Here is a 56,528-nt window from a genome sequence, read left to right as displayed (position 1 = left end):
GAGCGCATCTGTCGGGCCCTGGCCTCTCCGGTGCGTTCGGTGCGCGAGGCCGCCTTCGTCGCGTTGGGCACCCAGGCGGGAGGGCTGGGGCCCTATGAGCGGGGCGAACTGGACGCGGTCGCGCGCGCGGTGGTGGGCGGCATTCCGGAAGTGACGGAGCGGGTGGCGCAAGCGCTGGATGGCGAGGACGTGCAGGTGCGGGCCGGCGCGCTGGTGGTCGCGGGGGCGCTGGGAGAAGCGTCGCTCGCGGTGGCGGTGGCGGAGGTGGCGCGCGAGGACCGGCTCCTGCGCGAGGTGCTCTTCACCCTGGGACAGCTGGGGCCGGAGGGACGGCGGCTGCTGCTGGGCAACATGGGGACGCTGTCCCTGCCCGCGCGCACGGTGGCGGCCGAGGCGCTGGTGCTGCTGGTGGATGCGACGTCGGTGCCGGAGCTGTGCGCGCTCCTGGAGTGGGCGGAGGATGACCTGCGCACGGTGGTGGTGCGGGCGCTGGGGCGCACGCGCTCGCCGGACGCCGTGGCGCCGCTGGTGGCGCTGCTCGCGGATCCTTCCCTGTCGGGGATGGCGTCGCGCGCGCTGGAGCAGCTGACCGTGGGCCACCCGCTGGTGGCGCTGGCCGCGCTGGAGGCGGCGGTGGAGCAGCGCACGACGCCCGCGGCGGTGGCGGTGCTGGGGCGGCTGGGCGGTGCGCGGGTGCTGCCCCTCTTGCGGCGGCTGGCGCGCGACGAGGACGCTGCGTGGCGCGCGGCGGCGGTGGAGGCGGCGGGCAGGGCGGATGGCGAGACGGGCCAGGAGCTGGCGCGCGGCGCGCTGGCGGACGAGTCCGCGAAGGTCCGCGTCGCCGCGGTTCGCTCCCTGGGGCAGCAGAAGGGGACGGAGACGTCGAACTTCCTGGCGCTCGCGCTGAAGGACGAGGACCGCGCCGTGCGCCTGGCCGCGGTGGAGGCGGTGGGGGGCGTGGGGGCGAAGGACCGTTCAGAGGACCTGGAGGCGCTGGTGCGCCACGGCGACGGCGCGCTCGCGGTGCTGTCGGTGCGGGCCCTGGCGAAGCTGGGGACGGTGGGGCCGGGCGTGCTGTGGGACGCGCTGAGCCACCCCGACGCGGAGGTGGTGAAGGCGGCGCTCGCGGCGCTGACGTCGGCGGAGGCGAGCGCGGATGGGGCGGCGCTGGCGGTGTCGCTCCTGGGCCACCCCCGGTGGGATGTCCGTGCGGCGGCCGCGCGCGTGCTGGGCGGCCTGGACCGTCCGGAATGCCTGCCCGCGCTCCAGCAGGCCCTCTCGGTGGAGCACGATGGGCTGGCCCGGGTCGCGTTGTCGGACGCGGTGGCCCGGCTGTCGGGGCGTTGAGGAGGGCGCGCGGATGCCACGCTTCGACGAGGGTCGCCCGGAGATGACGCTGGAGGAGTTCCGGCTGCTGCGCGACCACGTCTACGCGCACTGCGGGATCCTCATCCACGAGAACATGAAGTTCGTGATGGAGCGCAGGCTGTGGCCCCGGCTGGAGGCACTGGGGCTCCAGGACTTCGGCGCGTACCACCGCTACCTGCGCTACGACGTCCAGCGCCACGCGGAGCTGGAAGCGGCGGTGGAGTCCCTCACCACGCACGAGACGTACTTCTTCCGCGAGCCCGCGCAGCTCAAGGCCTTCTGCGAGGAGCTGCTTCCCATCCTGGAGAAGCGCAACGCGCACACGCGCCGTCTGCGGTTGTGGTCCGCGGGGTGTTCCTCCGGAGAAGAGGCGTACACGGTGGCGATGCTGTTGAAGGAGAGCGGCCGCTTCGATGACTGGGACGTGGAGGTGTACGGCACGGACCTGTCGCGCCGGGTGCTGACGGTGGCCCGCCGCGCCGAGTACGGCCCCAGCGCCCTGCGCGCGACCCCCCCGGAGCTGCTGGAGCGCTACTTCGTCCCCGCGGGGGTGAACCGCGTCCGTGTGCGCGACGACGTGAAGGCGTGGGTGAGCTTCGGCCATCACAACCTGTCGGACGTGGCGGCGAGCCAGCTGGTGCCGCGCACCGACGTCGTCTTCTGCCGCAACGTGATGATCTACTTCGACCTGGCCGCGCGCCGCCGGGTGTTGGGCGTCATCCGCGACCGGCTCTGTCCGGGGGGCTACCTGCTCCTGGGCCACGCGGAGAACCTGCTCAGCCTGGGCGCGGACTTCGAGCTGGTGCATCTGAAGGGCGACCTGGTGTACCGCCGGCCGGAGCTTCCGTCCTTGGAGGGGCGCTGATGGGGCGTCCGCTCACGGTGCTCGTCATCGACGACTCGGCCACCAACCGCCGAACGCTCACCACGTTGCTGGAGTCCTCCGCGGACGTGGAGGTGCTGGACTGGGCGCAGGACGGCGAGGAAGGCCTCAAGAAGGTCCTGGAGCTGAAGCCGGACGTGGTGACGCTGGACCTGGAGATGCCCCGCCTGGGGGGACACACCTTCCTGCGCCTGCTGATGCGCGTGTCCCCCACGCCCGTCATCGTCATCTCCAGCTACGCGCACAAGTCGGATGTGTTCAAGGCGCTGGAGCTGGGCGCGTTCGACTTCATCGCCAAGCCGCCCCGGGGCACGCCCGAGGCACTGGAGGGCCTGCGGCGCGAGCTGCTGGACAAGGTGCGCGCGGCCCGCCACGTGAAGTCCGGCGGACGCCATGGCGCCGCGCTGCGCAGCGCCGTGCTCTCCGGAGAAGCGCCGCAGGTCATCGCGGTGGGGGCGTCCACGGGCGGACCTCCGGCGGTGCAGCGGCTGCTGGAGGGGCTGTCCGCCGAGCCGGCCGTCAGCGTGCTGGTGGGCCAGCACATGCCCTCGCAGTTCACCCGGGCCTTCGCGGAGCGCCTGGACCGCATCGGGCCCTTCACGGTGACGGAGGCACGCGAAGGCGACGTGGTGGCGCCGGGCCACGTCTACATCGCGCCGGGCGGGCGGCACCTGCTGCTGACGGAGCGCTCGGGGCGGATGGAGCTGCGCACGCCATCCCCCGTGTCCGCGGACAAGTACGCCCCGTCGGTGGACCGGCTCTTCGAGAGCGCGGCGGAGGTGCTGGGTTCACGCGCGGTGGCGGTGGTGCTGACGGGGATGGGGGCGGACGGAGCCCAGGGCGTGCGCGGCGTCCGGCGCGAGGGCGGGGAGACCTGGGCCGAGTCCGAGGACACGGCGGTGGTGTTCGGCATGCCCAAGGAGGCCATCGCCACGGGGGCGGTGACGCGCGTGCTTCCATTGGACGACATCGGCTCGGAGCTGGCCGCGCTGGTGCGCCGCCGCCGTCAGTCGTCCGGACAGTGAATCGGTGGTTGCCGGACAGGCCGCGTCACAATCCCGGGCCCGGCGGCGCGCGGGTGTTAGTGTCGGGGGCATGTCGCAGCAGCCGATCCGCGCGTTGGTGGTGGATGACTCGCAGGCCATGCGCCGCAGCATCATGTACGCGCTTCAGCGTCTGGCGGGCGTGGTCTGCGTCGAGGCGCAGGATGGCGTGGAGGGGCTGAAGAAGCTCTCCACGCAGGGCCGCTTCGATCTGGTGATGACGGACATCAACATGCCGTTGATGGACGGGCTGAAGCTCATCCACCACATCCGTCAGACGGAGGAGCACCGGGCCGTGCCCATCGTCGTCGTGACGACGGAGGGCGCGGACGCGGACCGCGCGCGGGCCATGGCGCTGGGGGCCACGGCCTACCTGGTGAAGCCCGTGCAGGCCCGGGTGGTGCTGGACACGGTGAAGGAACTGCTGAAGCTCGGCTGAGCTTCGCGAAGGGTCCTAGGGCACGCATGGAACCGGCGCTGGACGTCGAGGGGTTGGAGAAGACGTACGGCGCGGTGCGGGCGGTGCGTGGGCTCACCTTCCAGGTGGCGCCCGGCGAGGTGCTGGGCCTCGTGGGGCCCAACGGCGCGGGGAAGACGTCCACGCTCCGGTGCCTCGCTGGCATCCTGCCGCCGTCCGTGGGGCGCGTGCGGGTGGCGGGGCATGACCTGTCGGAAGCGCCCGTGGAAGCGAAGCGGCGGTTGGCCTTCCTGCCGGACGAGCCGCGCTTCTTCGAGTACCTCACCGTCTGGGAGCACCTGAACTTCACCGCGCGCCTCTACGGCGTGGAGGACTGGGAGGAGCGGGGCCGCGCGCTCCTGGGGGAGATGGAGCTGACGGGCCGGGAGAAGTCGCTGCCCGGCGAGCTGTCGCGCGGGATGAAGCAGAAGCTGTCCATCGCGTGCGGCTTCCTGCACCAGCCGCGGCTGATCCTCCTGGACGAACCGCTGACGGGGTTGGATCCGCTGGGCATCCGCCGGATGAAGGCGTCGCTGCGCCGCCGCGCGGAGGAGGGCACTGCGCTGGTGCTGTCGTCGCACCTGCTTCCGCTGGTGGAGGAGCTGTGCCACCGGCTGCTCGTCATCGCCGGAGGCCGCGCGGTGGCGCTGGGCTCGCTGCCGGAGATCCGTGAACAGATGGCGGGTGGTGCGGGGGACGGCGCGTCGCTGGAGGAGCTGTTCGTGCGCATCACCAGCGCGGCCGCGGAAGCGACGGGGCCCGGGGACTCGTGAGCTTTCCGGGCGCGGTGGCGTTCCTCTGGGTGAGGACGTGGCGCAACCGGGTGGTGCGTCAGGTGCGGCGGCTCAAGCACCCGCGCTACCTGCTGGGCGCGCTGGTGGGGCTCGCGTACCTGTACTCGCTCGTGGGCCGCAGCGTGTTCGTGGTGGGGACGGGGCGCGCGGTGTCCCCGAACGCGAAGCTGTTCGCGGAGCTGTCGCTGGAGGTGTCGGTGCTGGGCACGCTGGTGACGGCGTGGGTGCTGGGCGCGGACCGGCCCGCGCTGACCTTCACGCAGACGGAGGTGCAGGCCTTCTTCCCCGCGCCCGTCACGCGCCGGGCGCTGCTGCACTACAAGCTCCTGCGAGGCTTGTTGAGCGCGGGGCTGGCGGCGCTGGCGGCGACGCTCTTCGTGGGGCGCTTCACCAGCTCCCGTCCGGAGCTCTTCTTCCTCGGGGCGTCGCTGGCCATGGGGACGCTGTACCTGCATGGCACGGCGGCGTCGTTCGTGCGCGCCTGGCTCGTGTCCCAGGGGCGCTGGGGCGGCGCCGTGCGCTGGGCGGTGGTGGCGCTGGTGCTCGTGGCGGCGGTGGGGACGCTGCTGTCCACGCTGGATGCGCACCCGTGGCCCGCGGACGCCTCCGCGCCGTTCGCCGTGCGCGAGTGGCTGCGGGATGTCCTCGACGCGCCCGGCCCCCGCGCGGTGCTGTGGCCGGGCCGCGCGCTGGTGGCCCCCGCGATGGCGCACAGCGGACAGGAGTTCCTGCGCTACCTGCCCGCGGCGCTGGCGCTGCTCGCGGCGCACTACGCCTGGGTGCTGGCGGTGGAGGTCCCCTTCGAGGACTCGGCGGTGGCGAGCGCGGACGCGCGGACGCGTCAGCGGGCGGAGCGGGGGAACCGGGCCGCGCGTGTGGGGGCCATCCACGTGGGCCGGGTGCCCTTCGTGCTGGGGCCTCGGGGGCGTCCAGAGGTCGCGCTCCTGTGGAAGAACCTCATCGCGCGCAGGCGGATGGGCAGCGGGCTGGTGATGCTGCTGGCCTTCGTGGTGCTGGGGGCGACCCTCGCGCTGGTGATGGGCGACACGCGCCTGTTCGCCAACAGCCGCGAGTTCCTGGGCCCCATGGCGCTGATGGTCGCGGTGGCCATGGCCGTGATTGGCCCGAGCGCGTTCCGGACGGACCTGCGGATGGACCTGCCCAAGCTGGAGCTGCTGCGCGCGCTGCCGCTCACGGGGCGGCAGGTGGTGGGCGCGGAGCTGGCCGCGTCCGCGCTGACGTTGGGCGCGGCGCAGTGGGTGATGCTGGCCGTGGCGGGCGTGCTGGGCGTGGGCTCGGACGACGTGACGCTCGCGCAGTGGTCCACGCCGGTGGTGCTGGGGCTGCTTTCGGTGTTGCCGGCGCTGGGGCTCGCGGGGTTGTTCGTGCAGAACGCGGCGGTGGTGCTGCTGCCCGCGTGGATTCCGGCGGACTCGGAGCGGGCGCGCGGCGTGGAGGCGCTGGGGCAGCGGCTGCTCACGCTGGTGGGCACGCTGGTGGTGACGTTCCTGGGACTGTTGCCCGCGGGCGTGGTGGCCCTCCTCGTGGGCTACCCGCTGTTCACTGTCGTGGGGCGCTGGGCCGTCCCGCTCGCGGGCCTGGCGGCGGCCGGAGCACTCTTCGCGGAGGTGGCGCTGGGCGTCGCCGTCCTGGGCCGTGCCTTCGAGCGGCTGGACGTCTCCGAAGAGCAGGCGAACGAAGCGTGAACGCGAGCACGAAGGGAGCATCTCCATGAAGGTCGGCTTCATCGGATTGGGAAACATGGGCGAGCCCATGGCGAAGAACCTGCTCGACGCGGGTCATCAGCTCACCGTCTGGAACCGCACCGAGTCCAAGGCCGCGCCGTTGAAGCAGCAGGGCGCGCGCGTGGCGAAGACGCCCGCGGACGCCGCGCGTGACGCGGAGGCCGTGGTGTCGATGCTGGCGGATGACCACGCCGCGGAAGGTGCCGTCCTGGGGAAGGACGGCGTCGCCAGCGCGCTGCCGAAGGGCGCCATCCACGTCTCGTCCAGCACCATCTCCGTCGCGCTGTCGGAGCGGCTGGCGAAGGCGCACGCGGAAGCCGGGCAGGGCTACGTCGCCGCCCCCGTCTTCGGCCGCCCCGAGGCCGCCGCGGGCAAGCAGCTCTGGGTCATCACCGCCGGCCCCAAGGCCCAGGTGGAGCGCGTGCGTCCGCTGCTCACGGCCCTGGGGCGCGGCCTCACGGAACTGGGCGAACGGCCCTCCGCCGCCAACACGGTGAAGCTCTCCGGCAACTTCCTCATCGCGTCGATGATGGAGTCCCTGTCGGAGGCGTTCGCGCTCGCGGAGAAGTGCGGCGTGGAGCGCGCGGCGTTCCTGGACGTCTTCAAGGCCGTCTTCGCCCGCTCGCCCATCTTCGAGAACTACGCGGCCACCATCGCGAAGGGGCAGTACACGCCCGCGGGCTTCGCGCTGCGCCTGGGCCTCAAGGACATGACGCTGGCGCTGGAGGCGGGCCGTGGCGCGGAGGTGCCGCTGCCGTTGGCCAGCCTCCTGCGCGACCACTTCCTCACGGGCGTGGCACAGGGCCGCGGCGACGAGGACTGGTCCGCGCTGGGCGCGCTCGCGCAGGAGCGCGCGGGCATCCGGAAGAAGGCATGAGGGGGCAGGGGCCCTCCATGTGGGAAGGCCCCTGCTTCTCGGAGGGCCTCACTTCTTCTTTCGCAGCACCTCCGCGGGAAGGTTGCGGCGCTCCGCCGTCAGGAAGACCGACAGCACCATCACCAGGGGGTTGGGCAGCACGACGAGGATGAGGATGAGGATGAGCCGGCAGGCGCGGATGAGCCTGCGCGGCCCCGCCTTGAGGACGCGCCAGCAGGCGCGCCCCGCGTTCGAGAGAAAAGACATGCGGACTCCATGAACGGAGAAACCTTCCAGGGACGGGGCCTCTGGACGGGCTCAGTGCAGGAGCGCTCGATGGAGGAGGAAGCGCCGCCGGGGCGGCCCGGGGAGCTGGGGCCGCCGGGCGACACGGTGGACGGCTGCCCGTACGCGGGCAGGGCCGGGGCGCGGCGCCGGGGCGCTGAGCCGCGCGGGGGGCTTCACCTCGCGGGGGCGTGCCTGGGGGGCGCGCCGCTCGACCCAGGCCGCGACGGCCGCCTGGGGCACGGGCAGCGGATGCGCTGACGCACCGGCCCCCAGGGCCAGCGCGACGCACGCCAGCGCCAACCTCAGCCAGCGAGCCATCCGGTGCGCATGCCAGGACACGGGACCAACGTAGCCAGGACGCCGCGCGGGTCAAACCCCCCGTCAAAAAAGAAGGGCCTCCCGGGAACGCATCCACGGGAGGCCCTGGGTCATCGGCGCATCCTGCCCACCGGCCGTTAGAAGGCGGCGGAGCCCGGCACGCGCGGGTAGGGGATGGCGTCGCGGATGTTCTGCAGGCCGCACATGTAGACGATGAGCCGCTCGAACCCGAGCCCGAAGCCCGCGTGCGGCACGGTGCCGTAGCGGCGCAGGTCGCGGTACCACTGGTAGTGCTCGGGGTTGAGGCCGAACTTCCGCATGCGCGCATCCAGCACGTCCAGGCGCTCCTCGCGCTGGCTGCCGCCGATGATCTCGCCGATGCCCGGGGCGAGCACGTCCATCGCGGCCACGGTCTTCCCGTCCTCGTTGATGCGCATGTAGAAGGCCTTGATGGCCTCCGGGTAGTTCATCACCACCACGGGCCGGCCCACGTGCTCCTCGGTGAGGTAGCGCTCGTGCTCGGTCTGGAGGTCCTTGCCCCACTCCGGCGTGTACTCGAACTTCTTCTTCGCCTTCTGGAGGATGGAGATGGCGTCCGTGTAGTCGATGCGCTCGAAGCTGGAGCCGATGAACTTCTCCATCCGCTCCGTGACGCCCTTCTGCTGGCGCTCCTCGAAGAACTTCATGTCCGGCGCGCACTCGTCCAGCACGGCCTTGAACACGTACTTGAGGAACCGCTCCGCCAGCGCCGCGTCCTCGTTGAGGTCCGCGAAGGCGATCTCCGGCTCAATCATCCAGAACTCGGCCAGGTGCCGCGTGGTGTTGCTGTTCTCCGCGCGGAACGTGGGGCCGAACGTGTAGACCTTGGACATGGCCAGGCAGTACGCCTCCACGTTCAGCTGCCCGGACACGGTGAGGTAGGCCTCCTTGCCGAAGAAGTCCTTGCCCCAGTCAATCTTGCCGTCCGGACCGCGCGGCGGGTTGCTGGCGTCCAGCGTGGACACGCGGAACATCTGCCCGGCCCCCTCCGCGTCGCTGGCGGTGATGATGGGCGTGTTGACCCAGCAGAAGCCCTCGGTGTGGAAGAAGCGGTGCACCGCCTGCGCGGCCGCGTTGCGCACGCGGGTGATCGCCCCGAAGGTGTTGGTGCGCACGCGCAGGTGCGCCACCTCCCGCAGGAACTCCAGCGAGTGCTGCTTCGGCTGGATGGGGTAGGTGTCCGGATCATCCACCAGGCCCAGCACCTGGACCTCGTCCGCCTGCACCTCGAAGGACTGCCCCTTGCCCTGGGACTGCACGAGCGTGCCGCGGCAGATGACGGAGGCGCCCGCGCTGAGGCGAAGGACCTCCTTCTCGTAGTTGGGCAGCGAATTGGGCGCGACGACCTGGATGGGGTCGAAGACCGACCCGTCGCTCACGTTGACGAAGCTGATGCCCGCCTTGGAGTCGCGGCGCGTCCGCACCCAGCCGCGCACCTCCACCTTCGAGCCCGCCTCGATGGCCCCCGACAGGGCCTTCTTCACACTCACGACCTGCATGGTGCTCTCCCTCTGCTCCAGACCGGGAAGGCGAGTTAGTCGCGCCCGGGCCCGAGGGCAAGCACCGAGCGAGTCCCACCCCACCTTGGGCCCCTCCCACCAGGGCCGCCCGGTCAGGTGGGGGAGGGCGCCGGCCGTCCAGGCCTTCGACGCGCCAAGACTTGTTGCCCGCGTGTCCTACCTCCCGCTAAGAGTCCGAAGAGCCATGGCGATGAACGAGCGTTACGAGCCGCAGTCGATTGAAGGAAAGTGGCAGACCCGCTGGGAGCAGGAGGGCCTCTTCCGGGCAGGCAGGCGCCCGGATGCCCCCAAGAAGTACGTCCTGGAGATGCTGCCGTACCCCAGTGGCCAGATGCACATGGGGCATGTGCGCAACTACCTCATCGGGGACGTCTACGCGCGCTACTACCAGATGCGCGGCTTCGACGTGCTGCACCCCATGGGCTGGGACGCCTTTGGCCTGCCGGCGGAGAACGCGGCCATCAAGGACGGCGTCCACCCGGCCATCCGCACCCGCGAGAACATCGAGTCGTTCAAGGCGGAGATCAAGACGCTCGGCTACAGCTACGACTGGACGCGCGAGGTCAACACCAGCCAGCCGGAGTACTACCGCTGGAACCAGTGGTTCTTCCTCCAGATGCTGGAGCGCGGGCTCGTCTATCGCCGCTTCAGCAAGGTGAACTGGTGTACCGGCTGCCTCACCGTCATCGCCAACGAGCAGGTGAAGGACGGCCGCTGCGAGCGCTGCGACTCGGAGGTGCAGGACAAGGAGATGCCCGAGTGGGCGTTCCGCATCACGCGCTACTCGCAGGACCTGCTCGACGCGCTCGACACGCTGAAGGAGTGGCCGGAGCGCATCACCGCGGCCCAGCGCAACTGGATTGGCCGCTCGGATGGCGCGGAGGTGGACTTCCGCGTGCAGGGGCATGACGCCGCCCTGCGCGTCTTCACCACCCGCGTGGACACGCTCTTCGGCTGCACCTACGTGGTGCTCGCGCCGGACCACAAGCTCGTCGCGCAGGTGACGACGGCGGAGCGCCGCGCGGACGTGGACGCGTTCGCGAAGAAGATGGCCGCGCAGAACAAGACGGAGCGGCTGGGCGAGGACGCGGAGAAGGAAGGCGTCTTCACCGGTGGCTACGCGGTGAACCCCGTGACGGGCCAGCCGGTGCCCATCTGGATCGCCAACTTCGTGGTGAGCGACTACGGCACCGGCGCGGTGATGAGCGTGCCGGCGCACGACGCGCGCGACTTCGCCTTCGCGCGCAAGTACGCGCTGCCCGTGCGCGTCGTGATCCAGCCGGCGACGGGCGACAAGCTCGGGGCGGGGGAGACGCTGACGGAGGCGTACACGGACGACGGCGTGCTCGCGGACTCCGGTGACTTCACCGGCATGCCGTCCGCGGAGGCGCGCAAGAAGCTGGCCGCGAAGCTGGAGTCGCAGGGGCAGGGCAAGGCCACGGTGACGTACCGCCAGAAGGACTGGGGCTTCAGCCGCCAGCGCTACTGGGGCACGCCCATCCCCATCGTCTACTGCGAGAAGTGCGACCCGGAGCGCAAGGGCATCCCCGTGCCGTTGGAGCAGCTCCCGGTGCGGCTGCCGGACATCGACACGCAGGCGGTGCTCACCGGCAAGGGGGAGCCGCCGCTCGCGAAGGTTGCGTCCTTCGCCAACACGACCTGCCCCAAGTGCGGCGGCCCCGCGCGCCGGGAGACGGAGACGATGGACACCTTCGTCGACTCCTGCTGGTACTTCGCGCGCTACCTGTCGCCGAAGTACGACGCCGCGCCCTTCGACCCGAAGGAAGCGCAGCGCTGGCTGCCGGTGGACGTGTACGTGGGCGGCCCCGAGCACGCCGTGATGCACCTGCTCTACTTCCGGTTCTGGACCCGCGTGATGAAGCTGCTCGGGTTGTCGCCGGTGGACGAGCCCGTCACGCGGCTCATCACCCAGGGCATCGTCAACGGCGCGGACGGCCGGAAGATGGGCAAGCGCTACGGCAACGGCGTGGCCCCGTCCACCATCGTGCAGAAGTATGGGGCGGACACCGCGCGCACCTACGTGCTCTTCGCGGGCCCGCCGGAGCGCGACTTCGACTGGTCCCACGAGCAGGTGGAGGGCGTCTTCCGCTTCCTCAAGCGCGTGTGGACGCTGGCCGCGACGCACCAGGCGTCGGTGGCGGGGGCCACGCATGACGGCCCCTACGAGGGCAAGGCGCTGGAGACGCGCCGCGCGGCGCACAAGTGCGTCAAGCGCGTGAGCGAGGCCATCGAGCGCCTGTCCTTCAACACCGCCGTCGCCGGCGTCATGGAGTGCGTGAACGCGCTCTACGCGGTGGGCACGCCGGAGACGCCCGCGGAGAAGGCGGCCATGGCGGAGGCGATGCGGCTGCTCGCGCGCATCCTCACCCCGTTCGCGCCGCACATCGCGGACGAGCTGGCGGAGGCCTACGGCGCGAAGGCGTCCACCGTCACGGAGGCCTGGCCGGAGTTCGACCCCGCGCTCGTGGTGGACGACGTGATTCCGTACGCCGTGCAGGTGAACGGCAAGCTGCGCGCGGAGGTGCGCGTGGCGGCGGACGCGGGTGAGGCGGACGTGCGCGCGGCGGCGGAGGCGGACGACAAGGTGAAGGCCGCCCTCGAAGGCAAGACGCTGCGCAAGTTCGTCTTCGTCCCCAAGCGGCTGGTGAACTTCGTCGTCGGCTGACGAAAGAAGAGAGGGAGGCGCGGTGCCCGCGGAAGTGCTCGTCATGTGCTCCTCCTGCGGGCGCCCCCAGTCGGCGGCCCGGCGCCGCTGTGCCTTCTGTGACGCGGAGCTGCCAGAGGCCCCCCTGCCGCCCCTGGCCCCGCCACCACAGTCCCCGGGTCGTCCCCCGCTGTCGTTGGACCTGGGCAACCGGCGTGCCCTGGTGGTGAGCGGCGATCGCCTGTCATTCCAGGGACGTCCCGGCGGAGGCCCCCCGCTCGACGTGGCGTGGGCGCGGGTGCGGCGGCTGGAGTGGCGCACGCGCCCCTATCTGGAGGCGCTGGGTCTGCTCGCCTTCACCGCGCTGGGGCTCTGGGCGCCAGCGCGGGAGGTGCGGCTCATGGCCCTGGTGGCGGGGGCTCTCGGGCTGCTGCTGACGGCGCTGTACCGCCATCACGGCCTCACCGTGGAGGTGGAGGACGGCACCCGGCTGAGGTGGCCGCTGGGCATGGCGCTGAGGGGCTCGGCCCGCGAGGCGCGCCTCAAGGCGGCCCGGGCGGCGTTGGAGGACACGGGGCGTGAGCGAGGCGTGCCGCTGGCCAGCCCCGGCGCTTGACGGAGGATCGCCGCCGGGTAGGGTGCGCGCCCATGCGGCCCTCGAGGAACGTGGTGCGGGTGGGTGCGGTGAAGGCGTTCCGCTGGGGCGTGGCCGCGGCGGCGCTGCTGGGCGCCGGGTGCGGCTACCGCTTCACGCCGTGGGGCTCGGCACTGCCAGCGGGCGTGGGACAGGTGTGCGCGCCCATCTTCGCCAACGACACGCCAGAGCCCGCGCTGGAGAACCTCTTCACGCGCTACCTGCGCCAGCAGCTCGTTCAGGCGGGCCGGTTGGCCAGCGCTCCAGGCTGCACGTCCACGATTGAAGGGGCGGTGCTGAACGTCTGGGCGTCCCCGACCATCGTCGTCGGCAACTACCGTGTCTCCACGACCGTGCGTCTGCGCCTCTTGAAGGAGGGGCAGCTGCTCGGGGAGACGGTGGTCTCGGGAACGGAGGATTACCTCCAGGGCCGGGGCGGCGTCCTGGAAGCGGAGGCCAACCGTCAGGCCGCGCTCGCACGTCTGGCTGAGACGCTCATGCGCGACGGATACGACCGGTTGGCCAGCACCTGGTGAGGACCGGGGAACCCGGTCCTCGACGCTCGGTGTGCTTCAGGAGACGGCTAGGCCTTCTTCGCGGCGGCCTTCGCCAGCCGGGAGATGCGGCGCGCTGCGGTGCGCTTGTGCAGGACGCCCTTGCTGGCCGCCTTGTTGAGGGTCTTGGAAGCCGCCTTGAGCGCATCCGTCGTCTTCGTACCGTCCTTAGAGGCAATGGCCTCGCGGGCGGACTTGACGGCGTCCTTCACCGAGGTCCGGACATTGACGTTCCGGGCGCGGCGCTTCAGGGACTGGCGGTAACGCTTCTCTGCGGACTTGGTGTTCGCCAAGGCAATGCTCCAGCGGAAGGCAAGGCAAGGAAAAAGAGGGGCCGTCCTTACTGCGATGCCCCCGTTGCGTCAAGGCACGCGTGCGATCGCGATCAGGATTTCCGGTTCCGGAGGGCCCGGGAAGGCCTCCGGAAGGGGCGCGACGCCGCTCGCGGGAAGAATCATGCCGGCGGGGCGGCGTATTCCCACTTCAGCCCGGCGGGATCCAGGAACTGGAAGCCGGAGGGGGTGGCCGACCCCGGCACCAGCCGCTGGGGGTGGTGCGCGAGGAACAGCCCCTGGAGCCGGGCGACGGCCGCCTCCGAGGGGGCCTCCAGCGTCAGGGCCACCGGGGGCCCACCGGCCCCAGCCGGGGCGCCCGGCGTGAAGACGAGCCCCAGGCCCGCGCCTGTATAGGCCGCCGTGCCCTCGGGGGAGCGGGTGGGGGTCCAGCCCAGCCAGGAGGCCATGGAGTCCCAGAAGGCCCGCTGGGCCTCCACGTCCGGCACGGCCAGGCGCAGGGTGGCCACGGCCGCGCGGGGCAGGTGGGCGGGCGGGGGAAGCGCCTTCTCCACGGCCTTCGCGGCCTGCCAGTGGCGCTCCATGTGATCCAGGGTCGCGCCGCCGAAGGGGACCTGCTCCTCGTGCAGCTTCGCCTCGATGTACTGGAAGCGGCTGGTGAAGCGGCGGGTGGCCATGCGCAGCGCGTCCTCCGCCGGCGTCTTCACGAAGCGGGCGAGGTTCGCGAGCGAGAACAGCACATCCCCCAGCTCGTGCTCGATGGCGTCCCGTCCGCCGGACGCGATGGCCTCGTCCAGCTCGCGCAGCTCCTCGTCCAGCTTGCCGCGCACCCCGGCGAGGTCCGGCCAGTCGAAGCCGATGCGGCTGGCCTTCTCCGTGAGCCGCTCGGCGCGCAGCAGGGAGGGGGCCGCGGTGGGCACTCCGTCCAACACCGAACCCGCACGCCCCGTCTTCTTCTTGCGCTCCTCCGCCTTCAGCTGCGCCCAGTTGGCCAGCACCTGCTCGGCGCCCTTCACCTGCTGATCCCCGAAGACGTGCGGGTGCCGGCTGGTGATCTTGTCGCTGATGGCCGCGCACACGTCCGCCATCGTGAACTCGCCCAGCTCCGCCGCCAGCTGCGCGTGGAAGACGATCTGGAAGAGCAGGTCTCCCAGCTCTTCGCACAACGGCCGCCAGGGGCCGCCGTCGGAGACGCGGTCCATCTCGTCCAGGACCTCGAATGCCTCCTCGGTCAGATAGGGGCGCAGCGAACGCAGGTCCTGCTCGCGGTCCCACGGGCAGCCGCCCTCGGCCCGCAGCCGCCGCATGATCTCCACCAGCCGTTCCAGCTCATTTCCAGGCGCCGCCATGTATCCACTCCCGTGCAGTCTGCCGCCGCGGGCTCCTGTAGCACGGGGCCCGGGCACGCCATGATTTCGTGTCGTCCGCGCTGTCGCCTATCATCGGACGTCCGGATGCTCCGCTCGTTCCTCGGCCTGTGTTGCAGCTTCGTGCTGCTTGTCCCCGCGCGTGCCCCTGCCTTGACGCAGGACGCGCCCACGCGCATCCAGGAGACCTACCTGGGGGACCCGGAGCCGGACCCCAGCTCCTTCCAGGCCTCGGACGATGATCCGGAGACCGACCCGCCCGCCGAGGAGGCCGACGAACCGGATCCCCGGCCCCGCCCCGACACCCGCCGCCGCGTGATCGCCCCGCCGCCCAAGGCCGCGGCCCCGGTCGCGCCGGAGCCCCCGCCCGTCGTCGTCGCGCCCCGCCCCGCGCTCACCCCGGTGCTGGCGCCGAAGGTGACGGACGCGGACCTGCTGGCCCTGTGGGAGAAGTGGAAGGCGGCCCGCTCGCGCAACGACACCGCCTCCGCGGAGGCCGCCCAGAAGGAGCTGCTCACGCTGCGCGAGGAGGTCCTCGCTTCCGACCTGGAGCCCCTGAGCATGGGCTTCGTGCGCGAGGCGGAGGTCCGCCGGCGCGCCGGAGACCTGACGGGCGCGCTCGCGCTCCTGGACGTGGGCGTGTCCTTGTCGCCAGGGCTGCCCGCCGCCCGCTTCGCCCGGGCGGAGATGTACGTGGTGGAGGATCCGCTCAACGTCTCCCGCGCGCTCGGAGAGTGGAAGGACGCGCTCGTGACGCTGGCGAAGGATGCGCGCTACCGCCGGCCGGCGCTCACGGACCTGGGCGCGGTGGCGCTCGCGGCCTGGGCGGCCACGGCGGTGGCGGTGGTGGCGGTCCTCTTCCTGCGCCGGATCCGCTACGCGCTGCATGACTTCCACCACGTCTTCCCCCGTGCGGTGACTCGCTGGCAGTCCGGACTGCTGGGCCTGTTGCTCCTGGCGCTGCCCGCGGTGCTGGGCGTGGGCCTGATGCCGCAGCTGCTGCTGCTCTTCGCCGTGTCCGCGCTGTACGTGGGCCGCGCCGAGCGCTGGGTGGCGGCGGCGCTGCTCGTGGGCCTGGGCCTGATGCCGCTCGCCGCGGGGGCGCTCGCGCGCTTCACCGTCTTCGCCGGCACGCCCGCGGAGGACGTCTACCTCCTGGAGCGCGGGGGCCTGTCCGCGGAGGGCGCGGCGGCCCGGGTGCGCGCGCGGGCCGGGGCCCGGACCGCCCGTTTCCAGGAGCTGGGGGCGCTCGCCTTCTACGAGTCGCGTCGCGGCCTGCTGGAGGAGGCCCGGGCGGACTTCAAGGCCGCCTCCGCGCTGCGCGAGGGCGACGCGCGGATGCTCACCCGCTTCGGCAACGCGCTGCTGGGCCTGGGCGACGTGGACGGCGCGGTGCTCCTCTACACCCAGGCCTCCAAGGCCGACCCGTCGATGGCGGCGCCGCACTACAACCTGGGGCAGGTGTACCGGCGGCGGGCCCGGCTGCTGCCAGATGATCAGCTGGGTCCGGAGCTGGACCGGTCCACCTCCGCCGTCGCCACCGCGCAGTCCCTGGATGGCTCGCTCATCGCGCGCTCGCCTCCTCCGGAGGACCGCCCGCTGCTCAACCTCCTGCTGCTGTCCCCCCAGGTGCCGGAGCGGGACTGGATGGCGCTGGCGGATGACGCGCAGGAGGGCGCGCGCGTGGAGGCCCAGGTGGGCCGCTGGCTGCTGGGCGGCATGCCGCAGGGCCCGGTGGGCTGGGGGCTCACGGCGGTGCTCGCGGCCCTGGTCGCGCTGTGGGGCGAGGCCGCCTGGCGCATGAAGGCCTCCCGAGGCTGCGAGCGCTGCGGCCACGCCGTCTGCCAGCGCTGCGACAAGGACCTGGGCGTGGGCAGCGCGATGTGCGGCCAGTGCGTGCACGTCTACGCGCGCAAGAGCCAGGTGCCCAAGGAGTTCCGCTCGCGCAAGCAACTGGAGGTGGAGCGCCACCAGGCGTGGACGAAGCGGGTGACGTACGCGCTGGGCGGGCTGGTGTCCGGGGCCGGCCACGTGGGCACGGGCCTGCCGGTGCGCGGGGCCCTCTATGCCTTCGTGTTCAGCTTCGCGGTGGCCGCGCTGGTGCTCCACCGGGGCCTGGTCCGCACTCCCTACGGGGATGCGCCGCTGTACCTCAAGCTGGTGCCCGCGGGCGCCATGCTCTTCTTCGTCTACCTGCTGACGCTGCGCGGCCTGCGCCGCCACCAGCGGGGGGAGGCCTGAGCCATGGCCCTCAAGGGGACCCTCAAGGATTTCGGCATCGGCGACATCCTGCAGCTCATCGGTCAGCAGCAGAAGACGGGCACGCTCCACCTGCGCAACAAGGACCAGGAGGTGCGCGTCGGCTTCCAGGACGGCCACATCATCAAGGCCGAGAGCCTCACCCGGAAGCGCAAGGAGCTCATCGGCGCCATGCTGGTGCGCGCGGAGATCATCACGGAGACGCAGCTGGAGGCCGCGCTGGAGGTCCAGAAGCGCACCCTCAAGCGGCTGGGCGACGTGCTCGTGCAGAGCCACGCCCTCACCGCCGAGCGCTTCCAGCAGATGGCCCAGCTCCAGGTGACGGAGACGCTCTACCGCCTCTTCACCTGGAAGGCGGGCACCTACGAGTTCATCCAGGAGCCCGTGGAGCCCGGCCCCGAAGGCATCACCCCGCTGCGCGCGGAGACGGTGCTGATGGAGGGCTTCCGGATGGTGGACGAGTGGCCCGTCATCCGCAAGCGCATCCACCGCGACGACATGACCTTCGAGCGCGTCAAGGCGCTCCCTCCGCCCCGCGCCCACGCGGACGAGGGCGGGGAGCTGGGCGTCATCGGGCCGTCCGAGCGCCACGTCTACGAGGAGATCGCCGTGGGGCGCGACCTGCGCCGGATGGTGGACCTCTGCGGCCTGGGGGAGTTCGAGACCTGCAAGGCGCTCTACACCCTGGTCAAGGGCGACTACGTGCGCGCCATCGACCCGGAAGGTCGCGCCCCCCTCCCCGACGACAGCCGCCTCGTCGCCCGGGTGGCGGGCCCCCTGGGGCGGATCGCCGTCACCATGGCGGTCATCGCGGGGCTCGCCTTCATCGCCTCCCGCTGGGTCGGGGGGCGGGGACCGGAGTCAGGTGCCTCCCGGTTGGGCGATCCCGCCGCCCAGCGTCAGATTGCCCACGCGCAGCGCGTCCGCATCGAGGCCGCCCTGGAGGTATTCCAGTTGGAGAAGGGAACCCTGCCGGAACGCCTGGATGCACTGGTGGATGCCGGATTGTTGACGCAAGAGGAACTGCGTTACCCGTGGCGGGAGGAGTACTATTACCGCCGCACGGCCGCTCGACAGTTCATCCTCCTCCCGCCCGTGCGCTAGCCAGCGGGCAGGCTCGCACCGGAGGGTTGGCGGGCATGGGGGGGAGGGCGGCGTTACGTTGTCGGCGAGCGACCACTGAACGAGGAACCACGCGCATTGCGAAACCCCGCCACGCTGGAAGTGCCCGCTGCTCGCGCTGAATCCACTCCCACCTCCGCCAAGGTGGACGTCCGTGACAACGAGACGACCCAGGCCCTGTGCGGAAACCAGAACGAGAACCTCAAGCTGATGGAGCGGCGCCTGGGCGTCCGGGTGGGGCAGCGCGGTACGGAGCTGCTCCTGTCGGGCCCCGCGGACGCCGTCGCCTTCGCCGTGCGCCTCGTGGAGAACCTGGAAGGGATGATCCGCGCCGGCCGCACCGTCTACCGCGAGGACGTGGAGCAGGCCATCAAGGTCCTGGGCCGCGGCCCGGAGTCGCTGCAGGAGGTCATGCTCGGCACGGTCCTCAAGAGCTCCGGCAACCGGCAGATCGCCCCCAAGAGCATCGCGCAGAAGCGCTACGTGGACGCCATCCGCGCCCACGACATCGTCTTCGGCGTGGGTCCCGCCGGCACCGGCAAGACGTACCTGGCCATGGCCATGGCGGTCGCCTTCCTCCAGGAGCGCAAGGTCAAGCGCATCATCCTGGCGCGCCCCGCCGTGGAGGCCGGTGAGAAGCTCGGCTTCCTCCCGGGCGACCTGGCGGAGAAGGTGAACCCCTACCTGCGCCCGCTCTACGACGCGCTGCACGACATGATGGCCGTGGAGCGCGCCCAGCACCTGGTGGAGCAGGGGGTGGTGGAGGTAGCGCCGCTCGCGTTCATGCGCGGCCGCACCCTCAACGACGCCTTCGTCATCCTCGACGAGGCGCAGAACACCACCGTGGAGCAGATGAAGATGTTCCTCACCCGCCTGGGCTACAACAGCAAGGCGGTCATCACGGGCGACGTCACCCAGGTGGACCTGCCCACGGGCAAGCTGTCCGGCCTGAACCACGCGCGCACCGTGCTGAAGAACATCGAAGGCATCCACTTCTCGGAGTTCTCCGACGTGGACGTCGTGCGCCACCCCCTGGTGCAAGAGGTCATCCGCGCCTACGAGCGCTCCGAGTCCGCCCAGAAAGAGGCCCAGGCCGCCCGCGAGTCCGCCCTGGCTCCGGAGGCCTCGGCCCCCGCGGCCCCGCAGACGGACGGCTCCCAGGCGTGACGTTCCACCCACCACCCCCGCTCCCAGGCTCACGCCGGGACGGGGGTGGAGTCGCTCGATGGCCCACATCCCGGCCTGTTGGCTTACCTGCATTTTTCGCAGAGCGAACTGGCGTCCGGGCGGCGGCTGTCCCACCCTCACGAATTTTCCCCGTCCCTGCTTCCTTGTAGGGAGCCTCGACGTCTTCGCAGGGTGAGGAGTTCCCCCATGGCCGATCCTGAATCACCGACCCCCGGGCCCAGTCCGCTGGACGCGCTCGCGGTCCGCCTGGGGCTGGGGCGCGGCGGGGATTGGGGCCGGCGCGTCGTGCAGGGCCTGCTGTTGCTGGTGGTGTCGGTGGGCGCGGGCTTCGTCATCTCCCCGGGCCTCTACAGCCAGCAGATCCCCGCGCTCACCGAGGAGCACGTGGGCAAGCCCTTCCGGGCCAACTCACCCGCGGGCTTCAAGGCCGCGCGCGACTACGACATCGTCCACCAGGCGATGACGGAGCAGCGCCGCCGCGAGGCCCGGAGCGCCGTCCGCCCGGTGTACGACCTCAACCCCGCGGTGGTGGGCAACCTGCGCGCGTCCGTGCGCGCCGCCTACTCCACCGCGCGAGACCGCCTGGAGGAGGAGAAGGAGGCCCGCGCGGAGGAGGCCCCGCTTGAGGAAGGACAGGGCAAGCGCCGCCGCCCCGCCATCCCCACGCCGGAGGCCCTGGAGCGCCAGCGCCGCGACCGCGAGGAGATGCAGGCCCAGTTCCAGGAGCAGCTCTTCGGCCAGCGGGACGCGGGGTTGGAGGGCGAGGACTTCCAGGCGCTCGTCGCCAACGGGTTCTCCGAGGAGGCGGAGGCCGCCACCCTGGTGCTGTTGGACCGCGCCTACCGCGCGGACCGGGGCCAGGTGTACGTGGCCGGCTCCCGCGACGAGCTGGTGCGCGAGGCCCCCCAGGGCCTCACCGTGCGCGACGTGCAGCGCAAGAACGAGGAGACGCTGCCCGCGGGGGCCGTGCAGGTGGTGGACATCCGTGAAGCGCACCAGGAGCTGGACCGCTTCGCCTCCGTGCCCGGCAACGTGCTGCCGGAGGCCCCGGCGGTGCAGCGCCGCGCGGTGCTGCGCATCGCCAAGCGGCTGGTGCGCCCCAGCCTGACCATCAACATCGCGGAGACGGACCTGCGCCGCCGGCTCGCGGGCGACGCGGTGAAGGACGCCGTCATCGCCATCAAGAAGGGCCAGCGCGTCATCGGCGACGGGGAGCTCGTCAACGAAACGCACCTGGTGGTGCTGCGCGGGATGCGCGCGCAGACGGACCGCCTGGACCTGCTCCAGCTCCAGGTGGGCGGCACGGGGCTCGTGGCCCTGCTGGTGGTGTCGTTCTACGGCTTCTGCCGCGCGGCCTTCCGGCGCTTCCGCCCCACGCGCAAGGACGGCGTCCTGTTGGGCCTCCTGCTGGTGGGCCTGCTGGGCCTGCTCCAGGTCTGGGTGTCCATCGCGGACGCGGTGCAGGACCGGTACACGGCGCTGCCCATCGAGGCGTTCTATTACGCCTTCCCGGTGGCGGCCGGCGCCATGCTGGTGCGCTTCATCCTCGCGCAGGAGCTGGCGCTCTTCTTCGCCATGGTGTTCGCGTGCCTCGCGGGGGTGATGCTGGGCAACTCGCTGGCGTTCGGCATCTACACGCTGGTGGGCTCGCTGGTGGCGGCGGACCGCATCGTGAAGGCGAAGGACCGCGTCGGCATCTTCCGCGCGGGGCTCGTCACCGGCGTCGCCAACCTCATCGCGGTGCTGTTCCTGTTCCTCGTGGAGGGCAAGGGCCTGGCGGGCGACACGCTCGTCACCGGGGTGTGCGCGTTCTTCGGCACCGCGCTGGCCGTCCCGGTGATGGTGATGGCGCTGACGCCGCTCATCGAGGCCACGTTCGGCTACGCGTCGGACATCAAGCTGCTGGAGCTGGCGAACCTGAACCACCCGGCGCTCAAGGAGCTCATCGTCCAGGCGCCCGGCACGTACCACCACTCCATCATCATCGGGACGCTGGTGGAGAACGCGGCGGAGACCATCGGCGCGAACCCGCTCCTGGCGCGCTCGTGCGCGTACTACCACGACATCGGCAAGGGCCGGAATCCGCTCTACTTCGGGGAGAACCAGAAGGGAGAGAACCGGCATGACGGCCTGGCGCCCGCGATGAGCGCGGTCATCATCAAGCGCCACGTGACGGAAGGCCTGGAGATGGCGCGGCAGTACCGCCTGCCCAAGCTGGTGGCGGACGCCATCCCGCAGCACCACGGCACCCGCACGGTGGGCTTCTTCTTCCACAAGGCCCTGAAGGAGCAGGAGGGCAAGGAAGGCGCGCCCCCCATCGACGAGAGCATCTACCGCTACCCGGGCCCCAAGCCGCAGTTCCGCGAGGCGGCGCTGGTGATGATCGCCGACGCGGTGGAGGCCTCCACGCGCTCCATGCCGGACCCGACCAGCGCGAAGCTCCAGGCGCAGGTGCAGAAGATCATCAACATCATCTTCTCCGAGGGCCAGCTCGACGAGTGCGACCTGACGCTCAAGGACCTGAACCTCATCGCCCAGTCCTTCCTGCACACGCTGGAGGGCATCTACCACACGCGTCCCGTCTACCCGGCGGGCGCGATGGGCGGGGGCAAGGCGGGGTCGCCGCTGATGATGGCGCCGGCCCCGGCGAAGACGGACGCCAAGGACTCGAAGGACACGAAGGCGAGAACGGCGGGCATGTCATGAGCCGCAAGGTGGAGGGCGTGAAGCTGCGCAAGGGCAAGGTGATTCCGCGCGACGACGGCAAGCGCATCGAGGAGTTCGTCGGCGTCGCCAGCACGCAGACGGAGTCCGCGTCGGTGGCGCGCATGCGGGCGCCTCCGGGCTGGAGCGAACCCGCGCAGACGCCGGAGTTCGACGAGGTGGTGCTCGTCCTCACGGGCGAGCTGACCCTCGTCGTGGACGGCAAGCGCGAGCGCATCAGCGCGGGAGAGGTGGGCCTGGTGCCGCGCGGCAAGCGGGTCGTGTACCGCAACGACAGCCAGGGCGCGTGCGACTACTGGTCCATCTGCGCGCCGGCGTTCCGCGTGGAACTGGCGCACATCGAGAAGCCGCAGGTGAAGCCGAAGGCGGCGGACAACCAGGTGACGGTGCAGGTGGCGCACGGGCAGGGCGCGGACTACGAGCGCCTCTTGACCACCTGGGGCCGCGACTACCTGAAGCGCCTGGAGCTCACCGGCTGCGAGCTGTCGCTGTCGCTCGTGGGGGACCGGGCCATCCGCCGGCTCAACCGCACCTGGCGCCAGAAGGACAAGGCCACGGACGTGCTGTCCTTCCCCGCGGGGGACCAGCCCAAGGGGACGCCGGGCCCGCGCCCGCTGGGCGACGTGGTCATCTCCCTGGACACGGCGAAGCGGCAGGCGAAGGAGTACGGCCGCACGCTGGAGTCGGAGATGGGCCGCTACCTCGCGCACGGGCTGCTGCACCTGCTGGGGCACGACCATGAGAAGCCGCGCGACGCGAAGCGCATGGCCGCCCTGGAGGAGCAGCTGCTGGGGGAGCGCGGGATGGTGGCGGACTCGCTGACCATCGACTCGCGCGCCCGCCGGGCCAAGCTCATCTGAGGCCCCTGACCGGGGGCCTGCCGGGGCCCCGGGCCCACCCCCGGGTGGTCGACACCCTTCCGGCCCCGCCGTTGAGTCAGGGGCCGCGCGTGATAGGTAGTCGGCGCCCGCCTTCCGCGTGTTGGATGGAATGATGCTCCGCCTGCCGTCCCTGATTGTCTCCGCCCTCCTGGGGCTCCTGCTGCTCTCGTCCCCCGCGCGCGCCGCGTCCGTGCCGCCGTGGGGCACGGGCGAGAGCCGGGGCGAGGACCTGTCCATCTGGCTGGTGACGTTCAGCCCTGGCGACGACGTCTTCTCGTGGTGGGGCCACGGCTCGCTGGTGGTGGAGGACCGCGCCCGGCAGATGCAGCGCCTCTACAACTACGGGATGTATTCGTTCGACGACCAGACGGTGGTGCACTTCGCCAAGGGCCGCCTGGAGTTCTGGGTGGGCGAGTCGAGCGTCAACGGCACCTTCCGCTTCTACAAGTCGCTGGGCCGCGACGTGCGCGTGCAGGAGCTGAACCTCACGCCGGAGCAGCGCGTGACGGTGGCGAAGAAGCTGGCGGACAACGTGCTGCCGGAGAACCGCGACTACCTCTACGAGCACTACAGCGACAACTGCGTGACGCGGCTGCGCGACATGATCGACACGGCGGTGGGCGGCCAGCTCTCCCAGGCGGAGAAGGCCCCGGCGCGCATGACGCTGCGCGAGCACACGCGGCGCTACACCGCGGTGAGCCCGCCGATGAGCTTCCTGCTCGACTTCATGATGAACGACTCCATCGACAAGCCCATCACCCGCCGCGAGGAGGCCTTCCTCCCGGACGAGCTGGAGCAGCAGGTCGCGGAGCTGAAGGTGCCGGGGCCGGACGGGCAGCCCGTGCCCCTGGTCGAGAAGCAGTGGGACTACTTCGCGTCGTCGCGCCCACGCCCCCCCGCGGAGCCGCCGAAGTTCGGCCCGTGGATCCTCGCCCTGGGCGTGCTCCTGGGCACAAGCGCGCTGGGGCTCGCCGCCTGGGAGCGCAAGGGCAGCCGCGCGGCGCGCATCCTCCTGGGCCTGGAGAACGCGGTGGTCGGCCTGCTGCTGGGCATCCCGGGGCTGGCGCTCGTCGTCATGTGGGTGGGCACGAACCACGTGGTGACCCACCACAACGAGAACCTCTTCCTCGCCAACCCGCTGACGCTCCTGGCCGTGCCGTACGGCATCCGCCTGACGTGGAACAGCGCGAAGGCGCGGGCGCGGCTCAAGTGGGTGTGGGCCTGCCTCGCGGCCACCGGCGCGCTGGGCCTGGTGCTGAAGGTGCTGCCCTGGTTCGACCAGGACAACTGGCGCTGCATCGCCCTCATCCTGCCCATCTCCCTGGGCATGGCCGGCGCCTTCTGGCTGGACCAGCTCCGAGCCCGCGTGACAGGTACGGCCCGCCCGCCGCCCGGTCAGGACGCGCCGGTGTCATCGCTCAAGGCTTCCTGAACGCCCCCCGACTTCCTCAAACCTCCCGACACACGAAGGACGAACACCATGGCGAACGATTCGATGGAGAAGATCCAGGCCCTGAAGGAGCGCCTCAACGCGCTCCGGGGGCATCTTTGACCTCGACCGCAAGCGGTCCCGCATCGCGCTGATTGAACGTGACTCCACGCAGCCCAACTTCTGGGACGACAACACCAAGGCCCAGGGGCTCCTGAAGGAGAAGTCCACGCTGGAGGCCAGCGTGGGCGCCTTCGACAAGACGATGCGCGGGCTGGACGACGCGCAGACGCTGCTGGAGCTGGCGGCGGAGATGAACGACGAGGCGAGCGCGCAGGAGGCGGAGGGTTCGCTCGCGTCGCTGGAGGCGGAGGTCGCGAAGCTGGAGCTGGCGCGGATGCTCTCCGGCCCGCAGGACCGCAGCAACTGCTTCATGGACATCAACGCGGGCGCTGGCGGCACGGACTCCATGGACTGGGCCGCCATGCTGCTGCGCATGTACTCGCGCTACGGTGAGACGAAGGGCTGGAAGGTCGAGCTCAGCGACGAGGTGCCCGGCGAAGAGGCGGGCTTCAAGAACGTCTCGCTGCGCATCGAGGGCGAGAACGCCTACGGCTACCTGAAGGCGGAGGTGGGCGTGCACCGGCTCGTGCGCATCAGCCCCTTCGACGCCAACGCGCGCCGGCAGACGGCCTTCGCGTCCGTGGACGTGTACCCGGAGGTCGACGACAGCATCCAGATCGACCTGCCGGAGAAGGACATCGAACTGAAGTTCATCCGCGGCGGCGGCGCGGGCGGACAGAAGGTCAACAAGACGTCGTCCACGGCGCAGCTGCGCCACCTGCCCACGGGCATCATCATCACCTGCCAGACGGAGCGCTCGCAGTCGGCCAACAAGGACATGGCCTTCAAGATCCTGCGAGGCCGCCTCTACGAGCTGGAGATGAAGAAGCGCGAGGCCGAGCGCGACGCGGCGGAGGCGGCGAAGAAGGACATCTCCTTCGGTTCGCAGATCCGCAGCTACGTGCTGGCGCCGTACCGCATGGTCAAGGACCTGCGCACCGGCGTGGAGACGGGCAACGTGGACAAGGTGCTGGACGGCGACCTGGACGAGTTCGTCACCGCGCAGCTCCTGGGCGTGAAGAACCCGAACCGCAACGCCTCCGCGGACTGAGGAGCACCCCAAGGGCTTCCGGCGCTCCACCCCTCCCTGGCGAAGGCCGGGGAGGGGTTTTTCGTTTCGGGGAACCTTTTCCCGGAGGCCGGTGTCAGGGGGCGGGGCAGGGGCGTGCGGTAGGATGCGGCCGGGCCCACACGGGCGGGAGGCACGGTGTCACCGGGCGGAGTGCTCGATGTTGGACAGCAGGCCCTGGCCTCCGAGGCCGCCCCGGACGTGCGCCGCGAGGAGCAGGCGCTGGTCTCCCGGCTGCGGCGCGGTGACCCGGAGGCCTTCGAGTCGCTGGTCCGCGAGCACCAGGACCGCCTCTATGACTTCTGCTTCCGCATGCTGGGCGACCGCGAGGAGGCCCACGACCTGGTGCAGGAGATCTTCGTCAGCGTGCACCAGAACGTCCGGCGCTTCCGCGAGGACGCGCGGCTGTCCACCTGGCTGTTCCGCATCTCCAAGAACCACTGCCTCAACCGGCTGAAGTACCTCCAGCGCCGGGGGCGGGGCCGCTCGGACGTGTACGACGAGGCGAGCGCCGCCGCCATCGCGGAAGGAGGAGGCGCGCCCCCGCAGCCGGACGCCGCCCTGGACGCGGCGCGCGAGCGGGCCCGGGTGCAGCGGGCCATTTCCCAACTGGAGCCCGATGCGCGCATGCTGGTGGCGCTGCGCGACATCGAGGGCTTGAGCTACGACGAGATTGTCGACATCACCGAGCTGCCCGAGGGAACCGTGAAGAGTCGGCTCCACCGGGCGCGCGAGAAGCTGGCGGACCTGCTGGGGCGGTTCGAACCATGAACGGCCTGGGGCGAAGGGGAACGGACGTGGAACCGCGATTGGATCATCTCCAGACGAAGGCGCTGTTCCTGGCGCTCGTCGACGAAGCGCTGCCGGCCCCCCAGGAGCAGGCGGTCCGCAGCCACCTGGACGGCTGCGAGGAGTGCCGCCAGGGGTGGGACCGGTACGCACGCACCGTGGAACGCGTGCGCACCGTGGAGCGGGAAAAGGCCCCGCCCGCGCTCGCGTCGCTGATCGCGGGCCGCGTGCGCCGTCAGCGCCGCTTCGGTCTGCGGGGGCTGCACCTGGCCCATGCCCACCACCGCTTCCCGGTGGAAGTGCTCATCCCGCTGCTCCTGGCCGCGGCGGTGGCCGCGTTTCTTTTGATGTCTTCCTGACGTCTCCCGCCGCTCCGTCACCCTCTGGGGAGGCAACCTCCGTCGGAAACACGCCTCCCTGATGCGTTGCGTACCGGGGGCCGCTTGGCTAGCGTGCCGCGCCTTTCACGAGAGCGCGTCATGGCCGAGACCGAAAACAAGACCCCCCCAGGTGAGAAGAGCGGCGAAGCGGCGGATCTCGGCTCCAAGGAGCAGGAGATCTACCAGCAGCGGTTGGACAAGGCCGGCAAGTGGCGCGAGGCCGGCTTCAACCCCTATGGCAACGGCTACGCCCCCAAGCACCAGGCGGCGGAGATCCTGGCCACCCACGCCCAGCACTCCACCGAGGACCTGGAGAAGGACGCCCCCGTCTACGACGTCGCCGGCCGCATCGTGGCCATGCGCTCGTTCGGCAAGGCCGCCTTCATCAAGCTGCGCGACCGCTCCGGAGAGATCCAGGCGCATGTGAAGAAGGACGCGCTGGGGGACCTCTATGAGGTCTTCAAGCAGGTGGACCTGGGCGACTTCGTCGCGGTGCAGGGCCCCGTCTTCCGCAGCAAGACGGGGGAGCTGTCCCTGTCCGCCACGAAGTTCGTGCCGCTCACCAAGTCCCTGCGCCCCATGCCGGAGAAGTGGCACGGCCTGACGGACGTGGAGATCCGCTACCGCCAGCGCTACCTGGACCTCATCTCCAACCCGGACGTGAAGCAGGTCTTCCTCAAGCGCAGCAAGCTGGTGAAGTTCATCCGGAGCTTCCTCGACGGGCGGGACTTCGTCGAGGTCGAGACCCCGATGATGCACCCGCTGGTGACGGGCGCGGCGGCGCGGCCGTTCGTCACGCACCACAACACGTACGACATCGACCTCTTCATGCGCATCGCGCCCGAGCTCTACCTGAAGCGGCTCGTGGTGGGCGGCATGGAGCGCGTCTACGAAATCAACCGCAACTTCCGCAACGAGGGCATCAGCACCCGGCACAACCCGGAGTTCACGATGCTGGAGTTCTATCAGGCGTACGCCACGTACGAGGACCTGATGGACCTCACCGAAGAGATGCTCTCCGAGGCCTCCCGCCACGTCACCGGCGACTCCAAGGTGAAGTACGGCGAGCACACCGTGGACTTCGGCAAGGGGTGGAAGCGCATCCCCATGGTGGAGGCCATCCGCGAGACCGTCCCCGGCCTGTCCGACAAGGACATGGCGGATCCGGACCGGCTGCGGCACGAGCTGCTCAAGACGGTCCACTCGGAGTCGGAGCGCCGCGCCGTGGACGCCATGAATCACGGCGAGCTGGTCGGAGGCCTCTTCGAGGCCCACGTCGAGCACACGATCATCCATCCCACCTTCATCACCCAATATCCCACCGCGGTCTCCCCGCTCGCCCGCCGCAACGACCAGAACCCGGAAATCACGGACCGGTTCGAGCTCTTCGTCGCGGGCCGGGAGATCGCCAACGCCTTCTCCGAGCTGAACGACCCCCTGGACCAGAAGGGCCGCTTCCAGGCCCAGCTGGACGCGAAGCAGCGGGGCCAGGAGGAGACGATGGACTACGACGAGGACTACATCCGCGCGCTGGAACAGGGCATGCCGCCCACGGCCGGTGAAGGCATCGGGATTGATCGCGTCGCCATGTTGTTCACGGACGCGGCCAGCATTCGCGACGTGATTCTCTTCCCCCTCCTCAAGCCGCTGTCGAAGTAGCCACGAGGCCTCGTGCACCCCGCCGAACGGCAGACAGACTATCGCTGGCCCTTCCTCTGGGCCGGTGCCCTCGTGGCTCTCGTGGGCGCCGCCCTCCTGGGGGTGGCCATCTCCGAATCCGAGGCGTGGGCCGAGGTGGCCGGCGCCCTGGGGTTGTCCTTCGTGGGGTGGGGCGGGCTCGTCCATACCCTCGAAGCCGGGGTGCTCGCCCTGGGCGCCAACCCGGCGGGGGCCGTCGCCGGGCCCCGGATGCTGGTGGCCGGGACGCTCGTCTGGCTGGCCGGCTGGAGCCTGATGGCCGCGGGCATCCGCCGCGCGCCGGCCTCCCCGGAAGGGCCCAGCCCCGCCGCGGGTGCCCCCCTGTATCCGCGCCTGGCGCGCTACCGGGACTTCTACTGGAGCACCCTGGGCGCCTACGGCGGCGGCATCCTGCTGGCCGAGCTGGCCATGCTGCTGCTCCAGACGGTGCTCTCCAGCGGCGTGCCGTCCGACCTGGGCGGCGCGGCGCGGGAGGCGGGCGGGGGCCTGTCGCTGCCTCCCACCATCGCCTTCGCCATCGCGCTCGTCATCGGCATGGGCGTGGCGTTCGCGTCGGGCTTCGTGGGCGCCTCGCGGGCCCAGCGGCTGTCCTTCCCGGAAGCCACCATCGGCGTGTTCTACCTGGGCCTGCCGGTGCCCATCCTCCTGTCGCTGATGGAGCGCGTGCCGAGCCTGCAGCTGGCGCTGGGCTACCGGCTGCGGGAGGTGACGTACGTCGCGGGGCTCATCGGCCGGCCGGAGCTGGCGTACTGGCTCGTCTTCGCCGCGCTGGTGCTGGCGTTGGTCCTGGGCATCAACACGGGCTTCATCGCGGCGGGCAGCGGCCGGGTGGACCTGCGCCTGGGCTTCGAGCTCTTCGTGGCGCGCCGGCACGTGGCGGTGTTCCGCCCGTCGCTGCTCCTGGGCGCGCTCGCGGTGCTGATGTTCGGAATCATCCCGCCGCTCATCGTCTACTTCATCATCCGCGGGGCGGAGTCCGCGGTGGAGCGCACGCGGGTCAAGTCCCTGGGCCTGGCGGATCCGCTCGCCGCCGCGTCCGCGCAGCACCGGATGAAGCTGCATGAGCAGTCCCCCACCATGATGATGACCGCGCTGTCGGTGGGCGGCGTGGGCGTGGGCGTGATGGCGCTCATCATCGTGCTCAGCGTGATGAGCGGCTTCGAGGCCGACCTCCAGAAGAAGATCCTCGGCACCAACGCGCACGCGGTGGTGTCCCGGTACGCGGGCGACCTGCCGGACTACGAGAAGGTGATGGAGCAGGTGAAGCGCGTGCCCGGCGTGGTGGGCCAGACGCCCTTCATCATCAACCAGGTGATGATCGCGTCGGAGGGCAACGTCGACGGCGTCATCATCAAGGGCATCGACCCGAAGTCGGTCGGCTCGGTGACGGACCTGCCTGAGAACATCCTGCCCGGCGGCGACCTGGGCCACCTGGAGAAGCCATCCGCGATCCTCCCCAGCAGCGCCGTGGAGGATCGCGAGGGCAAGGGGGCACAGGAGGAGGACCCCATCATCGGCAAGGCGTCCAGGCCGACGAAGGCCCCGGTGCTCCCGGGCATCATCATCGGCCGGGAGCTGGCCGCTTCCTTGCGCGTGGTGGTCGGGGACCGGGTGAACGTCGTCTCGCCGCTCGGCACGGAGCTGAGCCCCTCGGGCCCCATCCCCAAGAGCCGGGCGTTCCGGGTGGCGGGCGTCTTCTACTCGGGCATGTACGAGTACGACTCCAAGTTCGTCTACATCCTGCTCAAGGAAGCGCAGGACTTCTTCGCGGTGAAGGGCGCCACCGGCATCGAACTGAAGGTGGCGGACATCGACGACGCGCGCCGCATCGCCAACCAGGTGGTGCGCGTGCTGGGCGGCTATCCGTACCGCGCGCGCGACTGGGGAGAGATGAACAAGAACCTCTTCTCCGCGCTGCGCCTGGAGAAGCTGGTGATGGGCATCATCCTGTCCATCATCATCATCGTCGCCGCGGGCCTCATCGTCGCCACGGTCATCATGCTGGTGCTGGAGAAGCGCAAGGAGATCTCCGTCCTCAAGGCGCTCGGTGTCCCCGACGGCGGCATCGTGAAGATCTTCCTCGCCGAAGGGCTCCAGATTGGCGTGGCCGGCGGCTTCCTGGGCCTGCTCTCGGGCCTCGCGTGGTGCATCTTCATCGAGAAGGTGGGCATCAAGCTGGACCCGGAGGTGTATTACATCCCCGCGCTGCCGGTGCGCATCGAACCGGTGCAGACGGCGCTGGCGGTGGTCATCGCGGTGCTCGTCACCTACCTGGCGTCCATCTACCCGGCCCTCAAGGCGAGCAGCGTGGAACCGGTGGAAGGTCTGAAGGCGGAGTAGCCATGGCGCTGTTGTCCATTCGCAACGTCTTCAAGAGCTACTTCCTGCACGGCAAGCGCATCGACGTGCTGCGCGGCGTGTCGCTGGACATCCAGTCCGGAGAGCTCGTCTCCATGATTGGCGCGTCCGGCGCGGGCAAGAGCACCTTCCTGCACGTGCTGGGCACGCTGGATGCTCCCGCCGCGGGTGAAGTCCTCTTCGACGGGCGGTCCGTCTTCTCCATGAACGACGCGGAGATCGCCGAGTTCCGAAACCGCACCATCGGCTTCGTCTTCCAGAGCCACTACCTGCTGCCGGAGTTCACCGCGCTGGAGAACGTGGCCATGCCCGCCCTCATCCAGCGCAAGGAGCGCGGGGGGGCGTACACCTATGCCCGCGAACTCCTGGAGCGCGTGGGCCTGGGCAGCCGCGTGGATCACCGCCCCGGGGAGCTGTCCGGCGGCGAGGCCCAGCGCGTGGCCCTGGCGCGCGCGCTGGTGCTCAAGCCCGCGGTGTTGCTCGCGGACGAGCCCACCGGCAACCTGGACCCCACGACGGGTGAGGGCATTCACCAGCTGCTCCGGGACGTCAACCGGGACCTGGGCATCACCGCGGTCGTCGTGACGCACAACGAGACGCTTGCTCGCTCCATGCCCCGCCGCCTGAGACTGGCCGGCGGGCAGGTGTCGGAGGCCTGATGGCCGCTCGCTTTTGGATTGAGGGGCCCTTGCCCCATCCCGTAGATTGCCCCGCCTTTTCCTGGCCGGACTGCACTTGAGGCTCACCGTTCTGCGCAAGTCATTGCTCCCGCTGCTGGCGGTCGCCCTGTGGGCGCTCTGGCCCGGCCCTGCCCACGCCCAATTGGATGTGGACGCGGGCTCCCCCGCCGTTGTCCCTTCGCCCACCCCTGCCGCCACCCCCGTCACCGGTTCGGACGGCGGCCCGGCCACGAGCGGAGACGTCCCGCTCGCCACGCCCGCGGACGACGAGGACGCGAACGTGTCCCCCGCGGACCGCGTGGTGGAGGTCCGCATCGAGGGCAACCGCCGCGTGGAGGCGGAGGCCATCCGCCGCGCCCTGCGCACCAAGGTCGGGGACTCGCTCACCGGCAACCGCTCCGCGGAGGACCTCCGCGCCATCTGGGCCCTGGGCTACTTCTCGGACGTGCAGCTGCTCGTCCAGCGGCTGGCCAACGGCATCGCCTATGTGGTGCGCGTCACCGAGCGCCCCACCATCCGCGCCGTGCAGCTGCAGGGCAACGAGGAGCTCAGCGCGGAGGACCTGAAGGAGCAGCTGGATCTCAAGGCCGGCACCATCCTCGACATCGAGGCCGTCCGCGCCACCCAGAAGAAGATCCAGGATAAGTACGTCGAGAAGGGCTACTTCCTCGCGGAGGTGACGTACCGCCTGGACCCGGTGGAGCAGGGCGCCGCGGTCAACGTCGTCTACGTCATCAACGAGCACTCGAAGGTGATGGTGAAGCAGATCACCCTTCAGGGCGCGGAGAAGGTGTCCGCGGATGACCTCAAGGCGGTGATGATCACCCGTGAGGGCGGCTTCCTGTCCTTCTTCACCGGCGAGGGCACCTACCGCGAGGAGGCCTTCCAGCGCGACCTCGCCGTCATCCAGATCGCCTACTACGACCGCGGCTTCATCAACGTGCGCGTGGACAAGCCCACCGTGCAGCTGTCCGCGGACAAGCGCGACATCTACATCACCCTGCACATCACCGAGGGTGAGTCCTACGACATCGGGAAGATCGACTTCGCGGGCGACCTGGAGCGGCCTCCGGAGGAGCTGCTCAAGCTGATGAAGTCGCACGCCAAGGAGCGCTTCAACCGCGGCCAGCTCTCCGAGGACATCACCGCCATCTCCGACGTGTACTTCGACAAGGGGTATGCGTACGCCAACATCAACCCCGTCACCTCCGTCAACGCGGAGACGCGGACGGTGGACCTGACCTTCGACATCCAGAAGGGCCCGCTCGTCAACATCGAGCGCATCGACATCGTCGGCAACTCGAAGACGCGCGACAAGGTCATCCGCCGCGAGCTGCGCGTCTACGAGGGCGAGCTCTACAACGGCACCGGCGTCAAGCGCAGCCGCGAGCGCGTCACCGCGCTGGGCTTCTTCGAGACGGTCGAAATCACCCAGCACCCGGGCAGCTCCGACAACGCCATCGTGTTGCAGGTGGAGGTGAAGGAGAAGGCCACCGGCACCTTCCAGGTGGGCCTGGGCTTCTCCAACGTGGAGAACTTCATCTTCACGGCCCAGGTGTCGCAGAACAACTTCCTCGGCTGGGGCCAGAGCGTGTCCGCGTCCGCGCAGATCTCGGGCCTGCGCTCCCTGGTGCAGCTGTCTTTCTACGATCCGTACTTCCTGGACACGAACTACCTGCTGTCCGCGGAGTTCTTCCGCGTCCAGGCGGACTACGAAGGCTTCATCCGCAACTCCACGGGCGGCACCGTCTCCCTGGGCCGCCAGTTGGTGGACGACGTGCTGGCCACCATCGGGTACACGCGCGAGTACGTGAACGTGACCGCGGGGCAGGGCATTGGCGCGGTGCTGCTCGCCAACCAGTTCCAGTCCGGCGTCACCAGCGCGCTGCGCCTGTCGGTGTCCTTCGACCGGCGCAACAACCGCCTCTTCCCGTCCAAGGGCTTCATCCACTACGGCTCGGTGGAGACGGCGCCCTCGTTCCTGGGCGGCACGTTCCTCTTCAACCGGTACACCGCCTACTCGCGCATGTACTTCCCCATGCCGCTGGGCTTCGTCTTCAAGACGAACGCCACCTTGGGCTACGTGCAGCAGCTGGACTCCAGCAAGCCGCTGCCCATCAGCGAGCTGTACTACGTGGGCGGTATCAACACGATCCGCGGCTACTACCTGCGCAGCATCAGCCCCACGCTGCTGGTGCCGCGCGCGGACAACCCGGACGCCAACGTCACCGAGTTCCGGGTGGGCGGCAACAAGCAGCTCATCTTCAACTTCGAGTTGGAGTTCCCCATCTTCGAGAAGGCCGGCCTCCGCGGCGTGCTCTTCTACGACGCGGGAAATGCCTTCGGCTCAAACGAGAAGTTCTTCCAGGACCGCCAGGACAAGCTGCCCCTGGGCCTCTTCCACTCGGCGGGCTTCGGCTTCCGCTGGTTCTCACCCATCGGGCCCCTGCGCTTCGAGTGGGGCATCCCGCTGACCAAGCGGCCGTCGGACGACCCCATCCTGTTCGAGTTCACGATCGGTAACTTCTTCTGATAGGCATCGCCCCCAAGGCCCTCCCGGCCCCACTTCCGCCTCCCGAGGGCGGGAGTGAACAGGCCGGGCGGGTGGACGTCGGAGCCTGCAGCACCTTTTCCGAGGAGCCGTAACCCATGTCGCTTCGAAGCACCCTGGCGGTTGCCGCCGCTGTCCTGTCGCTCGCCCTCCCGGTTGCCGCTTCGGCCGCCGACCTCAAGGTGGCCTACGTCGACCTGCAGCGCGTGCTGCTGGAGGTGGATGACGGCAAGGCCGCCAAGGCCCGTCTCCAGAAGTGGCTGGAGGACCGTCAGAAGGAGATCGACAAGGAGCAGGAGACGCTGCGCAAGGAGAAGGAGGTCCTGGACAAGCAGGCCAGCGCGATGAGCGAGGCCACCCGCACCCAGAAGGCCACCGAGCTCCAGAAGAAGGTGATGGAGCTGGCGCAGAAGTACGAGCGCAGCCGCGCCGAGGCGGCCAACAAGGAGCGCCAGGAGATGGAGCCCATCATCAGCCGCATCGACCAGGTCATCGCCAGCATCGCGGAGCGGGACGGCCTGGGCTTCGTGCTGGACAAGCGCGACTCCGGCATCGTCTTCGCGCTGGCCCAGTACGACATCTCCAACGAAGTGGTCCGCAACTACAACAACGCCAAGAAGCCCGCGCCGGTGGCCAAGGACGCCCCGGTCAAGAAGTAGGCGTTGGACGCCCCCGTGCCCTCCGCATCCAACGCGCACCGGCTGGGGGACATCGCCGCCCACGTCCGGGGTGAGCTCCTCGGCGACCCCGGCCTGCTCGTCCACGGCCTGAATGGCCTGGAGGAAGCCGCCCCGGGGGAGGTGTCGTTCTACGGCAACCCCCGCTACCGCCGGCAGTTCGAGGCCACCCGGGCCTCGGCGGTGCTGGTGGGCATGGACGCGCCGGCCCGCGACGGGCTGGCGCTGGTGCGGGTGAACAACCCGCACCTCGCCTACGCGAAGCTCCTCGCGCTGTTCCACCCGTCCGTCCGTCCGGCGGCGGGCATCCATCCGTCCGCCCACGTCCACCCGGAGGCCACGGTGCACCCGGAGGCGTGCGTGCGCGCCGGGGCGGTGGTGGAGCAGGGCGCCCGCGTGGGAGCCCGCACGGTGCTGCACCCCGGGGCCTACGTGGGCGAGGACGCGCGCGTGGGCGACGACTGCGTGCTCTACCCCCACGCCACGGTGCGGGAGCGGTGCGTGGTGGGCTCGCGCGTCATCCTCCACGCCTCGTCGGTGGTGGGCGCGGACGGCTTCGGCTTCGCCTTCGACGCGGAGGCGGAGGACGGGCCCGTCCACTTCAAGATTCCCCAGGTGGGCATCGTCCGCATCGAGGACGACGTGGAGGTGGGTGCTTGCACCTGCATCGACCGCGCGACTGTGGGTGAAACGGTGGTGGGGAAGGGAACGAAGCTCGACAACCTCGTGCAGATCGCCCACAACGTGCGCGTGGGCCCGCTGTCGCTCATCTGCGCGCAGGCGGGCGTGTCGGGTTCGGCGGAGGTGGGCACCGGCGTGGTGCTCGCGGGGCAGGTGGGCGTGGTGGGCCATATCCGCGTGGGAGACCTGGCCAAGGTGGGCGCACAGTCCGGCGTCGCCCACGATGTCCCGGACGGTCAGGTCGTCAGCGGCAGTCCGGCCATCCCCCACAAGGACTGGCTGCGCGCCAGCGCCGCGTCGGGCCAGCTGGCGGACCTGCTCAAGGAAGTGCGCGCCCTTCGCAAGAGGGTGGAGACGTTGGAGAAGGAGAAGGGCGGATGATGGACATTGGCGAGATCCAGGCGCTGCTCCCGCACCGCTACCCGTTCCTCCTGGTGGACCGGGTGGTGGAAATCGTGCCGGGCCAGAAGCTCACGGCGTACAAGAACGTCACCATCAACGAGCCCTTCTTCAACGGCCACTTCCCGGGGCACCCGGTGATGCCGGGCGTGCTCATCCTGGAAGCGCTCGCGCAGGCCACCGCCATCCTCGCGTACAAGACGGAGAACATGGACCCGTCGCGGCTGGTGACGTACCTGATGGGCGTGGACAACGCGCGCTTCCGCAAGCCGGTGGTGCCCGGGGATCGGCTCCAGCTGGACATCGAGGTCATCCGCCACAAGGGCGCCATCTGGAAGACGAAGGGCCTGGCGTCGGTGGATGGCGCCAAGGTGGCGGAGGGCGAGTTCCTCGCCACGGTGGTGGACAAGAACAAGGCCGCCAAGGGCGACGAGGGCGCGGCGCCGTAACCACGGCGCACGCGCTGCTGAGGAGAGAAGGACATGGCGCAGGTTCATCCCACCGCGGTCGTCCATCCGGGGGCCCGCCTCCACGACACCGTCGAGGTGGGGCCGTTCTCGGTCATCGGGCCCCAGGTTGTCATTGGCGCGGGCTCGCGCATCGGGCCTCACGTCGTCATCGAAGGTCGCACGACGCTCGGGGAGCGCAACCACCTCTTCCAGTTCTGCTCGGTGGGCGCGGCGCCCCAGGACTTGAAGTACGCGGGCGAGGACACCGAGCTCGTCATCGGCGACGACAACCAGATTCGCGAGTTCGTCACGGTGAACCTGGGCACGGCCGCGGGCGGTGGGGCCACGCGCCTGGGCCACCGCAACCTGCTGCTGGCCAACAGCCACGTCGCGCATGACTGCGTCATGGGCAACGAAATCCTCCTCGCCAACGGGGCCGCGCTCGCGGGCCACGTGGTGGTGGAGGACGCCGTGAAGATCTCGGGCCTCGTCGCGGTGCACCAGTTCACCCGGCTGGGGCGCTACGCGTTCATCTCCGGCGGCTCCATGGTCACCATGGACGTGCCCCCGTACTGCACGGTGCAGGGGGACCGGGCCACGCTCGTGGGCCTCAACACCGTGGGCCTGGAGCGCGGCGGCTTCACCGAGGAGCAGATTGGCCGCGTCAAGGAGGCCTACCGCATCCTCTTCCGCTCCAAGCTGGGGCTCCAGGACGCGCTCGCGCAGCTTCGCGGGGAGCTGGCCAGCCACCCGGAAGTCGAGCACCTGGTGCGGTTCGTGGAGCAGAGCAAGCGCGGCGTGACGCGCTAGGCGCACCCCTTTCGCGGGAACGGAGTGGAACGGGTGGAGCGCATCGGGCTCATCGCGGGCAACGGCCAGCTTCCCTTCCTCTTCGCGCGGGCCGCCCGGGCGCGGGGCCTGGAGGTGGTGGTCGCCGCGCACCGAGGGGAGACGGACCCGGCCCTGGAGCAGGAGGTAGGCCACTTCTCCTGGGTGCGCGTGGGGCAGGTGGCCCGCATCCAGAAGGTCTTCCTCCAGGCGGGCGTCACCCGAGCGGCCATGGCGGGCGGCATCGGCCGCGTGCGGGCGCTCACCGAAGCCCGGCCGGACCTGGGCGCGGTGCGCATCATCTCGCGCCTGCGCAGCTTCCGGGACGACGCGCTCCTGCGCGCGGTGGCCGCGGACTTCGAGGCGCGCGGCATCACCATCATCGCGCCCACGGACTTCCTGGGCGAGGTGCTCTGCCCCGAGGGGCACCTGGCGGGCCCCGCGCTCAAGTCCGCGCAGGAGAAGGACGTGGCCCTGGGCCGCGAGGTGGCCGTGCTCCTGGGCCAGGCGGACGTGGGCCAGACGGTGGTGGTGCGCGACGGCCACGTGCTCGCGCTGGAGGCCGTGGAGGGCACCGACGAGACCATCCGCCGGGGCGGCCGGCTGGGCGGGCCCGGCGCGGTGGTGGTGAAGCGCTGCAAGCCGGAGCAGGACCTGCGCTTCGACCTGCCCGCCGTGGGCCCTCGTACGCTGGAGGTCATGGCGGAGGTGGGCGCCCGGGTGCTGGCGCTGGAGGTAGGGCGCACGGTGCTGCTGGACGCACCCGCCCTCTTCGCCGGGGCCGCCGCGCGAGGCATCACCCTGGTGGGCGTGCGCTAGGCTCCGGGAATCCGTTTCCCCGGGCTGGAGTTGCCTTCCCACCTCCCCCGCGACGCCGAGGCTGACGCCGCATGTCCGTTCGAATCGTACCTCTCGTGGTCCTGCTGGGCCTGCCGCTGCCTGTCTTCGCGGAGGCCATCCGGGTGTCGCTGGAGGGCCGCGCGGCGCTGGGCGAGGGCCTGCCCGCGCTCGTCATCCGCATCGAGGAGCCCATCACCGGCTTCGAGGTGAAGCTCAAGCGCAGCGACGGCAAGGCGGTGGAGCTCAAGGGGGGCGGCAAGCCGGGCGTCACCCGGCGCCTCCCCCTGGAGCAGCCGGAGGGGAAGTTCCACTACGAGGGCGAGCTCACGGTGCGCTTCCCGGACGGCGCGGAGCCGGGCGCCATGCCGCTCGCCTTCGACACGGAGCTGTACGGCCCGCTGAAGCTGGAGGTGCGCCGCGAGGACGTGGACGTGGCGGGGCGCACGCTGCGCTTCACGCTGTCCCGCCCGGCCGCGAAGACGGAGGTGACGGTGTTGATGGACACCGGCAAGACGGCCTTCGCGGGCGACGTGGACTTCAAGGGCGCGCCCGCGGGCACGCCCCTGGAGGTGAAGTGGCTGCCGGCGGAGGGCCAGGTGATGCGCATCCGCCTGCGCGCCTACGACACCTCCGACTTCTACACCGGCGTGGACCTCTACCCCTGGCAGGTGGACATCCCGCACGAGGAGGTGGGCTTCGCATCCGGGCGCTCGGACGTCCCCCCGGCGGAGAAGGGCAAGCTGGACGCCAGCTACAAGAGCATCGCGGACGCGTTGAATAAGTATGGCCGCTGGGCGTCGCTGCGGCTGTACGTGCTTGGGCACACCGACACGGTGGGAAAGTCGGACGACAACCGCGAGCTGTCACTCAAGCGGGCGAAGAGCATCGCGTCGTACTTCCGCCAACGCGGGCTGAAGGTACCAGTCTTCTACGAGGGGTTCGGAGAACAGTCCCTGGCGGTGCCCACGCCGGACGAGACGGCGGAGGCGGCCAACCGTCGCGCGGAATACATCATCGCGGTGGAGGACCCGTCCCTGACGAACGCGCCCTTCGCCCCTCGCTGGCGAAAGCCATGAGGTGACACATGGTGGGAACTCCTGGCATCCGGTGGGCGCTCGCCGTGGCGGCCCTGGGCCTCGTGGGCACGGTGGGCTGCGTGCACACGGTGCCATACGCGGAGCGCGTGGAGGCGGAGGACGAGAAGTGCACGCTCGTCCAGGCGTTGATGCGCCAGCCAGGGCCGGCGCGGGCCATCCAGGAGTTCGTCGCCGAGGGCAAGGAAGCGAAGGCCCCCGTCGTCGTCTACATGCGCCACCCGGAGGAGGCCTCGCTGGAGCGCTTCTTCACTGGCGACACGCAGTGCGCGGACGCCTCGTTCAAGGTCGTGCAGGAGAACGTGGTGGACGCGGTGGTGGTGTACCTGCAGGCGGTCCAGGGCGGCTACGCGTACGACGCCCAGCGCTCCAGCCCGGAGCACCTCAGCATGGACAGCCGGCCCCAGGGCACCGTGCGCAGGGACGGCGCGGTGTGGGTGGCGGGCGCGGACGCTATTTGAGCAGGTCCTTCGCCCCGTCGGCGATGAACTGCACGGCGATGGCGGCCAGGATGAGGCCGGACACGCGCTCCAGGATGGCGACACCGGACTGACGCAGCACCCGCTGCACCAGGCTGGACGCGTTGAGGATGAAGTAGCTGGCCCCGAAGGTGAGCACCACGGCGGCCACCACCGGCAGCGCGGACACGAAGGACGGCCCCGAGCGCGCCATCAGCACCATGGCGGTCGCGATGGCGCCCGGCCCCGCCAGCAGGGGGATGGCCAGCGGGACGATGGCCACGTCCTCCTTCACCACGCCTTCTTCTTCCTCGGTGGGGCTGGTGCGCGTGGAGGACGGCCGCGCGCGCAGCATGTCCAGGGCCGTGATCAGCAGCAGGATGCCGCCCGCGACGCGGAAGGCGCCCAGCGACACCGCGAACACCTGGAAGATGACGCGGCCGAAGAGGGCGAAGAACAGCATCAGGCCGCACGCCACCAGGCAGGCGCGGAGCGCGGTGCTGCGGATCTGCTGCTTCGAGTCCCCCGCCGTCATCGCCAGGAACAGCGGCACGACGCCAATGGGGTCCACCACGAAGAAGATGGCGGACAGCGACACGAGGAAGGTGGAGACGGCACTGGACATCGACATGGTGCTCAGACGGTGAAGCGCAGCTTCCAGACCATGCCCAGGGCCTCGACGAAGATCTTCTTGTTCATCTTCGAATGCCCCACGCGGCGGTCCTCGAACACGATGGGGACCTCGCGCACGGTGAAGCCCTTGCGCAGGGTGCGGTAGGTCAGCTCGATCTGGAACGCGTACCCGGTGCTGCGCACCTCATCCAGGTTGATGCTCTCCAGCACGCGGCGGTGGAAGCACTTGAAGCCGCCGGTGAGGTCGCGCACGCCCACGCCCAGGATGCTGCGCGCGTAGAGCGAACCGCCGCGGCTGATGATCTTCCGGCCCACGCCCCAGTTCACCGTGCCGCCGCCCTCCACGTAGCGCGAGCCCAGCACCAGGTCCGCGCCGCCCTCCGCGGTGTCCAGGAAGGTGGGCAGGTAGCGCGGGTCGTGGCTGAAGTCCGCGTCCATCTCCAGGATGAACGTGTAACCCTCGGCGAGCGCCCACCGGAAGGCGGCCAGGTACGCGCGGCCCAGGCCCTCCTTCTTCTCGCGGTGGAGGACGCGCACGCGCGGGTCCTTCGCGGCCAGCTCATCCGCGAGCTGCCCCGTCCCGTCGGGCGAGTTGTCGTCGACGACGAGGATGTCCACACGGGGGTCCGCCGCCAGCACCGCCTGGGTGATGGGGCCGATGTTGTCCCGCTCGTTGTAGGTGGGGATGCAGACCAGCGCACGATTCATGGCCCGGCGGACATACCCCAAACCCGGCGCGGGAACACCAGAAGCGGCTCCCACCCTGTCGGTTAGACGTCTCCCGCCGCGGGGCGAGGGGGCAGGAGCTCCAGCACCGTCTCCGCCGCCCGGTGGGCCGCGCCGGCTTCGCCCAGGCGCCCGCGCACCTCGGCCAGCCCATGGACCATCGCGTCGCGGGGCCCGCCCGGCAGCCACACCCGGCGCACCTCGGCGGCGATGTTCGCTGGCGTCATGTCGCCCTGAATCAGCTCCGGCACCACGCGCCGGCCCGCCAGCAGGTTGATGAGGGACACGAAGGCCACCTTCAGCATCAGCCGGCCCACCAGGTACGTCACCAGCGATACCCGGTAGACGACCACCAGGGGCCGCTCCATCAGCCCCGCCTCCAGCACCGCCGTGCCGGAGGCGACCACCGCGGCGTCGCTCGCCCCGACCACCTCCGGGGCGCGGCCCTCCACCAGCACCGGCGTCACGCCGCTGCCCTCGAAGCGGGAGGTGATCTCCTCCCGGGCGATGGTGGGGGCCACCGGCACCACGACCTGGAGCCCTGGCCGCTCGGAGGACAGCTGCTTCGCGGCGCCCACCAGGGTGGGCAGGATGCGGCGGATCTCACTCATCCGGCTGCCGGGCAGGAGCGCGAGCGTGGGGGCGTCCGGGGACAGGCCCAGGCGCTGCCGGAACTCACGGGGGCTGGCGGCCGGGGGCATCTGCTCCAGCACGGGGCTGCCCACGTAGCGAGCGGGGACCCCGGCCTCGCGGTAGAAGGCCTCCTCGAACGGGAGGATGCAGAGCATCCGGTCCACCAGCCGCTGGATGGTGCGCACCCGGCCCCGGCGCCAGGCCCAGATCATCGGGGACACGTAGTAGGCCACCGGGATGCCCAGGGCCTTGAGCTTCCGGGCAAGGCGCAGGTTGAAGTCCGGGATGTCCACCAGGATGGCGCAGACCGGGCGGCGCTCGGCGGCGGCGGTGGCCAGGTCCTTCATGATCCGCAGGATGCGCGGGATGCGGGGGAGCACCTCGGTGATGCCCATCACCGACACCTCGCGGGCGTCGTGGATGAGCTCGACCCCCCGGGCGGCCAACCGGGCGCCTCCCATGCCGAAGAAGGTGAGGTCGGGGCGCAGCGCCTGGAGGGCGGCGACGAGCTCCGCGGCGTGGGTGTCGCCAGAGGCCTCACCGGCCACGACAAGGATGCGGGGGGAGGGCGGCTGCGTCATGGGAGACAAGGGCCTCGCATCGTAGCTGATGCGCGGGGGGAGGGAGGCTGTAGACTGCGGCCCCCTTGAAGACGCTTCTGCTCGCCGAGAGCCACCCCCCGACATTGGAGCACCTGACGGGCCTGCTCTCGCAGGCCGGGTACACCGTGCGGGCGGTGAACGACGCCGTGATGGCGCTGGAGCACTTCTCGGCGGACAACCCGGACGTGGTGGTGCTGGGAGTGGACCTGCCGCGCGTGGAGGGCCAGCACGTCGTGCACCTCATCCGGGGGCACAGCCAGGGCGGGCGCGTGCCCATCGTGGCCATCGACAAGGGGCACCTGGGCCGGGCACGGGGCGTGGGCTCGGTGTTGGACCTCAAGGTCAACGCCTACATTCCGGATCCGCTCAAGCCGGGGGAGCTGGTGCCGCGCCTGGAGTCGCTGGTGAAGGCCGCCCAGGCCCTCCCGCTGGCGGGCCTTTCTTCCACGCTGTCCAGGCCCGCGGTGGCCGCGGGAGAGCTGAAGGCCTACCCGCTGCCGGCGTTGCTGCACTCGCTCCACCGGCTGCGCCGCGACGGCGTGCTGGTGGTGGCGCACCGGGGGCTTTCGCGGCGGGTGTACTTCCTGCGTGGCGGGCCGGTGAACTTCGACTCCTCCGCCAAGGAGGACGCCCTCCCGCGCTTCCTGCGCGAGCGGCAGGTGCTCACGCAGGCGCAGGAGCAGCCGGTGGTGGAGGCACTTGCCTCCGGGCTGCGCATCGGCGCGGCCCTGGCGGACGTGGGCGTGGAGGCGGTGGGGGAGGACCTGCTGGCCCTCTTGCGCGACTTCACCCGGGATCGGCTCGGGCGCGTGCTGGGCATGCGGGAGGGCCGGTACGCGTTCTACGCGGGCGACGAGTTCTCCTCCGAAGTGGCCTCGGTGGAGCAGCCCGCGCTGGCCCCCCTGTTGGCGGCCGCCCGGCTGCGGGTGCCCCTGCGGGTGGTGGCGGCCGGCCTGCGCGCGCACCTGAACGAATACCCGGTGCGCTCGGCGGACTTCGGTCGCGATCTCCAGGCGATGGCGCTGGACACGGAGGACCTGAAGCTGGCCATGCAGGTGAATGGCCGCATCGTCCTGAGGGATCTGCTGGCGCACGGGCGCGCGGAGCTGCGAGCGGCGTACACGCTCTTGTGGTTCCTGCGGCTGACGGGCGGCGTGACGTTCTCGCCGTCACCGGTGGCGACGGGAACGGACGTGCTGAGCGCGTCGGCGGAGCCGGACGTCATCGCGCCGCGCAAGCGCAAGAGCCTTCCCGTGGAGACGGCGGCGGCGCTGCGCGAGGAGGCGGTGCGGATCATCACCCGCAGCTACTTCGGCGGGCTGGGGCTGGACCTGGCGGCGGACAAGGAGGCGGTGGAGCGCGCGTACCACGAGACGGCGATGCGCTTCCATCCGGACACCTACGCGGAGTTCGACATCTCGGACCTGCGCGACCTGTTGGATCAGGTGCAGGAGAAGCTGTCCGCGTCGTACCGGGTGCTGAGCGTGGACGAGAAGCGCCGCGCCTACCTCCAGTACTTCTTCAGCCGGCAGGAGGTGGTGGGCCGCGCGACCGCCATCAACGTGGACGCGGAGCTCGCGCTGCGCCGGGGCGAGTCCGCGATGAAGCGGGGCGACTACCGCGCGGCCATCCAGGGCTTCGAGGAAGCGGTGTCGCTCAACGCGCACGAGCCCGAGTACTACTCGTACCTCGCCTGGGCGATGTACCGGGGCTCGGCGGGGCCGCTGATGCAGCGGGCGCTCGCGGCGCGCAAGGTGCTCAAGCGGGCGCTGACGTTGGACCCGTACCTGGAGCGCGCGCAGATCATCGCGGCCATCATCGAAATCGACCTGGACGACGTGCCGCTTGCGCGCAAGAAGCTGATGAAGGTGCTGGAGCTGAACCCGTATTCGGTGCTCGCGAGGGCGGCATTGCAGAAGGTGGTGAAGTAGTCATGCATCGCGTGCTCTGGCGGTTGTTGCGCTACGCGAAGCCACACGCGGGGATCATCGTCCTGGCCTTCGTGTGCATGGCGGTGTTGGGGCTCGCCACGGGCGCGTACGCGTACCTGCTGGGCCCGGCACTGCGCTTCCTGTTGTCCGGGGGACAGGAGGGCTTCGCGAGCGCGCACCGGGTGCCCTGGCTGTCGGACCTGCCGCGCGAGGCGGCGCTCTGGGGCTTCCCGGTGTTGGTGCTGGGCGTGGGCGCTGTGAAGGGCGTGGGGTATCTGGGCCAGTTCTACTTCATGGGCCTGTTCGCGCAGCGCGTGGTGAAGGATCTGCGCCGCGACCTGTTCCTGCGGCTCACCGCGCTGTCGCCTTCGCAGCTGTCGAAGGAGCGGACGGGCGACCTGCTCAGCCGCTTCTCCTCGGACGTGATGGCGGTGGAGCTGGCGGCCATGTACACGGTGGGCTCGTACCTGCGCGATTCCCTCCAGGTGCTGGTGCTCGCGGGCGTGGCGCTGGCGATGAGTCCGCTGCTGGGCGGGCTGATGCTGGCGGTGATTCCGCTGGCGGCGCTGCCCGCGTCGAAGCTCACGCGCAAGGTGCTGAAGGGAACACGCGAAGGGCAGGCCCACCTGGGGCAGCTCGCGGGTCAGCTCCACGAAGGGTTGGGCGGCCTGCGCACCATCCAGGCCTTCAACGGTCAGCAGGCGGAGCTGGCGCGCTTCGAGTCCTACGCGAAGGCGCATGAGGAAGCGGTGGTGGGCGCGGCCTGGGCACGCGGAGGGGTGCCGGGGGTGATGGAGGTGCTGGCGGCGGCGGCGCTGGCGGGTGCGCTGGGCTACGCGGCGGCGACCCGGGCCATGGAGCCGGAAGCGCTCCTGTCGCTGCTCACGGCGGTGATTCTGGTGTACCAGCCGGTGAAGGACCTGGGCCGGGTGACGCAGTTCGCGGTGCAGGCGGGAGCGGCGGGGGAGCGCCTCTTCGCGCTGCTCGACTTGAAGCATCCGGTGGAGGACGCGCCAGGGGCCGTGCCCGCTCCGGCGCTGCGCGACTCGTTGCGGATGGAGGACGTGCGCTTCTTCTACGGAGCGCGTCGGGCGCTCGACGGGCTGTCGCTGGAGCTGAAGGTGGGCCAGGTGGCGGCGTTGGTGGGCGGCAGCGGTGGCGGCAAGAGCACGGTGACGTCGCTGCTGCTGCGCTTCGAGCGTCCCCAGCAGGGACGCATCCTGCTGGATGGCGTGGACGCGGACACGTACACGGCGGCGAGCGTCCGAGGTGAGTTCGCGCTGGTGACGCAGGAGCCGCTGCTCTTCCACGGCACGGTGCTGGAGAACCTGCGTCACGCGAGGCCCACGGCGACGCGCGAAGAGGTGGAGGCCGCGGCGAGGGTGGCCAACGCGGACGGCTTCATCCAGGGGCTGCCGCAGGGCTACGACACGCGCATCGGCGAGCGAGGCGTCATCCTGAGCGGCGGCCAGCGTCAGCGGCTGTGCATCGCGAGGGCGGTGCTGTCGAAGGCGCCGGTGCTGGTGCTGGACGAGGCAACCAGCAGCCTGGATCCGGAGAACGAGCGGGAGGTTCAGGCCGCGCTCGCGAAGGTCCTTCCGGGCCGCACGGCGCTGGTGATCGCCCACCGGCTGTCGACGGTGACGAACGCGGACGTCATCCACGTGGTGGAGGCGGGCCGCATCGTGGAGCGCGGAAGTCACTCCGAACTGCTCCAGAAGGAAGGCCGTTACGCCGCCATGTGGCGCCTTCAGACCGCGAGCCCCAGCGAGCGGGGAGCGGCATGACCGGGGTGGGGCCTCCTCGCGTCATGAAGCGCGGGCCGGGACGCGCGGCTGTTCCACCAGGGCCCCTCCCGTGAAGCGGTACGTGTCGCTGGGAGCGCGCGCCGTGTCGGGCCTGGTGCTGCTGCTCGTGGGCATCGCGGGCTTCTTCGCCTTCGCGGCGGGCTTCGCGGACTACCCGGTGGTCGCTCCCGTGCCGGGGGCGAAGCCATGGATCCGTGGCGCGTACCACGTGCACACCACCCGCTCGGACGGGAGAGGGACGCCCGCGAAGGTCGCCGAGGCGGCGAAGGCCGCGGGGCTGGACTTCGTGGTGCTCACCGACCACAACGACCTCAAGCCCCCCGCCGCGACGTGGGTGGACGGCGTGTTGCTGGTCCCTGGTGTGGAGATCTCGACCAGCGCGGGCCATCTGGCCGCGTTCGGGATGCAGCGGCCCATCGAAGGCGTGAAGCCCTGGGGGCCGCCCGAACAGGCGGTGGCCGCGGTCGCGGCGGCCGGAGGCACGGCGGTCCTCGCGCATCCCGTCCAGACGAAGAACCCCTGGAAGGACGAGGCCACCGCGCACCAGGTCCCCGGCTTCGAGCTGTACTCGGCGGACACCTTCTTCCGGCAGGCACTGCGAAGCCCCGTGAGCCGCCTCCTGCCTGCGCTGGGGGCGTCACTGGTCAACCCGGTGCATGGCGTGATGCTGCTCGCGTCCCCCGAACCACGGCCCACGGAGCGCTTCCTGGAGCTGGCGCGTGAGCGCGGTCGCATCGCCCTGTGCGGCGCGGACGCGCACGGGCTGCCCGAGTACGAGGACATCTTCAACGCGCTCGACATGGAGCTTCCGCCGGAGGTGTTGCCCGGTCCGCTGTCGAGTGACGCAAGCGAAGCCGCGGCCCAGGTAACGCAGGCCCTGGCGAGCGGCCGGGCCCTGTGTGTCTTCCGGGCCCTGGGAGCGCCCGAGGGCTTCGCCCTGGAGGGCTACGACGAGAGCACGCGGGAAGCCCCCGTGGGGACGGTCCTGACGGTGCGGCTCCCCGAGCACGCCCCTGGAACACTCGAGGTCCGCGTCTGGGGGGACGGCCGCCTGCGCCCCGACGGAGCGCACATCGAGCTGACCGGTCCCGGAGCGGTGCAGGTGGAGGTCTGGGCCCTGGCGCCAGGACGCTTCTTCGGCCACGAGTGGCGGCCCTGGCTGGTCCCCAGTCCGGTGCGAGTGGTGCCGGGACCACCGGGCATCTGATAGAGCGCGGGACGTCGCCCATGCGCCTGCTCTACGTCGTCGCCACCTACGTCCTCTTCGCGCTGCTGTTCCCGGTGCTCTGCCTGCACCGGAAGACGCGGCACGGGCTGAAGCAGCGGTTGGGCTTCTACTCGCCGGGAGATCTCCCTCGTGGAGAGGGCCCCCTGCTGTGGCTGCACGGAGCCAGCGCGGGAGACCTGCTGGCCCTGGCGCCGATGTTCGGCCCCCTGCGCCAGCGCTTCCCCGGCTGCCGCATCGTGCTGTCGACGATGACGGACAGCGGCCACACGATGGCGAGAGAGCGCCTGGCGAAGCAGATCGACGGTGTCGTGTACGCGCCCTACGACCTCTGGGGCGCGACGCGCAGGGCGGTGCGGGCGCTGCGGCCGGACCTCCTGGTGCTGGAGTACACGGAAGTCTGGCCCAACCTCATCCGAGCCGCGAAACGGTCCGGGGCCCGAGTGGTGATGACCAATGGGCGCTTCTCCCCGGCGAACGTGGGGAGGTACCGGGCGCTCTTCGGCCTCATCGGGAACCCGCTGAAGGACATGGACCTGCTGTTGATGCGGCAGGATGAGGAGTCCGAACGTGCCCGTGGCCTGGGCGCTCCCGCCGAGCGGGTCCTCACCAGCGGGAACACCAAGTTCGACGCCCTGGCGGCGGGGCCCGTGCCGGAGGACGAAGCCCTGCGAAGCGCCCTGGGCCTGTCCCCGGAGCACCCCGTGTGGATCGCGGGGAGCACGCACGAAGGGGAAGAGGAGATCCTGTTGCAGGTGTATCAGCGTCTGCGGGAGCGCTGGCCCCTGCTGTCGCTGGTCATCGCCCCGCGCTACGTCAACCGGGCGGAGCGGATCATGACCCTGGCGAGGGAGCGCGACCTGACCGTGGGGCTGCGCTCCCAGGGCAACCCGGAGCGCGCGCCGGTGGTGGTGATGGACTCCATGGGGGAGCTGTCGCGGGCCTACCGGCTGGCGACGGTGGTCTTCGTGGGTGGGTCGTTCACGAAGCGCGGAGGCCAGAACATCCTGGAGCCAGCGGGGCAGGGGAAGCCGGTGCTGTTTGGCCCGCACATGGACAACTTCCGGGACAGTGTCGCGGTGCTGGAAGGAAACGGAGGCATCCAGGTGGCGGACGGAGACGCGCTGCACGCCGCGCTGGAGGGGCTCCTCGCGAAGCCCGAACACCTGCGGGCCCTGGGCGCGAAGGCGGAAGCCACGGTGCGCCGCATCTCCGGGGCCAGCGAACGCAACGCGGAAGCCATGGCTGCCCTGCCGCGTCGGCAGGAAGGAAGCACCTCCTCATGACGCTCATTGTCCATCCCCACTTCCACAAGCGTTACACGGGAGTGACCCGGCACGTGGAGTCCGTGGTGCCGGAGCTCGCGAAGGGCGACGAGACGCGGGTCATCGGCTCGGGCCTGACGGGGGACCTGCCGCGCATCACCTGGGGAGAGCTGATCCGCCGCTCGCACCGCGAGCCCATCGTCTGGCATGCGCACCGGAACAACGAGCTCCTGGCGGGGATGCTCCTGAAGGCATTGGGGGGACGCGTCCGGCTCGTCTTCACCCGGCACACGTCGATGGCTCCGACGGGCTTCACCCGCTGGCTGGCCAGGGGCGCGGACGCGCTCGTCTCCCTCACGGGGCAGATCGCGGAGATCATCGCGCTCCCGTCCACGGTGATTTCCCACGGCATCGACCTCACGCGCTTCCGTCCACCGGAAGACCGGGACGCGGCCTGGGCCCGCCTGAAGCAGGGAGGCCGCCATGGCATCGGCGTCGTTGGACGCATCCGCAAGGAGAAGGGGCAGGGCGACTTCATCGAAGCGCTGAGGCCGCTGTTGCCGGAGAGGCCGGAGTGGCAGGCGGTGCTCGTCGGACTGGCGAAGGGGCCGGACCTCGCGTGGGTGAACGGCCTGCGCCAGGGCATCGAGGACCGCGTACGTCTCGCGGGTGAGCAGTCCACCATCGAGCCCTGGTACCAGGGACTGAGCATCCTCGTGCATCCGTCCTACGTGGAGGGCTATTCGTTGGTGCATGTGGAGGCGATGGCCTCGGGCTGCTGCGTGGTGGCCTCCAAGCTGCCGTACCTGCACACCCTCATCGAGCACGGCCGCACGGGCTTCTTCTTCGAGCCCGGTGACGTGAAGGGCCTGCGTGAGGTGTTGGACGAACTCACCCGCGAGCCGGAGCGCGCACGTCAGGTGGGACGCAACGCCGAGGAGGAAGCGCGCGGCCGTTGCGGCGTCGAGCACGAGGCACGGGCCCTCGGGGACCTCTACCATTCGCTGGTGAAGCGCTGATGCGCATCCTGCACCTGCTCGCGAGTCCATTCTGGAGCGGCCCGGCGGAGAACGTCGCGCTGCTGGCCATGTCACAGCGGGCGTTGGGGCATGAGGTCACGGTCGCGGTGGACCGCAAGCGCCGGGACATCACCGCGGAGGAGCCCGCCGTCCCCCGGTTCCAGGCGCTGGGCCTGTTGGACGAAGGGGGCCTGGCGTTGTCGGTGAAGTCTCCGCCCTGGGAGATCTGGGGCGACCTGCGCGCCCTCCGGCGCAGGCAGGTGGACGTGGTGCATGCGCACTTCACCCATGATCATCTCGTGGCCCGCTGGGGAATGCCGAAGGATGCGGTGCGGATCCGCTCCATCCACGCGCCGCGTTCCCTGCGCAGGTCCCTGCCGGAAGCGAGCGCCTACACGGTTCCCGCGAGTCACTTGCAAGCGAAGCTCGAGGCCAGGAAGCGTCCCGTCCAGGTGCTGCCTGCCTTGGTGGATCCGCGCTTCGAGCCGCCGGTGGACCGCGAGGCCCTGCGTCGGACCCTGGGCCTTCAGGGCACGTACCTCGTGGGGATGATCTCCACGTTCCAGCAGAGTCGGCGTCACGCGCTGGGCGTCGAGGCCTTCGCCGCGTTCATCCAGCAGCGCCCCGAAGCGCGCCTCGTGCTCGTCGGGGACGGCGCCCTGCTCGAAGCGACCCGGGCGCGGGTCGCGGAGCGAGGCCTCACAGGCAGCGTGACGTTCGCGGGCTACCAGCAGGGCGCTGACTTCACGAAGTGGCTCCAGGCGTTGGACGAGGTCTGGATCCTCGGCTTGGGAAACGACTGGAGCGCGCGGGCCGCGGCCCAGGCGAGGGCCTGCGGTGTCCGGGTGGTCGCGGTGAAGGAGGGGGCGCTCCCGGAGCTCGCGGACGCGCAGGTGGAAGTCCCCACGGTGGAGGCCGTGGTCGCATCCGCCCTGTCCGGAGCGAGGGCGAGCACCGGACACCCGACGAACGAGCGCATCGCCAAGGACATCCTGGCGCTCTACGAGCGGGCCGCGGAGTCCCGCCGATGACCGCGACGGGCCCTGGTTCACCGACCGCGATGGAGCGGCTCTTCTATCCGCCGGCGCCGGAGCCCTGGGGCCGCCGAGCTCTCCTGTCCCCGCTCGCGCTGGTGTCCTGGGCCTACAGCGGTGCCGTGCGTCTGCGGGCCGCCCTCTACGACAGCGGCCTGCTGCGGGCCGAACATGTCGATGGCCTGCGAGTCATCTCCATCGGCAACCTCAACGTGGGAGGCACGGGCAAGACGCCCGCGGTGCTGTACCTCGCGGAGCTGTTGATCCGAGAGGGCCGCAAGGTCGGCATCCTCACGAGAGGCTATGGGCGCGAGTCCACGGAGCCCCTGACCTTCACGGGGACCGAACCACTGCCAGAGGTGGCGGAAGCAGGAGACGAACCCCTGTTGCTCGCGCGGCGGTGTCCCGAGGTCCGGCTGTTCGTGGGCGCGGATCGGGTGGCAGGGGCACGCCGGGCCCGGGACGACTTCGGCCTGGACACGGTGCTCCTGGACGACGGCTTCCAGCATCGACGTCTGCACAGGGACCAGGACCTGGTGGTCGTGGACGAAGCGGTGGGCCTGGGCAACGGCCAGCTGCTCCCACGAGGCCCCCTGCGAGAGCCCCCCACGGCCCTGCGCCGGGCGACGCTCCTCTGGCTCCGAGCCGCCCCGACGTCAGCCTCGCCTCCCGTCGTGAATCCCTGGCTCGAGTCCGTGAGCGCGCCACGAATCAGGACGCGGTATGGCCCAACGGGCTGGTGGGATCCCTCGGGCCGCGAGCACGCGACGAACGCGCTGGAAGGAAAGCCTGTCCTCGCGCTCGCGGGGCTGGCCCGGCCCGGAGGTTTCCTGAGGACGGTGGCCGCGCTTGGCGCGGACGTGCGGGACTCGGCCCTGTTCCCGGATCACCATCGCTTCACCTCGGACGAACTGCGGCAGGTCGAAGCCCGGGCCCGTGAGCAGGGGGCGTGGGTGGTGACGACGGAGAAGGACGCGGCGCGGTTGCCTGCTGGCTTCGAGGCCTGGGTGGTGCGCCTGGGGGTGGAGGTCCTGGAGGGCGGAGCGCATCTGCGGCGGGCCCTCGGGCTTCCGGCGGAGACGCGCGACTTGTGAGGGCAGGAGCGCTGTGGGACAACGCGCGCCCATGGCCGCGGCCCCGTCTTCACGTCCGTCAGCTCCCTCCTCGCGTCTGCCACTCGCGTTCGCGCGCCGTCGAGTGTTGTTGGTAGGGGACCTGGTCGCCGACCACTATCTCTACGGCCAGACGGACCGGGTGAGCCGCGAGGCGCCGGTGCTCATCGTCCGGTATGAGTCCTCGGAGGTGAAGCTCGGTGGCGGCGCCAACGTGGCGGCCAATGTCCGCGCGCTTTCGGGGCAGGTGTCGGCGGTGGGGGCGCTGGGCGTGGATCCGATGGGCCGGTCGCTGCGCAAGCTCTTCGCAGAGGCGGACATCCGGCTGCACGCCGTCAGCAGCCGAGGCATCCAGACAGAGACGAAGACGCGCATCCTCGCGGGTGGCGTGAGCACCACGCGACAGCAGATGCTCCGGGTGGACCGGGGCCAGCGAGGCCCCCTCCCGCCCCGGATGCGCAAGGCGATTGCAAGGCAGGTGGAGGCGGCGGCGAAGGACGCGGACGCGGTGGTGGTCTCGGACTACGGAGCGGGAGTCGTCAGCGACGAGGTCCGGGCCGTGCTGCGGAAGCTCGCCGCGGACGGCCTCCCTGTCTGCGTGGACAGCCGCTACGCGCTCGCGGCCTTCGCGGGCCTGACGGTGTGCAAGCCGAACGAGCCGGAGCTGGAAGCGCTCGCGGGCCATCCGGTGCGCACGCAAGAAGACCTCCTGGCGGCGGGACACGAAGCGGTCCGCAAGCTGGGATGCCAGGCGCTGCTGGTGACGCGAGGCCGGCACGGCATGGCGCTGTTCGATGCGAAGGGCGACGTGGATCTGATCCCCGTTCACGGAGCGCAGTCCGCGGTGGACGTGACGGGAGCGGGTGACACGGTCATCGCGAGCTTCGCGTTGTCGCTCGCGACCGGAGCCTCTTTTGGAGAAGCCGCGAGGCTGGCGAACGTGGCCGGCTCCCTGGTGGTGCAGAAGCCAGGGACGGCGACGGTCTCCAAGGCGGAACTCCTCGAAGCCCTGCGGAGCACACGATGAACACCCTGGACAAGCTTCGCCCCCTGGCCGACATCGCGGAGGAGCGCGAGCGCTGGCGCGAGCAGGGCCGCACGGTCGCCCTGGCCAACGGGGTCTTCGACTTGCTGCATGTCGGCCACGTCCGCTACCTGGAGGGAGCGAAGGCGCTGGCGGACGTGCTGGTGGTGGCGGTGAACTCGGACGCTTCCACGAGGGCCTACAAGGGACCGGGGCGCCCGCACATCCCGGAAGCGGAGCGCGCGGAATTGGTGGCGGCCCTGGCCTGCACGGACCGCGTCGTCGTCTTCGATGAGCCCAACGTGCGAGCCCTGATCCGCGTCCTCAAGCCGGACGTACAGGTGAAGGGGACCGACTACACGCCGGACTCCATTCCAGAGGGCGATGAGGTCCGGGCCTACGGAGGGCGGACCGCCGTGGCCGGAGACCCGAAGGACCACAGCACCACGGAGCTGGCGCGCCGCCTCGGTCGCGAAGGCGCGAAGTAGCCCATGGTCTTGGACCCGGTGCTGCGGTCCATCCTGGGCTGTCCCCACTGCAAGGGACCTGTCGAAGAACACGACGGCCCCCCGCCCGAAGTCCACTGTCGTCGGTGCCTGAGGGCCTGGCCCGTGGAGGACGGCGTCCCGCGGATGGTGAGCGAACGGGAGCGGCCGCTCACCCCGTGAGCGACACACGTCCCGCGACGAACGACCGGACCTCTTCAGCCACGCGCTGTTCCAGGCCGGCCCCGGAGCGCCCATCCACCACGGGCGTCAGGTCCACCATCCGATGGGGCGAATCCGCATGGCCCCATCGCTCCATGTCCATGCGAAGGAAGAACGCCAGCGTCGGAGCGCCAACGGCCACCGACAGGTGCATGGGCCCGGTGTTGTTGCAGAGGGTGAGGCCCGCGGCCCGCATGAGGGCGGCAAGCTCGTCGATGCTGGTCGCCGGGGCCAGCTCCGCGCCCGGAGCGCCCGCGACCACCGCCCGAGCCAGGGGTTCCTCTCCGGGGCCCCACGTGACGACCGGTACGACGCCCAACGACAAGAGCTCGCGGGCCGCGGCCGAGAATGCCTCGGCGGGGATGCGGCGCTCGCCCAGGCGCCCTCCCGGGTTGATGACCGCGCGTCGTGAACCCGTCCCGGAGAACGTCGCCAGGTAGCTGCGGAACGTGTCCCCCAGCACCGGCTCCCGGAAGGAGAGTCCGCGGGCGACCGCCCCACCCGTCAAAGGGGTGAGCAGGTGCGTCCGCTGGACGGCTTCGTGCCGGGTGTCGGAGCGCGAGGGCACGGACACCGACTGAAGCAGGGACACGGGCCAGAGGCCCGGACCGATGACGACCGCCTTCGGCCCCGCCATCCGGGCGACCAGCGCGCTCGTCACCGAGGGGGCGCTCCAGTTGGCGCAATCCACCACCGTGTCGTAGCCCGCGCGGCGGAGTGCGCGGATGCCGGGCGCCAGGGGGCCCAGCCACCGGAGGCGCCGGTCGAACGCCAGGACCGCGTCCGCGTCGGGATGTCCCTGGAGCACTCGGGCCACCTTGGCGTGCACCAGCACATGCACCTCCGGGGGCGGGTGCACGTGGGCCTTGAGCGTCCGCAACAGGGGGGTCGTAAGGAGTGCCTCGCCCACGCGGTTGTCGGGCCGGACGAGCAGGACCCTGCGAGGGTGGGGCAGGGGCGCGCGGGGGGACCGGCGACGCCCGGGGCGCCAGAAGAGAAGGGAGGCCAGGAGCGCCAGTGCCAGCTTCGCCCACGTTTCAAGCCGCTTGTGCCACGCCATCGCGGCGGACCCTACCAGAATTGGAATGGACACAAGACGCTGGCTTGACCTTGGGACGGAAAGCCCCTAGCACCCGGCCCGATGCTCAAGAGCATGACCGGATTTGGTTCGGGCCGCGCCCGCGTAGGAGACGAAGAGGTCTCCGTGGAAGCTCGCTCGCTCAACCACAAGTTCTGTGAAGTGAAGGTTCGGCTGCCGCGGGAGCTGTCCGCGCTGGAGCCCGCGCTCGTGAAGCAGGTGAAGGACCGCCTCGCGCGAGGCTCGGTCGAGATCCTGGTGCGCCGGCAGGCGGCTACCATTTCGGGCAACGTCCCCACGGTGGATGTGGCCCTCGCCCGCGAGTACGCGCGCGCCTTTCGTGAGGTCGCCGACGCCCTGGGCCAGGCGGTGGACCTCGCCTGGTCGCAGGTGGCCAGTCAACCCGGCGTCATCCGGTTGGAAGAGAAGGGCGTGGACGTGGAGTCCGCGACCCAGGCCACGCAGACCGCGCTCCAGCAGGCGCTGGCCGCGCTGGAGGCCATGCGAAACACCGAAGGCGAGTCGATCCACGCGGACCTGGACGCCCGGATGAAGCTCATCGAGGGGTGGAGCCAGGAAGTCGCCCGGCTCGCGCCGCGCGCGGTGAGCGACTACCAGCAGCGGCTCACCGAGCGTGTGGCGGAGCTCGCGCGAGGCGTCGCGGTGGACCCGCAGCGACTGGCGCAGGAAGTGGCCCTGTTCGCCGAGCGCACCGACATCGCCGAGGAGGTGACGCGCCTCGCGACCCACCTCGAGCAGTTCCGGCTCCTGATGGCGAGCCCCGAGCCAGTGGGCCGGCGCATGGATTTCCTCGTGCAGGAGATGCACCGCGAGGTGAACACGACAGGCTCCAAGAGCCAGCACGCGGAGATCTCCGCGCGCGTGGTCTCGATGAAGGCCGAGGTCGAGCGCATCCGCGAACAGGTGCAGAACGTCGAATGAACGAACTCTCTGGACTCCAGCCTGGCCTGCTCCTCGTCCTCTCCGCCCCTTCCGGAGCGGGGAAGACCACCCTCGCGCACCGGCTTCTGAAGGAGATGCCGGATGGCATCTTCTCCACCAGCGTCACCACCCGGCGCCCTCGCGGCAAGGAGCAGGAGGGGGTGGACTACCACTTCGTGGGGGTGGCCACCTTCCAGCAGAAGATCGAGCAGGGCGAGTTCGTGGAGTGGGCCGAAGTGCATGGCCACTTCTATGGCAGCCCGCAGTCCGTGGTGGACGAGGCGCGCACGCGTCGAGGCACGGCCGTCTTCGACATCGACGTCCAGGGCGGGCAGTCCATCAAGCGCAAGCACCCCGATGCGGTCCTCATCTTCGTGCTGCCGCCCTCCATGGAGGAGCTGGAGCGGCGCCTCCGGGACCGCCAGACGGACTCGGATGAGACCATCCGGCGCCGCATGCTGGCCGCCCGCTCGGAGATCGAGCGAGGAATCGCGTCCTACGACTACATCGTGGTGAACGACGACTTCGAGCGCGCATACCAGGAGCTGCGCTCGGTGGTGGTCGCGGAGAAATGTCGGAGGGGAAGGGTGGACCTCGCCAAGCTCAAGCTCGGGAGTTGAGCGGAGCGGGGAATCGGTGGAAGGCGCTCCGGGTTCCCCATTCACCGCGTCGCGCTGCGCTGGCGACCTGCATCAAACTTCTTGCGCAGCTCGGCCGTCTGGTGGATAAGCCGCTCACCTCGCGGCGACACGCAGGCGTCACCCCGGTGACACCTGAACGGCGCAGGGAAGGGGAATGGCGGAGCCGGCTTCAAGGGTGACGCGAAGTTGACATTCTCCGAACCGATTCTTAGATGGTGCCGCAGCAGGGCAGTGGCGGACGGGAATCGGAAGCAGCAAGGCAGTTGACAGCAGGTGCGGTGGTTGTAGATCTCGCCTCCTCGCTTCGAAGCCCGCGCACTGGCGCGGAAGGTACTTCGAGGAGAGGTGTAGCTCCGACAAGGAAATAGGGCAGTCAACAAGCAAGTTGACGGCGGAAGCGGCGAAGAGGTAGAAGCCGCGCCCCACCGAAAAGAAGTCCGGAATGCAACACTCGGACGAAAAGCGGTGAGGAAAGCTGACAGCAAGCGGTTGACAGCGGAGACGGCGAAGAAGTAGAAGCCGCTCCCCTTCGAAAGAGTCGGCGGAAGTCACTGGACGGCGCCGAGGAAGCGAAGAAGCCCGCAGGACGCAAAAGCAGAAGTTGACGGCGGATGCGGACTGAAATAGAAGCTGCAACCCCGCCGGTC

Annotated in this window: 50 protein-coding genes (1 of these 50 running past the window's edge); 42 read left to right on the top strand and 8 right to left on the bottom strand. The window is 70.6% G+C overall.

Annotated features, from left to right (window positions below; genetic code table 11):
* From GTY96_RS35980 to GTY96_RS35950, 7 genes are all read left to right on the top strand, one after another.
* Nucleotides 1-1,347, top strand: the 3' portion of a protein-coding gene (locus tag GTY96_RS35980) for a HEAT repeat domain-containing protein (RefSeq protein ID WP_161667076.1). Its footprint begins 645 nt before the window's first position; the window shows 1,347 of its 1,992 coding nt (coding positions 646-1,992); its start codon lies off the left edge, out of view; the stop codon is at nt 1,345-1,347.
* 13 nt (nt 1,348-1,360) lie between these two features.
* Entirely contained in the window at nt 1,361-2,233 is an 873-nt protein-coding gene (locus GTY96_RS35975; RefSeq protein WP_186002174.1) for a CheR family methyltransferase, read from the top strand.
* Nucleotides 2,233-3,276: a protein-glutamate methylesterase/protein-glutamine glutaminase gene (locus GTY96_RS35970; protein ID WP_161667075.1), complete on the top strand. Its 1,044-nt coding sequence runs from the start codon at nt 2,233-2,235 to the stop codon at nt 3,274-3,276. Before GTY96_RS35975 ends, GTY96_RS35970 begins: the two co-directional genes overlap by 1 nt.
* Before the next feature lie 70 nt (nt 3,277-3,346).
* Complete coding sequence (locus GTY96_RS35965) at nt 3,347-3,733, top strand: response regulator (RefSeq protein WP_143908413.1); 387 nt, start codon at nt 3,347-3,349, stop codon at nt 3,731-3,733.
* Between the two features lie 26 nt (nt 3,734-3,759).
* A complete protein-coding gene (locus GTY96_RS35960) occupies nt 3,760-4,524 on the top strand; it encodes an ABC transporter ATP-binding protein (RefSeq protein WP_161667074.1) in 765 nt (254 codons plus the stop codon).
* Entirely contained in the window at nt 4,521-6,251 is a 1,731-nt protein-coding gene (locus GTY96_RS35955) for a putative ABC exporter domain-containing protein (RefSeq protein ID WP_143908417.1), read from the top strand. Before GTY96_RS35960 ends, GTY96_RS35955 begins: the two co-directional genes overlap by 4 nt.
* Nucleotides 6,202-7,167: an NAD(P)-dependent oxidoreductase gene (locus GTY96_RS35950; RefSeq protein ID WP_328701120.1), complete on the top strand. Its 966-nt coding sequence runs from the start codon at nt 6,202-6,204 to the stop codon at nt 7,165-7,167. Before GTY96_RS35955 ends, GTY96_RS35950 begins: the two co-directional genes overlap by 50 nt.
* Before the next feature lie 48 nt (nt 7,168-7,215).
* Here GTY96_RS35950 and GTY96_RS35945 read toward each other — a convergent pair whose 3' ends face one another.
* Entirely contained in the window at nt 7,216-7,413 is a 198-nt protein-coding gene (locus GTY96_RS35945) for a hypothetical protein (RefSeq protein ID WP_143908421.1), read from the bottom strand.
* A 9-nt stretch (nt 7,414-7,422) separates the two neighbouring features.
* On the opposite strand from GTY96_RS35945, the gene GTY96_RS35940 reads away from it, so the two are divergent.
* Nucleotides 7,423-7,692, top strand: coding sequence for a hypothetical protein (locus GTY96_RS35940; protein ID WP_161667073.1), 270 nt, complete (start codon nt 7,423-7,425; stop codon nt 7,690-7,692).
* Nucleotides 7,693-7,889: 197 nt separating this feature from the next.
* Here GTY96_RS35940 and asnS read toward each other — a convergent pair whose 3' ends face one another.
* Nucleotides 7,890-9,290: an asparagine--tRNA ligase gene (asnS, locus tag GTY96_RS35935; protein ID WP_143908425.1), complete on the bottom strand. Its 1,401-nt coding sequence runs from the start codon at nt 9,288-9,290 to the stop codon at nt 7,890-7,892.
* A 205-nt stretch (nt 9,291-9,495) separates the two neighbouring features.
* Between asnS and leuS the strand changes: the two genes are divergently transcribed.
* From leuS to lptE, 3 genes are read left to right on the top strand one after another with little or no spacing between them, the layout of a single operon-like run.
* A complete protein-coding gene (gene leuS, locus GTY96_RS35930) occupies nt 9,496-11,997 on the top strand; it encodes a leucine--tRNA ligase (protein ID WP_161667072.1) in 2,502 nt (833 codons plus the stop codon).
* A gap of 43 nt (nt 11,998-12,040) precedes the next feature.
* A complete protein-coding gene (locus GTY96_RS35925) occupies nt 12,041-12,592 on the top strand; it encodes a hypothetical protein (RefSeq protein WP_161667071.1) in 552 nt (183 codons plus the stop codon).
* Between the two features lie 32 nt (nt 12,593-12,624).
* Nucleotides 12,625-13,146: an LPS assembly lipoprotein LptE gene (gene lptE, locus GTY96_RS35920; RefSeq protein WP_143908431.1), complete on the top strand. Its 522-nt coding sequence runs from the start codon at nt 12,625-12,627 to the stop codon at nt 13,144-13,146.
* Between the two features lie 47 nt (nt 13,147-13,193).
* Here lptE and rpsT read toward each other — a convergent pair whose 3' ends face one another.
* On the bottom strand, nt 13,194-13,457 hold the full coding sequence (gene rpsT / locus GTY96_RS35915) for a 30S ribosomal protein S20 (protein ID WP_143908433.1): 264 nt from the start codon (nt 13,455-13,457) through the stop codon (nt 13,194-13,196).
* Nucleotides 13,458-13,618: 161 nt separating this feature from the next.
* Nucleotides 13,619-14,806: a nucleoside triphosphate pyrophosphohydrolase gene (mazG, locus tag GTY96_RS35910; RefSeq protein WP_161667070.1), complete on the bottom strand. Its 1,188-nt coding sequence runs from the start codon at nt 14,804-14,806 to the stop codon at nt 13,619-13,621.
* 105 nt (nt 14,807-14,911) lie between these two features.
* Here mazG and GTY96_RS35905 point away from each other — a divergent pair, with 105 nt between their 5' ends.
* The 20 genes from GTY96_RS35905 to GTY96_RS35810 all read left to right on the top strand — a co-directional run bounded on the left by GTY96_RS35905 (nt 14,912) and on the right by GTY96_RS35810 (nt 39,504).
* Nucleotides 14,912-17,065: a tetratricopeptide repeat protein gene (locus GTY96_RS35905; RefSeq protein ID WP_161667069.1), complete on the top strand. Its 2,154-nt coding sequence runs from the start codon at nt 14,912-14,914 to the stop codon at nt 17,063-17,065.
* A 3-nt stretch (nt 17,066-17,068) separates the two neighbouring features.
* Nucleotides 17,069-18,187, top strand: coding sequence for a DUF4388 domain-containing protein (locus GTY96_RS35900; RefSeq protein WP_161667068.1), 1,119 nt, complete (start codon nt 17,069-17,071; stop codon nt 18,185-18,187).
* A gap of 96 nt (nt 18,188-18,283) precedes the next feature.
* Nucleotides 18,284-19,372: a PhoH family protein gene (locus GTY96_RS35895; RefSeq protein ID WP_143908440.1), complete on the top strand. Its 1,089-nt coding sequence runs from the start codon at nt 18,284-18,286 to the stop codon at nt 19,370-19,372.
* Between the two features lie 207 nt (nt 19,373-19,579).
* Complete coding sequence (locus tag GTY96_RS35890; RefSeq protein ID WP_161667067.1) at nt 19,580-22,099, top strand: HD family phosphohydrolase; 2,520 nt, start codon at nt 19,580-19,582, stop codon at nt 22,097-22,099.
* Nucleotides 22,096-22,977 (top strand): rRNA maturation RNase YbeY, encoded by an 882-nt coding sequence (ybeY, locus tag GTY96_RS35885; RefSeq protein WP_201756711.1) that lies wholly within the window; start codon nt 22,096-22,098, stop codon nt 22,975-22,977. The genes GTY96_RS35890 and ybeY overlap by 4 nt, the downstream gene beginning before the upstream one ends.
* A gap of 133 nt (nt 22,978-23,110) precedes the next feature.
* Nucleotides 23,111-24,430, top strand: a complete 1,320-nt coding sequence (locus GTY96_RS35880; protein ID WP_161667092.1) for an Lnb N-terminal periplasmic domain-containing protein — start codon at nt 23,111-23,113, stop codon at nt 24,428-24,430.
* Between the two features lie 48 nt (nt 24,431-24,478).
* Nucleotides 24,479-25,601, top strand: a protein-coding gene (gene prfB / locus GTY96_RS35875; protein ID WP_235686114.1) for a peptide chain release factor 2 whose coding sequence is annotated in 2 segments (ribosomal slippage) — nt 24,479-24,547 and nt 24,549-25,601 — 1,122 coding nt in all. Because the reading frame shifts where the segments join, the coding sequence is not laid out codon by codon here.
* Nucleotides 25,602-25,757: 156 nt separating this feature from the next.
* Nucleotides 25,758-26,390, top strand: a complete 633-nt coding sequence (locus GTY96_RS35870) for an RNA polymerase sigma factor (protein ID WP_143908443.1) — start codon at nt 25,758-25,760, stop codon at nt 26,388-26,390.
* Entirely contained in the window at nt 26,387-26,767 is a 381-nt protein-coding gene (locus tag GTY96_RS35865) for an anti-sigma factor family protein (RefSeq protein WP_161667066.1), read from the top strand. Before GTY96_RS35870 ends, GTY96_RS35865 begins: the two co-directional genes overlap by 4 nt.
* A gap of 120 nt (nt 26,768-26,887) precedes the next feature.
* Complete coding sequence (gene lysS / locus GTY96_RS35860) at nt 26,888-28,447, top strand: lysine--tRNA ligase (RefSeq protein ID WP_143908447.1); 1,560 nt, start codon at nt 26,888-26,890, stop codon at nt 28,445-28,447.
* Between the two features lie 12 nt (nt 28,448-28,459).
* On the top strand, nt 28,460-30,826 hold the full coding sequence (locus GTY96_RS35855; protein WP_143908449.1) for an ABC transporter permease: 2,367 nt from the start codon (nt 28,460-28,462) through the stop codon (nt 30,824-30,826).
* A gap of 2 nt (nt 30,827-30,828) precedes the next feature.
* A complete protein-coding gene (locus tag GTY96_RS35850; protein ID WP_143908451.1) occupies nt 30,829-31,503 on the top strand; it encodes an ABC transporter ATP-binding protein in 675 nt (224 codons plus the stop codon).
* A 76-nt stretch (nt 31,504-31,579) separates the two neighbouring features.
* Entirely contained in the window at nt 31,580-34,057 is a 2,478-nt protein-coding gene (bamA, locus tag GTY96_RS35845) for an outer membrane protein assembly factor BamA (RefSeq protein WP_186002176.1), read from the top strand.
* Between the two features lie 116 nt (nt 34,058-34,173).
* Nucleotides 34,174-34,734, top strand: coding sequence for an OmpH family outer membrane protein (locus tag GTY96_RS35840; RefSeq protein ID WP_143908454.1), 561 nt, complete (start codon nt 34,174-34,176; stop codon nt 34,732-34,734).
* 15 nt (nt 34,735-34,749) lie between these two features.
* The gene (lpxD, locus tag GTY96_RS35835) at nt 34,750-35,814 is read left to right on the top strand and encodes a UDP-3-O-(3-hydroxymyristoyl)glucosamine N-acyltransferase (RefSeq protein WP_143908456.1); all 1,065 of its coding nucleotides are present in this window, start codon (nt 34,750-34,752) and stop codon (nt 35,812-35,814) included.
* Nucleotides 35,814-36,281, top strand: coding sequence for a 3-hydroxyacyl-ACP dehydratase FabZ (gene fabZ / locus GTY96_RS35830; protein ID WP_143908503.1), 468 nt, complete (start codon nt 35,814-35,816; stop codon nt 36,279-36,281). Before lpxD ends, fabZ begins: the two co-directional genes overlap by 1 nt.
* A gap of 33 nt (nt 36,282-36,314) precedes the next feature.
* Nucleotides 36,315-37,091, top strand: a complete 777-nt coding sequence (lpxA, locus tag GTY96_RS35825; RefSeq protein WP_143908458.1) for an acyl-ACP--UDP-N-acetylglucosamine O-acyltransferase — start codon at nt 36,315-36,317, stop codon at nt 37,089-37,091.
* A 33-nt stretch (nt 37,092-37,124) separates the two neighbouring features.
* Entirely contained in the window at nt 37,125-37,928 is an 804-nt protein-coding gene (locus GTY96_RS35820) for an LpxI family protein (RefSeq protein ID WP_143908460.1), read from the top strand.
* A 71-nt stretch (nt 37,929-37,999) separates the two neighbouring features.
* Nucleotides 38,000-39,025, top strand: coding sequence for an OmpA family protein (locus GTY96_RS35815; RefSeq protein WP_161667065.1), 1,026 nt, complete (start codon nt 38,000-38,002; stop codon nt 39,023-39,025).
* A gap of 8 nt (nt 39,026-39,033) precedes the next feature.
* The gene (locus GTY96_RS35810; protein WP_143908464.1) at nt 39,034-39,504 is read left to right on the top strand and encodes a hypothetical protein; all 471 of its coding nucleotides are present in this window, start codon (nt 39,034-39,036) and stop codon (nt 39,502-39,504) included.
* Here the strand turns inward: GTY96_RS35810 and GTY96_RS35805 are convergent.
* From GTY96_RS35805 to lpxB, 3 genes are all read right to left on the bottom strand, one after another.
* Nucleotides 39,497-40,132, bottom strand: coding sequence for a MarC family protein (locus GTY96_RS35805; protein WP_407926996.1), 636 nt, complete (start codon nt 40,130-40,132; stop codon nt 39,497-39,499). The two genes, GTY96_RS35810 and GTY96_RS35805, sit on opposite strands and share 8 nt — an antisense overlap.
* 5 nt (nt 40,133-40,137) lie before the next feature.
* Entirely contained in the window at nt 40,138-40,842 is a 705-nt protein-coding gene (locus tag GTY96_RS35800; protein WP_143908467.1) for a polyprenol monophosphomannose synthase, read from the bottom strand.
* A gap of 62 nt (nt 40,843-40,904) precedes the next feature.
* Nucleotides 40,905-42,074, bottom strand: coding sequence for a lipid-A-disaccharide synthase (lpxB, locus tag GTY96_RS35795; RefSeq protein WP_161667090.1), 1,170 nt, complete (start codon nt 42,072-42,074; stop codon nt 40,905-40,907).
* Nucleotides 42,075-42,139: 65 nt separating this feature from the next.
* On the opposite strand from lpxB, the gene GTY96_RS35790 reads away from it, so the two are divergent.
* The 9 genes from GTY96_RS35790 (at nt 42,140) to GTY96_RS35750 (ending at nt 53,001) form a co-directional block, all read left to right on the top strand.
* Nucleotides 42,140-44,026: a DUF4388 domain-containing protein gene (locus tag GTY96_RS35790; protein ID WP_143908470.1), complete on the top strand. Its 1,887-nt coding sequence runs from the start codon at nt 42,140-42,142 to the stop codon at nt 44,024-44,026.
* A gap of 2 nt (nt 44,027-44,028) precedes the next feature.
* Complete coding sequence (locus GTY96_RS35785; protein ID WP_161667064.1) at nt 44,029-45,813, top strand: ABC transporter ATP-binding protein; 1,785 nt, start codon at nt 44,029-44,031, stop codon at nt 45,811-45,813.
* A 70-nt stretch (nt 45,814-45,883) separates the two neighbouring features.
* Nucleotides 45,884-47,041: a PHP domain-containing protein gene (locus GTY96_RS35780; RefSeq protein WP_328701117.1), complete on the top strand. Its 1,158-nt coding sequence runs from the start codon at nt 45,884-45,886 to the stop codon at nt 47,039-47,041.
* Between the two features lie 20 nt (nt 47,042-47,061).
* Entirely contained in the window at nt 47,062-48,345 is a 1,284-nt protein-coding gene (locus GTY96_RS35775; RefSeq protein WP_161667063.1) for a 3-deoxy-D-manno-octulosonic acid transferase, read from the top strand.
* Nucleotides 48,342-49,343 (top strand): glycosyltransferase family 4 protein, encoded by a 1,002-nt coding sequence (locus GTY96_RS35770; RefSeq protein WP_143908476.1) that lies wholly within the window; start codon nt 48,342-48,344, stop codon nt 49,341-49,343. The genes GTY96_RS35775 and GTY96_RS35770 overlap by 4 nt, the downstream gene beginning before the upstream one ends.
* Nucleotides 49,343-50,374 (top strand): glycosyltransferase, encoded by a 1,032-nt coding sequence (locus GTY96_RS35765; RefSeq protein ID WP_161667062.1) that lies wholly within the window; start codon nt 49,343-49,345, stop codon nt 50,372-50,374. Before GTY96_RS35770 ends, GTY96_RS35765 begins: the two co-directional genes overlap by 1 nt.
* Complete coding sequence (lpxK, locus tag GTY96_RS35760; protein ID WP_161667061.1) at nt 50,371-51,471, top strand: tetraacyldisaccharide 4'-kinase; 1,101 nt, start codon at nt 50,371-50,373, stop codon at nt 51,469-51,471. Before GTY96_RS35765 ends, lpxK begins: the two co-directional genes overlap by 4 nt.
* 31 nt (nt 51,472-51,502) lie before the next feature.
* Nucleotides 51,503-52,516 carry a bifunctional heptose 7-phosphate kinase/heptose 1-phosphate adenyltransferase gene (locus tag GTY96_RS35755; protein WP_143908482.1) on the top strand — a complete coding sequence of 338 codons (1,014 nt, stop codon included), beginning with the start codon at nt 51,503-51,505 and terminating at the stop codon, nt 52,514-52,516.
* Nucleotides 52,513-53,001, top strand: coding sequence for an adenylyltransferase/cytidyltransferase family protein (locus tag GTY96_RS35750; RefSeq protein WP_143908484.1), 489 nt, complete (start codon nt 52,513-52,515; stop codon nt 52,999-53,001). Before GTY96_RS35755 ends, GTY96_RS35750 begins: the two co-directional genes overlap by 4 nt.
* Nucleotides 53,002-53,170: 169 nt before the next feature.
* Here the strand turns inward: GTY96_RS35750 and GTY96_RS35745 are convergent, their stop codons facing one another.
* Nucleotides 53,171-54,280, bottom strand: a complete 1,110-nt coding sequence (locus GTY96_RS35745) for a glycosyltransferase family 9 protein (protein ID WP_161667060.1) — start codon at nt 54,278-54,280, stop codon at nt 53,171-53,173.
* Between the two features lie 81 nt (nt 54,281-54,361).
* Between GTY96_RS35745 and GTY96_RS35740 the strand changes: the two genes are divergently transcribed.
* Entirely contained in the window at nt 54,362-55,240 is an 879-nt protein-coding gene (locus GTY96_RS35740) for a YicC/YloC family endoribonuclease (RefSeq protein WP_143908487.1), read from the top strand.
* Nucleotides 55,237-55,860: a guanylate kinase gene (gene gmk, locus GTY96_RS35735; RefSeq protein ID WP_143908489.1), complete on the top strand. Its 624-nt coding sequence runs from the start codon at nt 55,237-55,239 to the stop codon at nt 55,858-55,860. The genes GTY96_RS35740 and gmk overlap by 4 nt, the downstream gene beginning before the upstream one ends.
* Nucleotides 55,861-56,528 lie beyond the last annotated feature (668 nt).

This window comes from Corallococcus silvisoli (assembly GCF_009909145.1).
GTDB lineage: Bacteria > Myxococcota > Myxococcia > Myxococcales > Myxococcaceae > Corallococcus > Corallococcus silvisoli.
This window is presented reverse-complemented; position numbering and strand designations above follow the sequence as displayed.

Coding starts and splice junctions, on each gene's coding strand:
- lpxK (WP_161667061.1), top strand. CDS start 50,371: ATGACCGCGACGGGCCCTGGTTCACCGACCGCGATGGAGCGGCTCTTC.
- GTY96_RS35890 (WP_161667067.1), top strand. CDS start 19,580: ATGGCCGATCCTGAATCACCGACCCCCGGGCCCAGTCCGCTGGACGCG.
- GTY96_RS35745 (WP_161667060.1), bottom strand. CDS start 54,280: ATGGCGTGGCACAAGCGGCTTGAAACGTGGGCGAAGCTGGCACTGGCG.
- lpxB (WP_161667090.1), bottom strand. CDS start 42,074: ATGACGCAGCCGCCCTCCCCCCGCATCCTTGTCGTGGCCGGTGAGGCC.
- ybeY (WP_201756711.1), top strand. CDS start 22,096: ATGAGCCGCAAGGTGGAGGGCGTGAAGCTGCGCAAGGGCAAGGTGATT.
- GTY96_RS35770 (WP_143908476.1), top strand. CDS start 48,342: ATGACGCTCATTGTCCATCCCCACTTCCACAAGCGTTACACGGGAGTG.
- asnS (WP_143908425.1), bottom strand. CDS start 9,290: ATGCAGGTCGTGAGTGTGAAGAAGGCCCTGTCGGGGGCCATCGAGGCG.
- GTY96_RS35815 (WP_161667065.1), top strand. CDS start 38,000: ATGTCCGTTCGAATCGTACCTCTCGTGGTCCTGCTGGGCCTGCCGCTG.
- GTY96_RS35965 (WP_143908413.1), top strand. CDS start 3,347: ATGTCGCAGCAGCCGATCCGCGCGTTGGTGGTGGATGACTCGCAGGCC.
- GTY96_RS35905 (WP_161667069.1), top strand. CDS start 14,912: ATGCTCCGCTCGTTCCTCGGCCTGTGTTGCAGCTTCGTGCTGCTTGTC.
- lptE (WP_143908431.1), top strand. CDS start 12,625: ATGCGGCCCTCGAGGAACGTGGTGCGGGTGGGTGCGGTGAAGGCGTTC.
- GTY96_RS35865 (WP_161667066.1), top strand. CDS start 26,387: ATGAACGGCCTGGGGCGAAGGGGAACGGACGTGGAACCGCGATTGGAT.
- GTY96_RS35925 (WP_161667071.1), top strand. CDS start 12,041: ATGTGCTCCTCCTGCGGGCGCCCCCAGTCGGCGGCCCGGCGCCGCTGT.
- GTY96_RS35840 (WP_143908454.1), top strand. CDS start 34,174: ATGTCGCTTCGAAGCACCCTGGCGGTTGCCGCCGCTGTCCTGTCGCTC.
- GTY96_RS35740 (WP_143908487.1), top strand. CDS start 54,362: ATGCTCAAGAGCATGACCGGATTTGGTTCGGGCCGCGCCCGCGTAGGA.
- GTY96_RS35940 (WP_161667073.1), top strand. CDS start 7,423: ATGAACGGAGAAACCTTCCAGGGACGGGGCCTCTGGACGGGCTCAGTG.
- GTY96_RS35755 (WP_143908482.1), top strand. CDS start 51,503: ATGGCCGCGGCCCCGTCTTCACGTCCGTCAGCTCCCTCCTCGCGTCTG.
- GTY96_RS35750 (WP_143908484.1), top strand. CDS start 52,513: ATGAACACCCTGGACAAGCTTCGCCCCCTGGCCGACATCGCGGAGGAG.
- GTY96_RS35975 (WP_186002174.1), top strand. CDS start 1,361: ATGCCACGCTTCGACGAGGGTCGCCCGGAGATGACGCTGGAGGAGTTC.
- GTY96_RS35775 (WP_161667063.1), top strand. CDS start 47,062: ATGCGCCTGCTCTACGTCGTCGCCACCTACGTCCTCTTCGCGCTGCTG.
- lysS (WP_143908447.1), top strand. CDS start 26,888: ATGGCCGAGACCGAAAACAAGACCCCCCCAGGTGAGAAGAGCGGCGAA.
- GTY96_RS35800 (WP_143908467.1), bottom strand. CDS start 40,842: ATGAATCGTGCGCTGGTCTGCATCCCCACCTACAACGAGCGGGACAAC.
- GTY96_RS35945 (WP_143908421.1), bottom strand. CDS start 7,413: ATGTCTTTTCTCTCGAACGCGGGGCGCGCCTGCTGGCGCGTCCTCAAG.
- fabZ (WP_143908503.1), top strand. CDS start 35,814: ATGGACATTGGCGAGATCCAGGCGCTGCTCCCGCACCGCTACCCGTTC.
- GTY96_RS35900 (WP_161667068.1), top strand. CDS start 17,069: ATGGCCCTCAAGGGGACCCTCAAGGATTTCGGCATCGGCGACATCCTG.
- GTY96_RS35805 (WP_407926996.1), bottom strand. CDS start 40,132: ATGTCGATGTCCAGTGCCGTCTCCACCTTCCTCGTGTCGCTGTCCGCC.
- GTY96_RS35960 (WP_161667074.1), top strand. CDS start 3,760: ATGGAACCGGCGCTGGACGTCGAGGGGTTGGAGAAGACGTACGGCGCG.
- leuS (WP_161667072.1), top strand. CDS start 9,496: ATGGCGATGAACGAGCGTTACGAGCCGCAGTCGATTGAAGGAAAGTGG.
- GTY96_RS35850 (WP_143908451.1), top strand. CDS start 30,829: ATGGCGCTGTTGTCCATTCGCAACGTCTTCAAGAGCTACTTCCTGCAC.
- GTY96_RS35785 (WP_161667064.1), top strand. CDS start 44,029: ATGCATCGCGTGCTCTGGCGGTTGTTGCGCTACGCGAAGCCACACGCG.
- lpxA (WP_143908458.1), top strand. CDS start 36,315: ATGGCGCAGGTTCATCCCACCGCGGTCGTCCATCCGGGGGCCCGCCTC.
- GTY96_RS35810 (WP_143908464.1), top strand. CDS start 39,034: ATGGTGGGAACTCCTGGCATCCGGTGGGCGCTCGCCGTGGCGGCCCTG.
- GTY96_RS35765 (WP_161667062.1), top strand. CDS start 49,343: ATGCGCATCCTGCACCTGCTCGCGAGTCCATTCTGGAGCGGCCCGGCG.
- gmk (WP_143908489.1), top strand. CDS start 55,237: ATGAACGAACTCTCTGGACTCCAGCCTGGCCTGCTCCTCGTCCTCTCC.
- mazG (WP_161667070.1), bottom strand. CDS start 14,806: ATGGCGGCGCCTGGAAATGAGCTGGAACGGCTGGTGGAGATCATGCGG.
- GTY96_RS35880 (WP_161667092.1), top strand. CDS start 23,111: ATGCTCCGCCTGCCGTCCCTGATTGTCTCCGCCCTCCTGGGGCTCCTG.
- GTY96_RS35970 (WP_161667075.1), top strand. CDS start 2,233: ATGGGGCGTCCGCTCACGGTGCTCGTCATCGACGACTCGGCCACCAAC.